The organism is Enterobacter genomosp. S (genome assembly GCF_001631805.1).
In the GTDB taxonomy this organism is placed as follows: Bacteria; Pseudomonadota; Gammaproteobacteria; order Enterobacterales; family Enterobacteriaceae; genus Enterobacter; species Enterobacter quasihormaechei.
On sequence record NZ_LVVA01000023.1, the window covers coordinates 57,672 to 112,601 of the forward strand.

Here is a 54,930-nt window from a genome sequence, read left to right on the forward strand (position 1 = left end):
AGGACGGCAGCGTAGCGGAATGGTAATCGCCATCCCGTAGACCCGGTAAGCCTCCGGGCAAAAATCATACATACAAAAATATAACCCTCTGTAAATTACAGGGCATGGTGAGCGGCTTCGCTATGCCCAAAATCTGGAGACAGATTGCGATGGATATTCCAGTTACTGCTGCAAAAACCGGGCGTCGCCGTTACCTGACGCTGATGATGATCTTTATTACCGTGGTCATTTGCTATGTCGACCGCGCCAACCTTGCCGTGGCATCGGCCCATATTCAGGAAGAGTTCGGCATCACCAAAGCGGAAATGGGCTATGTCTTCTCGGCGTTTGCCTGGCTGTATACGCTCTGTCAGATCCCCGGCGGCTGGTTTCTTGACCGCGTGGGTTCACGTCTGACCTACTTTATCGCCATATTAGGCTGGTCCGTGGCGACCCTGTTCCAGGGCTTCGCCACCGGGCTGATGTCGCTGATTGGCCTGCGCGCCATCACCGGGGTTTTCGAAGCGCCCGCGTTCCCGACCAACAACCGCATGGTGACCAGCTGGTTCCCGGAACATGAGCGTGCCTCTGCCGTAGGCTTTTACACCTCCGGGCAGTTTGTGGGCCTGGCATTTCTGACGCCGCTGCTGATCTGGATCCAGGAGCTGCTGAGCTGGCATTGGGTGTTTATCGTCACCGGCGGGATCGGCATTATCTGGTCGCTCATCTGGTTCAAGGTGTATCAGCCGCCGCGTCTGACCAAAAGCATCACCAAAGCCGAGCTGGGCTACATCCGCGACGGTGGCGGTCTGGTGGACGGTGATGCCCCGGTGAAAAAAGAGGCGCGCCAGCCGTTAACCAAAGCGGACTGGAAGCTGGTCTTCCACCGTAAGCTGGTGGGCGTATATCTGGGACAGTTCGCAGTGACCTCCACGCTGTGGTTCTTCCTCACCTGGTTCCCGAACTACCTGACGCAGGAAAAAGGGATCACCGCGCTGAAGGCGGGCTTTATGACCACCGTGCCGTTCCTGGCGGCCTTCTTCGGCGTACTGCTCTCGGGCTGGCTGGCGGATAAGCTGGTGAAAAAAGGCTTCTCGCTGGGCGTGGCGCGTAAAACACCGATTATCTGCGGGCTGCTGATCTCTACCTGTATCATGGGGGCGAACTACACCAACGATCCGGTGTGGATCATGATCCTGATGGCGATAGCGTTCTTCGGGAACGGCTTTGCCTCCATCACCTGGTCTCTGGTGTCGTCCCTGGCGCCGATGCGTCTGATCGGCCTGACCGGCGGCGTGTTTAACTTCGTTGGCGGGCTGGGCGGGATCACCGTGCCGCTGGTCATCGGCTACCTTGCGCAGGACTACGGCTTCGGTCCGGCTCTGGTGTATATCTCTGCCGTGGCGCTGATCGGCGCGCTCTCCTACATCCTGCTGGTGGGCGACGTGAAACGAGTAGGCTAACGCCTTAGGATGTTTTACCCTGATGCGATAACCGCGCATCAGGGTATCCTTATGAAACAAATCACCTTCGCTTCCCGCAACCACCAGCTCACCAATATCAACACCTGGACGCCAGACAGCCAGTGGCTTGTCTATGACGAGCGGCCATCCGGCGCGTCGTTTACCGGTAAAACCATTGAGCGGGTCAATGTCAGTACGGGCGAGGTTGAAGTGATCTACCGTGCCGCTGATGGCGCGCATGTCGGCGTGGTAACCGTTCATCCTGCTGAGGATAAATATGTATTTATCCACGGCCCGAAAAACCCCGATGCAGACTGGCAGTATGATTTTCATCATCGTCAGGGAGTGATTGCGCACAACGGCGAGGTGAGCAATCTTGATGCGATGGATATCACCGCGCCTTACACGGCAGGTGCGCTGCGTGGCGGCACCCACGTTCACGTTTTTAGCCCGAACGGGCAGTTCGTCAGCTTTACCTATAACGATCATGTGCTGCACGAGCGCGATCCGAAGCTCGATTTACGCAACGTCGGCGTGGCGGCACCGTTTGGCCCGGTGAACCCGCAGGGGAACCATCCACGTGAATATTCAGGCACTTTCTGGAGCGTGCTGGTCAGCCGCACAACGCCCAACCCGCAACCGGACAGCAATGAAATCAACCGCGCCTACGAAGAGGGCTGGGTGGGCAACAACAGACTGGCGTTTATTGGCGATACGGTGTCTGCGGAAGGCGAAAAGGTGCCTGAACTGTTTATTGTGGACCTCCCCAAAGATGAGCAGGGCTGGAAACGGGCGGGCGAGGCGCCGTTGCAGGGAACGCCTGAGACGATGCCCGCGCCTCCTGCGGGCATCACGCAACGCCGCTTAACCTTCACCCATCAGAAGGCGTATCCGGGGCTGGTGAACGTGCCGCGCCACTGGGTGCGCAGCAATCCGCAGGGGACGCAGATTGCGTTTTTAATGCGGGACGATAACGGCGTTGTGCAGCTGTGGCTTATCTCACCTGAGGGCGGCGAGCCGCGCCAGCTGACCCACAGTGAAAGTGATATCCAGTCGGCTTTTAACTGGCATCCTTCTGGCCGCACACTTGGGTTTGTGCTCGAAAGCCGCATTGCCTGCTGCGATGCGCAGACCGGTGAGGTGACGTTTTTGACGTCCGATCATGGCAATCCGCCGTCTGCTGACGCAGTGGTATTTTCCCCGGACGGGCGTTTTATCGCGTGGATGGAAGAGAAGAACGGTTTCCGCCAGCTGTGGCTAACGGAAACCGCACGGAATTAGCGCGGGGGCATCTCTGCGGGCGGGATGACGGAGTTGGTTGCCAGCGTCTCCTGCTCGCTTTTCTCAACGCGCGAGCGCACTGAGCTGTCGGTGCGGAACATATCCCACGGCAGCAGAAGCGTATCGGCGACCGCCGTAAACGGCATATCAAGGATCGCCAGAGATTTGGTACCCCAGTTTGTCTCATCATCAGAGATCATGGCGGCACTGGCGCGCGTCCCCGGATATGTTCCTTCTTTACCGCCGGTGTGCGACATCACGCTCGAACACCCGCAAAGCAAAATAACCCCGCTGAACGTCGCCAGCTTAATCAGAACATTTCTCATCATCTCTCAGTCATCTTTAGTAGCACGGCATTGACCTGCAACTCAGGGTTATAGCGAGGCGCGTTCAAAATGGACAGTCCAAAACTTCTGCACTGTGGTCGCCATCGCAATTTAACCCTTTGTGCTGTGCCCCTGAGTCTATGCGACATCCAGCAAAGTGCAAAAAAATCTCGCATTAATACGCTTGAAAAGCCCGTATCCAGACCCATTTTAAGGATGTACCCCGATAACGGACATGCCTGATGGGTGTTCGGGGGAACGGAAGCCTGTCCATGTTGGAAGGCTACATTTTCTCGCTGATTTCAGGAGCTTTTATCTATGCGTAACTTCGATCTCTCTCCGCTATACCGTTCTGCCATTGGTTTTGATCGTCTGTTCAACCACTTAGAAAACAACCAGAGCCAGAGCAACGGCTATCCTCCTTACAACGTTGAACTGGTTGACGAAAACCACTACCGCATTGCGATTGCTGTCGCCGGTTTCGCAGAGAGCGAACTGGAGATCACCGCCCAGGACAATCTGCTGGTGGTGAAAGGCTCCCATGCGGGCGAGCAGAAAGAACGAACCTACCTCTACCAGGGCATCGCAGAGCGCAACTTTGAGCGCAAGTTCCAGCTGGCTGAGAACATCCACGTCAAGGGCGCGAACCTGGTGAACGGCCTGCTGTTTATCGAACTGGAACGTGTGATTCCGGAAGAGAAAAAACCACGCCGTATCGAAATCAACTAATTATGCGGGTCGCTAACGCGGCCCACCTGAAATTGCTTGCCGTAAAGGGAGCATATGCGAATCCGTAAGGGTTTGCAGGTACAACTGCGCACAAAATTGAACTGTGCCGAACTCGCTTCTCAGAAGGAGATTTAGTATGCGTAACTATGATTTTTCCCCTCTGCTGCGTCAGTGGATCGGTTTTGACAAACTGGCTAACGCGCTGCAAAGCGCGACCGAACAGCAGACGTTTCCGCCGTACAACATCGAAAAAAGCGATGATAATCACTACCGCATCACGCTCGCGCTGGCCGGGTTCCGTCAGGAAGATCTCGACATCCAGCTTGAGGGCACGCGCCTGACCGTGAAAGGGTCGCCGGAAAAACCAGACGCCGAGACCAAATGGCTGCATCAGGGGCTTGTCACTCAGCCGTTCAGCCTGAGCTTTACGCTGGCAGACCATATGGAAGTGTCTGGCGCGACGTTCACCAACGGGCTGCTGAATATTGACCTCACCCGTAACGTGCCCGAAGCCATTGCGCCGCAGCGCATCGCCATTAGCGAACGTCCGGCGTTGAATAGCTAATACATTTTTTGCCGGGTAGAGGCTGCGCAAAACCTGCCGATCCTGTAGGTCGGGTAAGGCGCAGCCGCCACCCGACACTACCTACAGACTGCACGAAGCCCTGCCCCGGCAGGGCTTTTTTGTGCGCCATCGCCCATACAACCGTCGCTGGCTCTGAGAGAATCCTTAGTATAACTATGGTTATACACAGGATGTGGATCATGAGTGATATCGCGTTAACCGTGAGCGTGTTGGCCCTTGTCGCGGTAGTCGGGCTGTGGCTGGGGAATATCAAAATCCGCGGCGTCGGGTTTGGTATCGGCGGGGTGCTGTTCGGCGGGATTTTTGTCGGCCATTTTGCCGACCAGCTTGGGTGGGTGCTCAGCGCCGATATGCTGCATTTCATTCAGGAATTTGGCCTGATCCTCTTTGTGTATACTATCGGCATTCAGGTGGGTCCGGGTTTCTTCGCTTCGCTGCGCGTCTCCGGTTTACGCCTTAATCTCTTTGCTTTCGGCATTGTTGTGATGGGTGGGCTGGTCACCGCGATCCTGCATAAACTCTTCGCTATTCCGTTGCCCGTCGTGCTGGGTATTTTTTCCGGAGCCGTCACGAACACGCCTGCGCTCGGGGCGGGGCAGCAAATTCTGCGCGATTTGGGTATCCCGGCTGATGTCGTCGATCAGATGGGGATGAGCTACGCCATGGCCTATCCGTTTGGCATTTGCGGTATTTTGCTCTCGATGTGGCTGGTGCGTGTGCTGTTCCGCGTTAACGTTGAACAGGAGGCGAAGGAGCATGAAAGCACCCTGACCAACGGCCATGCGTTCATTAAAACCATTAACATTCGCGTCGAAAACCCCAACCTGAACAATATGGCGATACAGGATGTTCCCATTCTGAACAGCGCGACCATTATCTGTTCACGCCTGAAACGCGATGACACGCTGATGGTGCCTTCACCCGATACCCTTATTCAACACGGCGATCTTCTGCATCTGGTAGGGCAACCGGCGGATTTAAACAATGCCCGGCTGGTGATTGGTCAGGAGGTAGATACCTCGCTCTCAACCCGTGGAACGGATATGCGCGTGGTGGTGACCAATGAGAAGGTGCTGGGCAAGAAAATACGCGATTTACAGGTTAAAGAGCGCTATGACGTGGTGATCTCCCGTCTTAATCGCGCCGGCGTGGATCTGGTGGCCAGCCAGGATGCCAGCCTGCAATTTGGTGATATTCTCAACCTGGTCGGGCGTCCGTCATCCATTGATGCCGTAGCGAGCATGGTGGGAAATGCGCAGCAAAAACTCCAGCAGGTGCAGATGCTGCCGGTGTTTATCGGTGTCGGGCTCGGGGTGATGCTTGGCTCCATCCCCCTGTACGTGCCCGGCTTCCCGGTAGCGCTGAAGCTGGGTCTGGCGGGCGGGCCGCTGATTATGGCGCTGATCCTCGGGCGTATCGGCTCCATCGGTAAGCTCTACTGGTTTATGCCGCCGAGTGCTAACCTGGCGCTGCGGGAGTTAGGCATCGTGCTGTTTCTGGCGGTGGTGGGGCTGAAATCCGGCGGCGATTTTGTCGATACCCTGGTGCACGGCGAAGGGATGAGCTGGGTAGGATATGGCATATTTATTACCGCCATCCCGCTGATAACGGTCGGATTACTGGCGCGTATGTTCGCTAAAATGAACTATCTCACGCTGTGCGGCATGCTGGCGGGTTCCATGACCGATCCGCCCGCGCTGGCGTTCGCCAATAACCTGCACGCCACCAGCGGCGCGGCGGCGCTGTCTTACGCCACGGTTTATCCGCTGGTGATGTTTCTGCGCATCATCACCCCACAGCTACTGGCGGTGCTGTTCTGGGGGATGGGCTAGCCTCGCTGACCGGCATCACCCGATGCCGGTCTCCTTGTCCCCGTTAATTTACGCTATGCTGAAGCCTGCTTCTGGTACGACAAGGAACCTTCATGAACATTTCCCGCCTCGGTGAAGCGCCGGACTACCGCTTCTCACTGGCTAACGAGCGTACATTTTTAGCGTGGATCCGTACTGCCCTGGGCTTTCTGGCCGCAGGCGTTGGCCTTGATCAGCTCGCCCCCGATTTTGCCACCCCGCTGATCCGCGAAGCGCTGTCCCTGCTGCTGTGTCTGTTAGCCGGCGTGCTGGCGATCTACGGCTACCTGCGGTGGCTGCGCAACGAAAAGGCGATGCGTCTGAAGCAGGATCTCCCCTACACACGCGGTTTGCTTATCATCAGTACGATTTTGCTGCTGGTGGCTGGCATCGTGATGTTACTGGTGTTCTATGCCGGATAGCCGCAAAGCGCGGCGGGAAACGGACCCCGGCCTTCAGCCGGAACGTACCTCGCTGGCCTGGCTACGCACGCTGCTGGGGTATGGCGCGCTGATCGCGCTTGCCATTAAGCACAACTGGCACCGCACGGGGATGCCATTCTGGATCTCCATCGTTGTGCTGGCGCTGGTAGCCATCATTTTATGGCGCTATACCCGAAGCCGTAACCTGATGGACGTCGCGCACAGTGATTTCGCACAGCCAGGGGCGGTGCGGGATAAGTTCCTGATCGCCCTGGCCGTGCTATCCCTGTCGCTGCTGTTTGCGGTAACCCATATTCGACAAATTTTGCACCTGTAGGCCGGGTAAGGCGCAGCCGCCGCCCGGCATAATTACTTCCCTTTCGCCAGATAATTCGCCATCTCGTCATCCGGCACCATGCCGCCGCCGGTTGCCCAGACCAGGTGCGTCGTGTTGGCATCTGACTTTATGCGTACCGGCCCCACCATCCCTGCCAGCGCCGACGGCTCCAGGCGAATGTCTTCCCCCTGCGCCAGCCAGCTGAGCAGGTCGTACATGCTCTGATCGGAGAGGGTAAAGAACCCGTCAAGCAGACGCTCCATCGCGCGGCCCACGAAGCCGGACGCGCGGCCTACCGCCAGACCGTCTGCCGCCGTCACGTTGTCGATACCCAGATCCTGCACGGCGATCTCATCGTGCAACCCGGTGTAGACACCCAACAGCATGCACGGTGAGTGCGTGGGCTCCGCGAAGAAGCAGTGGACGCTGTCGCCAAAGGCCAGCTTCAGGCCAAATGCCACGCCGCCGGGCCCGCCGCCGACGCCGCACGGCAGATAGACGTTTAGGGGATGTTCAGCGTCCACCACGCGCCCCTGCGCGGCAAACTGTGCTTTCAGGCGCTCGCCCGCCACCGCATAGCCCAGGAACAGCGTGCGGGAGTTCTCATCGTCAATAAAGAAGCAGTTCGGATCGCTTTCTGCTGCCCTGCGCCCTTGCTCCACCGCCACGCCGTAATCCTGCTCGTATTCCACGACGGTCACGCCGTGGCTGCGTAGCCTGGCTTTTTTCCATTCACGGGCGTCGGCAGACATATGCACCGTGACCTTAAAGCCGATGCGCGCGCTCATGATGCCGATGGACAGCCCGAGGTTGCCGGTTGAGCCCACGGCGATGCTGTACTGGCTGAAGAAGTCCTTGAAGCGCGGCTCAAGCAGAATGCTGTAATCGTCATCCAGCTTGAGCAAGCCTGAGGCCAGCGCCAGTTTTTCCGCGTGAGCCAGCACTTCATAAATGCCGCCGCGCGCTTTAATGGAGCCGGAGATCGGCAGATGGCTGTCTTTTTTCAGCAGCAGCGTGCCGGGTATCGTTACGCCACATTCCTGCTCCAGACGCGTTTTCATTGCCGGAATGGCGACCAGTTCAGATTCGATAATTCCTCCCGCTGCCGCCGTTTCCGGGAAGGCTTTCGCCAGATACGGCGCGAAGCGTTCCAGGCGCGCGTGGGCGTCGTCAACGTCGGCTTTGGTCAGCCCGACATAGGGCAACCCTTCAGCCAGCGTCGTGGTACGCGGGTTGAGCCAGGTGGTTTCTTTCAGGGCAATCAAATCCGCCAGCAGCGGAAACCGGTCAATGAGGCTGGTAAGGTCAGTCGTTTTCATAATCTGTCTCAGAATTTAGTTCGTTCTGACTCTACACCAATTGTGAAAAAGCATGCTAAATACAGAGTAAAGCATTTGATTATTTGCAAGGGGCATCGTGTTAAAGCCTTTCATTGTCACCGTGTTAGCGATCGCTTCCGGCTGGGCCTGTGCCGCTGAGCCGCCGCTGACGGCTGCCCGTTACGCGCAGATTCTGGGTGTCGGGATGGACGTCGACTGGGCCCGCACCGAGCGCGGTATCCGCGAGTTTGATCCGCTGGTGGTCCGTGATTTTCGGGCGAAAGGCATACGTCATGTCCGCATTCGGGTGGCGGGTGAACCCACGGAAGCGCGACTGATTCACCTGCGCAAGCTGGTGGAGGCCTGCGAGCAATACGGCATCATCCCCATCGTCGCTTATCAGGCCGATGAATATAAAAACGACCCGAAAGCGGATACCGAAAAAGCGGTGATTGATTGGTGGATTGCCGTGGCGCATTATTTTGGTCAGCGTTCGCCGTTGCTGGGGTTTGACCTGATCTACGAACCGGCGGACAAGCTCAACCACAACATGGTTTCCCTCAACCGGGTGTATGAGAAAGCGATCAAAGACATTCACGCCATTGATGCCAGCCGCATGATTTTTATCGCACCTCGCCTGCGCGCCGCGCCGGAGGATTTATCCAGCCTGAAGCTGCCCGCGCACAGCCAGAATTACCTCCTGGCAGAGTGGCATATTTTCCCGTGGGGTCCGCTGAAAACGAACGGCAAATATCCGTGGACATCCGGAACCGCGGCGGAGAAAACGGCTATTCGCAACCGAATCAACGCCGCCCTGCGCTGGCAACAAAAAACCGGGCACGTGAGCTGGGTCGGTGGCTGGGGTGTGGGCGAGTCGAAAACCCTGACGCCAACCACCTCGCAGATGGCGTTTGCCACGTTTATGGCGTGCGAGCTGCAAAAGGCTGCTATTCCGTATGCGATAAACGCCGATGTTCAGTTTTATGACGGGGAAGAGGGGGCGTGGCGTCCTGCGCCAGAGCGGCTATTGCAGGCGATGATTGCGCCCGGGTGTGAAAAGCCCGGCGAGAAGCCGGGCCATTATGCGGTTAAACAGGCTGTTCGTGATGCGAGACACGCGACGCCAGCGGCAGCCAGCACAGCAAAATCAGCAGCCCCATCAGGGTCATCAGCAAGCCTAAACTAGCCTGCCCGGTCTGCGGCATCATCGCGGAGAGCCAGGCGAGCGCGCCGGAACCGATATTTTGTAAACCGCCCACCAGGGCACCAGCGGTACCCGCGAGGAACGGAAACGGCTCCATTGCGCCGCTGGTGGCGAGCGGGAACAGCATGCCCGCCCCGAAGAAGAACAGCGCCGCCGGGATGAGCAACGTCCAGACCGACATCACGTCAAACAGCCCCGGGATCCACATCATCAGCCCGGCCAGCAGGCAGCTAATCACGGCCTGCCACATCAGCGTTGAGAAGCGTTTGTTCGGACGTCCGGCGAACCATGCGCCGAAGAACGCCGCCGGGATCGGCAGAATAAACAGAATACTCACCACCATGCTGCTCAGGCCAAGGCCTGCGCCCAGCAGCACGCCGGAACAGGCTTCGAACACGGCAATGCCCGCCAGACCGCCGATCAGCATCAGCAGATAACAGGTAAACGACCCGTTGCCGAACAGCGTTTTATAGCTGGCGATAAGCTTCGTGCGCGGCGCGTCCTGCGGACGTGTTTCCGGCATCCAGCGCGCCATGCTGAAGGTGACGATCGCGCACAGCACCAGCAGGAAGGCGTAACAGGCGCGCCAGGACCACACGGTGTCCAGCAGGCCACCGATCAGCGGTGCGAGCAGCGGGCTCACTAGAATACCCATGTTTAACAGGCTGTTGGCGTGACGGAGCTGGGTGCCTTGATACATATCTCGCGGCAGGGTACGCGCCATAACCCCGCCGACGCCTGTACCCACACCCTGGAGAGCGCTGGCGGCAATCAGTACGGTCAGGCTATGGGTAGTGATGGCAATGACCGTCGCCACCATGAAAATGCTCATTCCCACCAGAATGACCGGGCGACGCCCGACGCGATCGGACAGGGGACCATAAACCAGCTGTGAAACGCCATAGGTCAGCAGGTAGGCTGCCATTACGCTCTGTACCGCCCCTTCGCGGACGTTCAGATCTTTTGCCATATCGGCAATCGCCGGAATATAGATGGTTTGCGCCATCTGCCCGACGGCCACCAGTAACACCAGCATCAACAATAAGTTCACGTTCCGTTGCTTTTTCATGTCGCTGAATACTTTTGCCAAAAGAGAGAAATAAAGAATAAGTGACTACGCATTCCCATAAATGCGCGAGGAATCTACCACAGTGAGATGACAATTTAAGCATTACTGTGATGAATGACAGAGGGTGTGAAGGCAGGATTTGTAAACAAGATCGGCAACTAATGTTGCCAGCGAATTACGCCAGGCGCAGCAGGACCGCACCGGCAGCAATACCCAGCGCCGCCGCGATGCGCAGGCCGGCAACTTTCTCTTTTAAAAGCACAAATGCGATTAATGCGCCGAAGAGAATCGAGGTTTCACGCAGTGCCGCGACCACCGCCAGCGGCGCCTGCGTCATCGCCCAGAGTGCCAGCCCGTAAGATCCCATCGTCCCGACGCCGCCGAGCAGCCCCTTTTTCCAGTGCAGGCGCAGATAGGCTGACGCTTCACGGCGGCGGGCTACCATCGCCCAGCTCAGCAGGCAGAAGCCGTTCATGAAGAAGGTCCAGAGCGTGTAGCCCAGCGCCGACTCTGATAACCGCACGCCGGTGCCGTCCACCAGCGTATACCCGGCGATAAAACAGGCGTTAAGCAGCGCCAGCCAGATCCCCTTGCGCGACTGCATGCGGCCATTCATCGCCATCGCCAGAATTGACAGGCAAATGACGCCGATACCGGACCAGGCGAGCCAGGAGAGGTGGTCGCCAAGCGCCAGCACGCTGATCAGCGCCACCAGCAGCGGGGCGGTACCGCGCATCAGCGGATAGGTCTGGCTCATGTCCGAGACCTGATAGGTTTTTGCCACCAGTACCGTATACACCACCTGTAACGCGCAGGAAACGAACAAATAGGGCCAGCTTGCAGCCGTCGGCTGGGGAGAGAAAGGCAGTAAAATCAGGGCAATAAGCGCGGCTGAACCGCTAACGCCGATCGCAGAGTAGAGCTTGTCCGTTCCGGCCTTAACGATGGCGTTCCAGCTGGCATGCAGCAGTGCGGCAAACAGTAAAATGCAGAAAACGGTGATGGTCATGGCGTTTCAAATGGTGAAATGTCATCCAACTGTAACATTCACCCTTCGATGCTGCCAGACGCTTACACTGCGCAAAAAATGCGGTGCGTGACCCGGGGTTCGTCTGACACCAGCCTGAAGCCCGCCCGATGATAAAATCCGTACGCGGTTTCCGGCGCATGGGTATTAAGAAAATCAAACCAGATGCTGGCATCCGCCATCACCACGGTCAAAAGCTGCTTTCCAATGCCCAGCCCGCGGCACTTTTCGCTGACATAGAGATGACGAATACGTCCGGCGCGCGGCTGCTGGCTGAACGGATCGCGATTAAGACCGCACACGCCCACCAGCTTGCCGTTAAGAAACGCCCCCAGCAGCTTTTCGCCCGGGGCATTAAAGCGGTTTTCACCCCGCTGCCAGTTCTCTTCCAGCCTGCGCAGCATGTTGAAATTCAACGCGATACTCTCGGCCTTCAGGGCGATATAGCCCGGCTCATCAGGTGTAACAGGCTCAATTAACAGACGCGACATAGCATTCCCTCGTTATTAAAGAGGGGCGGTTGCCCGCCCCTCTCAGGTGCGACTTGAACCTGAATTACCGAACGTATTTCAGGACAGCATCAAGCAGTTGCAGTACTGCAACAATGAGTTTGAGGATAAGTATCACCATATCCACTACGCTCATACGCGTCTCCTTTTGGTTAAAAGGAGCACGATGCTGGCGTACCTTTCCGCCGCCTGTGGCCAGCACCTGGATTGACGTAACACAGTGTGCTCACTTCAGGGGTTAAGGCACTGACGGCACCACCCGTTTCAGCCAGGACTTCGTTGCGCCGGTAAACTGCGGCCCCCTCGCTCACTGCGAACACCCTCAGTATAGATAAATACTGTATGCATGAACAGTATTTTATGGACAAAATTTGGAAGGCGATCCATACTCAAAAACGTCAAAATCCGTGCCGGAATTGCGCGTTCGTCTTCGATCGCGTATACTTTTCGCGTTGACGTAACACAGTGTGTTCTGCGGCGACCAACCGCAAAACCCTGAAAAAAACCTCGCTTAGGCGGGGTTTTTGTTTTCTGAGGTTAGACAAAAAATTGACGGGCGTTGACATATTGGCAATGCATGTTATTGTTGCCATTATGGCAACGGACGCGGCAGGCATGCAGTATGCATTTAATCTCAATGAAGGCAATTTGTGAGGCGGTAAGCCAGTTTCCACAATACAGGGATGAACTTCTCTTTTTGGGAAGAGTTATCGAAAAAAGCCATTGCCCGACGCCTGCTGCGCTAAGAAAACTGTTTCCAACGCTGGATAACTTCAAGTATCTCGATAAGCATTATGTTATTGATATTGCAAATAACAATCTCAGAGTAGTGGCTCTCATTTTCTTTGAAAGCCAAAAGTTTTATGTGCGCCATGTTTTTACTCATAAGGAATATGACCGTTTTACGGAGAAACATCGCACTAAGGGGAAGAAATGATGATCGTTGCTGATGCACTAAAAGCTACGCATGACCTTGTTGCGGCTGTTCCTCTGCTGGGTGAACATCCTAACGAGAAGGATTACCAGGACGCACTTGAGCTGGTTGAGTATCTGCTCATGCATGAACCTGGCAGCCCTTTACTGGATATTGTATGTGCGAGAATCAGCCGCTACGAAGCAAACCGGCCTGAAATTGTCGCGCTACGCCAGGAGATGGAATCTGTTCCCGTGGGGATTGCGGTGTTAAGAACGCTTATGGATCAGCACAAACTCACTATTTCGGATTTTCAGGATGAAATAGGCAGTAAATCAATGGTTTCAAGGGTACTCAATGGGCAGCGTCAGCTCACACTGAACCATATAAAAAAACTGGCGGCCCGCTTTGGCGTTTCGCCTGCGCTGTTTATTGAGTGAGATAAAAGCCTTTTTATGGTTTCATCACCCAACAAACGAAACGTGATCCCTGACGCATTTTTGCGCAGATGAAAATATTTCCATTGTCACGCCCGAAAACCTGTGTTTGTATAAATTCAATCAATGATTCTAAACACAGGTCCCCAATGACTTCATCCATCTTCACTTCGACCCTACTAAAAACTGCGCAACCAGCCGCAGTGGTCGTCGTGCGTGTGGTGGTGGTCGTCGGCAATGCGCCGTAGGGACTGGATCAACACACGAATCCAAAACCCCGCCGGCGCAAACCGGGCGGGGTTTTTCGTTTAGAACCCTCCCCGGAAAGTCGGCCCAGAAGAAAAGGACTGGAGCATGGCAAGTTCGGGCACAACATCCACAAAGACGCGTTTCACAGGCGCGCAGTTGATTGTTCATTTACTGGAACGACAGGGCATCACCACGATTGCGGGTATCCCGGGTGGAACCGTTCTGCCGCTGTATGATGCGTTAAGCCAAAGCACACAGATCCGCCACGTGCTGGCGCGTCACGAGCAGGGGGCCGGTTTTATCGCTCAGGGCATGGCGCGTACCCAGGGCAAACCGGCGGTGTGTATGGCCTGTAGCGGGCCGGGCGCTACTAACCTGGTGACCGCCATCGCCGACGCGCGTCTCGACTCCATTCCGCTGATCTGCATTACCGGCCAGGTCCCGTCTTCGATGATCGGCACCGATGCGTTCCAGGAAGTGGACACCTACGGCATCTCTATCCCCATCACCAAACATAACTATTTAGTTCGCGATATCAGCGAGCTGCCTCAGGTGATCAGCGATGCGTTCCGCATTGCGCAGTCTGGCCGCCCGGGTCCGGTGTGGATAGACATTCCTAAGGACGTACAGACCGCAGAGATCGAGATCGACGTGTTACCCGAGCCGGGCGAGCGTGCCCCCGCGCCGGAATGCAGCGCTGAGAGCGTGCGCGACGCCGCCGCCATGATTAACGCCGCCAAACGCCCGGTGCTCTATCTGGGCGGCGGGGCGATTAACGCCGCGAATGACATCCGTGCGTTCGCGGAAAAAGCCAACCTGCCGACCACGATGACCCTGATGGCGCTGGGCATACTGCCCAAAGCGCACCCATTGTCTTTAGGAATGCTGGGCATGCACGGCGCGCGCAGCACCAACTACATCCTGCAAGAGGCAGATTTGCTGATTGTTATGGGTGCACGTTTTGATGACCGGGCGATTGGCAAAACCGAGGAGTTCTGCCCGAACGCTAACATTATTCATGTGGATATCGACCGCGCCGAGCTGGGTAAAATCAAGCAGCCGCACGTGGCGATTCAGGGCGACGTGGCCGAAGTGCTGGCGCAGCTGATCCCGCAGACGAACGCAGCTGACCGGGCCGACTGGCGCCAGCTGGTGGCCGATCTGCAACGCGAGTTCCCGGGCGCCATCCCAGTTGAGGGCGACCCGCTGAGCCACTACGGGCTGATCAACGCCGTGGCTGCCTGCGTGGACGACAGCGCGATCATCACTACCGACGTCGGCCAGCACCAGATGTGGACCGCGCAGGCCTATCCGCTGAACCGCCCGCGCCAGTGGCTGACCTCCGGCGGCCTCGGCACCATGGGCTTCGGCCTGCCGGCGGCGGTAGGCGCGGCGCTCGCCAACCCGGACCGCAAGGTCATCTGCTTCTCCGGCGACGGCAGCCTGATGATGAACATTCAGGAAATGGCGACCGCGGCCGAAAACCAGCTGGACGTCAAAATTATCCTGATGAACAACGAGGCGCTGGGCCTGGTGCACCAGCAGCAGAGCCTGTTCTACAAACAGGGCGTGTTTGCTGCGACCTATCCGGGGACGATCAACTTCATGCAGATTGCCGCCGGTTTTGGCCTGCACACCTGTGATCTGAACGCCGAAGACGATGCCCACGCGGCGTTGCAGGAGGCGATTGCTCGTCCGGGCCCGGCACTGATCCACGTGCGTATCGACGCACAGCAAAAAGTGTATCCGATGGTGCCGCCGGGTGCGGCCAATACTGAGATGGTGGGGGAATAAGCCATGCAGAAACAACATGAAAACGTCATTCTGGAACTCACCGTCCGCAACCATCCCGGCGTAATGACCCACGTCTGCGGGCTGTTTGCCCGTCGGGCGTTTAACGTCGAAGGTATTTTGTGTCTGCCGATTCAGGGCAGCGAGCACAGCCGCATCTGGCTGCTGGTGAACGACGACCAGCGTCTGGAGCAGATGATGGCGCAGATCGACAAGCTGGAGGACGTCACCAAAGTGGCGCGCAACCAGTCCGATCCCACCATGTTTAACAAAATTGCGGTGTTTTTCGAGTAAATCACTTAAGGTAAGAGGCTTTTGCCGGATAAGCGCAGCGTCATCCGGCATTTCAGACCGCAGGAACACACATGACCACCATCGCTCTCATCGACGACCACCTTATCGTCCGCTCCGGCTTCGCCCAGCTTCTCAACCTCGAACCTGATTTTCAGGTCGTGGCCGAGTTTGGCTCCGGGCGCGAGGCGCTGGCGGGCCTGCCGGGGCGCGGGGTACAGGTCTGTATCTGCGACATCTCGATGCCGGATCTCTCCGGGCTGGAGCTGTTGAGCCAGCTGCCGAAAGGGATGGCGACGATCATGCTCTCGGTTCACGACAGCCCGGCGCTGGTCGAGCAGGCGCTCAACGCGGGCGCGCGCGGCTTCCTCTCTAAACGCTGTAGCCCGGACGAGCTGATCGCCGCCGTGCGCACCGTCTCCACCGGCGGCTGCTTCCTGACGCCGGATATCGCCATCAAGCTGGCGGCTGGACGGCAGGATCCGCTCACCAGACGCGAGCGCCAGGTGGCGGAGAAGCTTGCCCAGGGCATGTCGGTGAAAGAGATTGCCGCCGAGCTGGATCTGTCGCCGAAAACCGTGCACGTCCACCGCGCCAACCTGATGGAAAAACTCAACGTCAGCAACGACGTTGAGCTGGCGCGCCGCATGTTCGACAGCTGGCAATGAGTTCCGCTTTTTCACGGCTGATCGCCGTCGCTGCCAGCTTTTTTATTTTCTCCGCCGCATGGTTTTGCCTGTGGAGCATCAGCTTGCATCTGGTGGAGCGTCCGGAGCTGGCAGTGCTGCTGTTTCCCTTCGGCCTGCGTCTGGGATTAATGCTCCAGTGCCCGCGCGGATACTGGCCCGTTTTGCTCGGCGCGGAGTGGCTAATGCTGATCTGGCTGGCGCAGGAGGTGGCCCTCGCGCATCTTCCCTTATTGATGACCGGAAGCCTGCTCACGCTTCTCCCCGTTGCCCTGATTTCCCGCTACCGCCACCAGCGCGACTGGCGGACGCTGCTGCGTCAGGGGGCGGCGCTGATTGCCGCCGCGCTGTTGCAGTCACTGCCGTGGTTAGGCGAAAAGGAGGTGCTCAACGCCCTGCTGCTGACCCTGACCGGCGGCCTGACGCTGGCCCCGACCTGCCTTGTGATCTGGCATTACCTCACCAGCACCGTCTGGCAGCCGCTCGGCCCGGCGCTGGTTTCCCAGCCAGTGAACTGGCGCGCCCGGCACCTGATCTGGTATCTGCTGCTGTTTGTCGTGAGCCTGTGGCTACAGCTTGGTCTGCCCGCTGAATTATCGCGCTTTACGCCGTTTTGTCTGGCGCTGCCGATCATCGCCCTTGCCTGGCACTACGGCTGGCAGGGGGCGCTGATTGCCACGCTGATGAATGCCATCGCGCTGATCGCCAGCCAGACCTGGCACGATCATCCGGTGGATCTGCTGCTCTCGCTGCTGGCCCAGAGCCTGACCGGGCTGCTGCTCGGGGCGGGCATTCAGCGTCTTCGCGAGCTGAACCAGTCCCTGCAAGCCGAGCTGGCGCGCAACCGACGTCTGGCGGAGCGTCTGCTGGAAACCGAGGAGAGCGTGCGTCAGGAAGTGGCTCGCGAGCTGCACGATGATATCGGCCAGACCATAACCGCCATCCGCACGCAGGCGGGCATCGTCCAGCGTCTGGCGGCGGATAACGCGGGCGTGAAGCAGGGCGGGGCGCATATCGAACAGCTTTCGCTGGGCATCTATGACGCCGTTCGCCGCTTGCTGGGACGGCTGCGTCCGCGCCAGCTTGATGACCTGTCGCTGGAGCAGGCGATACGCTCCCTGATGCGTGAAATGGAGCTCGAAAGCCGCGGCATTGTCAGCCATCTCGACTGGCGTATTAACGAACCTGCGCTGAGCGAAGGCCAGCGCGTGACGCTGTTTCGCGTCTGTCAGGAAGGGCTGAACAACATCGTCAAACACGCCAATGCCAGCGCGGTGACGATCCAGGGCTGGCAGCAGGACGAGCGGCTGATGCTGGTGATTGACGACGACGGCTGCGGCCTGCCGCCGGGCTCCGGTCAGCAGGGGTTTGGCCTGGCGGGGATGCGCGAGCGCGTCAAGGCGCTGGGCGGCACGCTGAACCTTTCCTGCACTCACGGGACGCGCGTCAGCGTTAGCCTGCCGTTAAGGACGTATCATGTTTAAAACCCCAACCAGCGCGGCTCCGTTGCGCGACAAGGCGGAAATCGACGCCCGCTACCGCTATTGGCGTCGCCATATCCTGATCACCATCTGGCTTGGCTACGCCCTGTTCTACTTCACCCGCAAAAGCTTCAACGCCGCCGCGCCGGAAATCCTCGCCAGCGGCGTGATGACGCGCACCGATATCGGCCTGCTGGCGACGCTGTTTTACATCAGCTACGGGCTGTCGAAGTTCTTCTCCGGCATCGTCAGCGACCGCTCCAACGCGCGCTATTTTATGGGCGTTGGGCTGATCGCCACCGGCGTGGTGAACATCCTGTTCGGCTTCTCCACCTCGCTGTGGGCCTTCGCCCTGCTGTGGGCGCTGAACGCCTTTTTCCAGGGCTGGGGCGCGCCGGTCTGCGCCCGCCTGCTCACCGCCTGGTACTCGCGCAACGAGCGCGGCGGCTGGTGGGCAATCTGGAACACCGCGCATAACGTTGGCGGGGCGCTGATCCCGATGGTGGTGGGAGCCGCAGCGCTGCACTACGGCTGGCGCACGGGGATGATGATTGCCGGTGCCCTCGCGATTGTCGCCGGGCTGTTCCTTTGCTGGCGCCTGCGCGACAGGCCGCAAACCGTCGGCCTGCCTGCGGTGGGCGACTGGCGGCACGACGAGATGGAGATCGCCCAGCAGCAGGAGGGCGCCGGGCTGTCCCGCCAGGAGATCCTCACCAAGTACGTGCTGAAAAATCCGTACATCTGGCTGCTGTCCCTCTGCTACGTGCTGGTCTACGTGGTGCGCGCGGCCATCAACGACTGGGGCAACCTGTACATGTCCGAGACGCTGGGTGTGGATCTGGTCACCGCTAATTCGGCGGTGACGATGTTCGAGCTGGGCGGGTTTATCGGCGCGCTGGTGGCGGGCTGGGGATCGGACAAGCTGTTCAACGGCAACCGCGGCCCGATGAACCTGATTTTTGCCGCCGGGATTTTACTCTCCGTGGGCTCGCTGTGGCTTATGCCGTTCGCCAGCTACGTCATGCAGGCGGCGTGCTTCTTCACCATCGGCTTTTTTGTCTTTGGCCCGCAGATGCTGATCGGCATGGCGGCGGCGGAGTGCTCGCACAAAGAGGCGGCAGGCGCGGCGACGGGCTTTGTCGGGCTGTTTGCCTACCTCGGCGCGTCGCTCTCCGGCTGGCCGCTGGCGCGGGTGATCGACATCTGGCACTGGAGCGGATTCTTCGCGGCGATCGCCATCGCGGCGGGCATCTCGGCCCTGCTGCTGCTGCCGTTTTTGCACGCCCAGGCGCCGCGCGAAGCGTGACGCGCCTCACCTTTTGTTGCCGAGTGGCACAAAACTAGGAAATTTTCCCGGTTTCACCTGGACGCTGTCTCAGGCATCTCTCCCGGCTGATTTTTACAATGCTGCAAAAATCAGCTCAGGAGTAAACCAACCATGCTGGCCTTCTTAAACCAGGTGCGTAAGCCGACCCTGGATCTGCCGCTCGACGTGCGGCGCAAGATGTGGTTCAAACCGTTCATGCAGTCTTATCTGGTGGTCTTCATCGGCTACCTGACCATGTACCTGATCCGCAAAAACTTTAACATCGCGCAGAACGACATGATCTCTACCTACGGGCTGAGCATGACGCAGCTGGGGATGATTGGCCTGGGCTTCTCCATCACCTACGGGGTGGGGAAAACGGTGGTGTCCTACTACGCGGACGGTAAAAACACCAAGCAGTTCCTGCCGTTTATGCTGATCCTCTCCGCCATCTGTATGCTCGGCTTCAGCGCCAGCATGGGCGCGGGCTCCGTCAGCCTGTTCCTGATGATCGCCTTCTACGCCCTGAGCGGTTTCTTCCAGAGCACCGGCGGGTCGTGCAGCTACTCCACCATCACCAAATGGACGCCGCGCCGCAAGCGGGGTTCGTACCTCGGCATGTGGAACATCTCCCACAACCTCGGCGGGGCGGGTGCGGCAGGCGTGGCGCTGTTTGGCGCGAACTATTTGTTCGACGGCCACGTGATCGGCATGTTTATCTTCCCGTCGATTATCGCCCTGATCGTCGGCTTTATCGGCCTGCGCTTCGGCAGCGACTCCCCGGAATCCTACGGCCTCGGCAAAGCCGAAGAGCTGTTCGGGGAAGAGATCAGCGAAGAGGACAAAGAGACCGAAGAGAACGAGATGTCTAAATGGCAGATCTTTGTTGAGTACGTGCTGAAAAACAAAGTGATCTGGCTGCTGTGCTTCTCAAACATCTTCCTGTACGTGGTGCGCATCGGCATCGACCAGTGGTCAACGGTGTATGCCTTCCAGGAGCTGAAGCTCTCTAAAGAGGTGGCGATTCAGGGATTCACCCTGTTCGAAGTGGGCGCGCTGGTCGGCACGCTGCTGTGGGGCTGGCTCTCGGATCTCGCCAATGGCCGCCGTGCGCTGGTGGCCTGCGTCGCGCTGGCGCTGATCATCGCCACCCTCGGCATCTACCAGCACGCCAGCAACCAGTACGTTTATCTGGCGTCCCTGTTTGCGCTCGGCTTCCTGGTGTTTGGCCCGCAGCTGCTGATTGGCGTGGCGGCCGTAGGGTTCGTGCCGAAAAAAGCGATCGGCGCCGCCGATGGGATTAAAGGCACCTTCGCCTACCTGATCGGCGACAGCTTCGCCAAGCTGGGCCTGGGGATGATCGCCGACGGCACGCCGATTTTCGGCCTCACCGGCTGGGCGGGCACCTTCGCGGCGCTGGATGCGGCAGCGATTGGCTGTATCGTCCTGATGGCGATGGTCGCGGTGCTGGAAGAACGTAAAATTCGCCGCGAGAACCGCGCGCAGAAATTAAAAGCGGCCTGAGTGTGCAGGTAACTTCTTTGCCCGGTGTGTGATGCCGGGCTTTTTTTTATTTGCGCGTCCTACCTTTACCCCGCTTTACACACTCGCACCTCTCCATGCTCTACAGTGTTTTTTGCTGCCGCCTTTCGTGCAGCCTTAGCCCCTTTTGCTAACGGAGAGCTTGCATGTTAACCCGACGATTGTCCTGCCTGGCGCTGCTGATGGCGCTGGCGTCCCCCGCAATGGCCGCGGATGCCCCCACCTACGGCGAGAAGCTGGAAGGTTTCGACTACGGCTGGCCGGTAAAACACTTTACCTTTACCTCGCAAAACCAGCCTCTGGATATGGCTTACCTGGACGTGAAGCCGGAAAAACCCAACGGACGTACCGTGGTGCTGATGCACGGCAAAAACTTCTGCGCCGGCACCTGGGACGGCACAATCCGCGCGCTGTCGGCCAGCGGGTATCGCGTGATCGCACCCGACCAGATTGGTTTCTGTAAATCCACCAAGCCGGCGCATTATCAGTACACCTTCCAGCAGCTGGCGGACAACACCCACGCGCTGCTCACATCGCTTGGCGTCGATCGCGCGACGGTTATCGGCCATTCGACCGGCGGCATGCTGGCAACCCGCTACGCGCTAATGTGGCCGCAGCAGGTGGAGCAGCTGGTGATGGTGAACCCGATTGGCCTGGAAGACTGGAAAGCCCGCGGCGTGCCGCATATCACGGTTGACCAGTGGTACCAGCGCGAGCTGAAGGTCAGCGCCGACGGCATTCGTCAGTACGAGAAAAATACCTACTACGCCGGGGAGTGGAAGCCGGAATACGAACGCTGGGTCACGATGCTTGCCGGGCTTAACAACGGGCCGGGCAAAGCGCGCGTGGCGTGGAACTCGGCGCTGCTCTACGACATGATCTACACCCAGCCGGTCATCTATGAATTTAGCGACCTGAAGATGCCGGTATTATTGATGATCGGCACGAAGGACAACACCGCCATCGGGAAAGACCTCGCCCCGCCGGAGGTCCGCAAGACGCTCGGCAACTATGCGGTGCTGGGCAAAGAGACGGCGAAGCGCATCCCGCACGCGACGCTGGTGGAGTTTAACGACATGGGCCACGCGCCGCAGATGCAGGATCCTGAGCGCTTCCACGAGGCGCTGCTGAAAGGGCTTCAGGCGCGCTGACTGGTTTCCAGCAACAGCCCGCGCAGCCACGCCTGCGCGGGATTGCGATGCGTTCTGCCGTGCCAGGCCATGCTTTTGGTAAAGCCGGGTACGGGAATCGGTGTCTCGCAGACAAACATCCCCGTCTGGTTTTCCGCGATGCGTGACGGCACGACGGCAATCATATTGCTGAGGGCCAGCACGTCCGGCAGCACCAAAAAGTTGCTCACCGATAATCCCACGTGCCGCATGCGGCCAATTTTCTCCAGCGCGCTATCCGTTACGCCACGAAAACTATCGCCCTCGTAAGAGACGAGTACATGCTCCAGGGCGCAAAAACGGTCTAACGTGACAGGTTTTCCGGCATCCGGATGGTCGGCACGCATCATGCAAACATACCGTTCATCATAAAGCGCACGGCTGTGAAGCTCATCTGGCGTGGTGTGCGGAGTGATCAGCGCCACGTCAACGCTGCCCTGTTCAAGCTGGCTGACCAGGCGACCCGGTTCCACGGGCACGACTCGCACGCGGACAGAGGGAGCCTGCACCTTAAGGGCGGCGATAAAGGGTACGACGACCGCACGCAGGGCGTAGTCAGTCGCGGCGAGGGTGAAGGTGAGCGCTGCGGTGATAGGGTCAAACGCCACGGGCTGAAGCAGCATGTCGATATCAGCGAGAATGCGCTTTACCGGAGCGGCTAACGCTTCGGCGCGCATGGTTGGCACCATCCCGTGCGGCGCACGAATAAACAGCGGATCGTCAAAGTAATCCCGCAGGCGGTTGAGCATGCCGCTCACCGCAGGCTGGGTCAGGGCAAGACGCCCCGCCGCGCGGGTGACGCTGCGCTCGTCCAGCAGGGCATCCAGCGTTTTCAGCAGGTTAAGATCCAGCGTGCGCAGATCCGCTTTCATGACGTTTTTCCACCTCTTTTCCGTTCACTATTATGGTGCTGCCCGCTGTCGACGCGCTGCGTTTCCCGCTATGATGAGCGGCTAGTCTAAGGAGAACGCATGGTCTGGATAATGCTGGCAACGCTTGCCGTGGTGTTTGTGGTTGGATTTCGTGTCCTGACCTCAGACTCCCGCCGCGCCATCAAACGTTTAAGCGAGCGGCTGGGGATCACCCCGATGCCGGTCGAGTCGATGATTGACCAGTTCGGTAAAACGCCGGGCAATGAGTTTATCCGCTACCTTGAACGCCCCGACGAGGCGCATCTGCAAAATGCCGCGCAGGTGCTACTGATCTGGCAGGTCTGCATCGTCGATGGCAGCGAAGAGAATCTTCATACCTGGCACCGTATGCTGCGTAAAGCCCGCCTGGCCGCACCGATTACCGATGCGCAAATCCGCCTCGCGCTCGGCTTTATGCGCGAAATAGAGCCCGATCCGCAGGAGCTTAACGCCTTCCAGCTGCGCTACAACCAGCTATTTCTGCCGGAAGAAGGTGTATTTTATCTGCACTGATATCACGAATCGTGATGAAGAGTATAAAGCATCGTCATTAGATTTATACCACTCGCGGGAGCACCATCATCTCATCAACTAACTGATGAGGTGAACCATGAAACAATCCGCCATTATCTGGCCGAACGACTACCTGCCGGGTACCACCGATAACTTTGCATCTAACGAAATTATCGTTGCCGGGCTGAGCGCGAAAGCAGTCTGGGCGCAGCTCAACGACACCTCCCTCTGGCCGGGCTACTACAGCAATGCCGAAGACATTCGTTTTCACGACGGCAGTGGCCCGGCGCTGAGCGCTAACGCCCGCTTTCGCTTCACCACCTTCGGCTTCCCGGTTGAAGCGCAGGTGACGGAGTATGTTCCGCCGGCGGACGGCGAAGCTGCGCGCATTGCGTGGCACGGCTGGGTGGAAGGGGATGCGAACGCACGTCTGGACGTGATCCACGCCTGGCTGTTTGAAGATCTTCCGGGAAACCGCGTGCGCATTCTGACGCAGGAATCGCAGAAAGGCTTGCCTGCACAGGAGCTTGCACGCACCGTGCCGAACCCGATGATTAACGGGCACCAGGAGTGGATCATCGGGCTGGCAAATGCTGCCCTTAGGGCTCGCGGGTAATTTTGCTACCGGCCTATAAGCCAGTAGGCCGGCGCAAGCGCAGCGCCGTCCGGCATTAAAAAACGGCAAAAGTTGTCAAATCGTTAAATCCGTCACACTTTTGATGATAAACTGCGCGACTTTTCCGCACGTTTTTATCTTCAGGTGATGCCATGACAGAACATATCCAGCCCTCGACCAGACCGCAGACCAACGAGGTTTCACGCCCCAACTGGTCGGCGGTTTTCTCCGTGGCGTTCTGCGTCGCCTGCCTGATCACCGTTGAGTTTCTGCCGGTCAGCCTGCTGACGCCGATGGCGCAGGATCTGGGCATTTCCGAAGGCGTGGCGGGGCAATCCGTTACCGTCACCGCCTTTGTGGCGATGTTCGCCAGCCTGTTTATCACCCAGGCGATTGGCACCATTGACCGTCGTAAAGTGGTCATCCTGTTCAGCGTGCTGCTGACGCTCTCCTGCCTGCTGGTCTCTTTCGCTGAAAGCTTCACCCTGCTGCTGCTGGGTCGCGCCTGCCTGGGGCTGGGACTAGGCGGCTTCTGGGCGATGTCGGCCTCGCTGACCATGCGCCTGGTGCCCGCGCGCACCGTGCCAAAAGCGCTGTCCGTTATCTTCGGCGCGGTCTCCATCGCGCTGGTGATCGCCGCGCCGCTGGGCAGCTTCCTCGGCGGGATTATCGGCTGGCGTAACGTGTTCAACGCGGCGGCGGTGATGGGCGTGCTGTGCATTATCTGGGTGTGGAAAGCGCTGCCGTCCCTGCCGGGCGAAGCGGCGCACCACAAACAGAACATGTTCGCGCTGCTCAAGCGTCCGGGCGTGCTGGCGGGGATGACCGCCATCTTCATGGCTTTTGCCGGGCAGTTTGCCTTCTTCACCTATATTCGCCCGGTCTATATGACCATGGCGGGCTTTGACGTGGACGGCCTGACGCTGGTGCTGCTGAGCTTTGGTATCGCCAGCTTCGTCGGCACCTCGCTGTCGTCCCAATTCCTGAAGCGCTCCCTGAAGGTGGCGCTGGCGGGTGCGCCGCTGGTGCTGGCGATCAGCGCTGCGGTGCTGGTGCTGTGGGGCAGCGACAAGTGGGTCGCGTCGGCGATTGCGATTGTCTGGGGCTTCGCGTTTGCGCTGGTGCCGGTGGGCTGGTCAACGTGGATCACCCGCTCGCTTGCCGATCAGGCGGAAAAAGCCGGGTCGATTCAGGTGGCGGTGATCCAGCTGGCGAACACCTGCGGCGCGGCGGTGGGCGGCGTGGCGCTCGACCATCTGGGGCTGACGTCACCGCTGGTGATCTCCGGCACGCTGATGCTGCTGACCGCGCTGCTGGTGGCGGGGAAGGTTAAGGCGCGCTGATTGATTAATAGTCACCCTATCGATATACTTGTACCGTAACTTGTACAGGAGGAAATATGCAGGTTGTGACGTTTACCGAAGCACGAAGCCGACTCAAAGATGTGTTGGACGACGTGAATGACAACGTGGAGACCACCATCATCAGCCGCCGAAACGGGGGGGATGTGGTGGTGATGTCTTTACAGCACTACAACTCGATGATGGAAACCATCCATCTGATGAGTTCGCCTGCCAATGCCAGTCGACTGATGGAGTCAATCGCACAGGTCAACACCGGAAAAACCATGCAGAGGGATTTGATAGATGACCAGGCTACTGATTTGGACTGATAATGGCTGGGATGATTACCTTTGGTGGCAGGAACAGGATAAGAAAACGCTTCGCAGAATCAATAAATTGATTGAAGATGCGAAGCGTCAACCTTTCGATGGCCTGGGTAAGCCGGAACCGCTTAAGGGTAATCTTTCCGGATACTGGTCTCGCCGAATCAATGATACTGACCGTCTGGTTTACGGGGTGTCGGATAGCGCTCTCACTATTTTAATGTGCCGCTATCACTATTATTCGTAGATCATGCCGATGCCTTCACCCGTCTTCTCGAATCCATCGAAATCAGCACCACCGACGACACAATCAGCAGCGTCCCCAGCCAGTCCGGCAGCGTAAACGCCACGCCCAGCAACACCACCGACAGCAGCGCGCTGCTCAGCGGCTCGGCGCAGCTCAGAATGCTCGCCTTCGGCCCGCCGATCATCTGCGCGCCCTTTAGATACAGGCTGAACGTCAGCGCCGTGCCAATCACCACCAGGTAGAAAAACGCCAGCAGCAGGCCGCCGTCGATGGCGAAGGTTGTTCCGCGTCCGGCGTAGAACGGCGTCAGCATTAACCCGGCAATCAACATGCTCCAGCCGACAATCGGCAGCGTGCCGTAGCGGGCGATCAGCGTCGACGGATAGGTGGTGTAAAACGCGGCGGCAAACGCCGAGGCGATGCCGAAGAACAGCGCGGCAGGCGAGATGGAGAGCGAGGTCGGGTCGCCGTGGGTCACCAGCAGGAAGGTACCCACAAGCGACGTGAAAATCGCGGACAGGACAAACACGCCGGGACGCGTTTTCCGCGCCAGGGCGAACCACGCCACGATAATGGTCGGCGACAGGAACTGGAGCACGGTCGCCGTAGCGGCGTTGGATTTTTCAATCGTCAGCAGGAAGGTAAGCTGCACGGTAAGCGCGCCAACCAGCGAGAAAAACAGCAGGCTGAGGGCGTCCTTGCGGTTTTTGATGACTGAGAAAATTTTGTCGCCGTGAACGAAGGAGAGCGTCAGCAGGATCACGCCGGTAAACAGCAGGCGAACCATGGTCAGGTAAGGCGAAGAAATGTGGCTTTTCTCCATGATGTACTGCGCACAAACGCCGGAACTGCCCCATAAAACGGCGGCGATCAGGACGTTCAGCATCCCTTTGCGTGTGGAACCCATGTTTTCCCCTGTTATGTTGGTTTTTTTGTAGCATAACATGGGATCTTGCCGGGTGGCGCTACGCTTACCCGGCCTACAAAACCTTGTAGGCCCGTGCAAGCGCAGCGCCGCCGGGCGAAACAAACGGCACTGTATTAGAACCACGCCTCCCACATCGCGCCGACGTTGAAGTCGTCGAGCGTCTCGTCTTTGGTGTTGTTTACGCGCGCGGTGCGTTCATTATCCACCTTGCCGCCGGTCACGTAGAAGCGCAGCATCGGACGGAACTCCGGCCCCATGGCGATAGACATGTTCTGCGACAGGGTCAGCTTCCAGCCCTTGTTGTCGCCGCCGTTGTCGTAGTCAACATGCTGCCAGCCCGCTTCCAGCCAGGTGGAGTGAACGTCGTTCCACCAGTGCATCGGACGCACGATGGCGTTGTAGTTCTTGCGGTTGTCGGCGTCATCGCGGCTGTTGTCATAGTCGTGGAAGGCGAGGATGTACTCTACCTGCGTGGCCTGGGTGAATTTATACAGCCCTTCGAAGCTGGCGTAGACCGTGGTCAGATCTTCGGTTTTGTTGAACACGCTGTTGTCTGCGTTATCGGAGTAGCGGGCTATCACCTTGTTCACGCCGCTGTCGTTGGTGTGGCTCAGCACCACGCCGCCCTGCCAGGCGTTCAGGCGCTCGTCGCTTTCAATCGCTTTCGAATCAAAGCCGTAGTTGGCGTACAGCTCCAGGTCGATGGGGCCGAGCTTCATGCCGTGAATTTTGGAGGTGGCGGCGTAGTTGCCCTTGTCGCCCGTGCCGGAACCGCCGGTACAGGTGATGCGCGACGGGTTCGCTTCGTCTTCCATCACCTCCGGGCTACAGGATTCGACCGCCGCCACGGCAGCCACGTCAAACTGCACGCCGCCGATGTCGAAGTTCTTGACCCCGGCGCCCTGGCCGTCGTGGTTCATCCAGAAGTAATCGTTAATGCCCTGCTGCGGACGCTGGTGGAAGTCACGACCGGCCCAGAAGTAGGCGTTCGGGTTGGAGGCCATAATGTTGGTCACGCCCGCGTAGGCTTTCTTCAGGTTAACCTCGTCGCCCCAGTGGTCGATCATCACGTTGATGTCCCAGATGGCGCCGTTGTCCCCTTTGAAGGCCTTGGAGAGCTGGAATTCGCCGCCGTTGCCTTCGTTACCCAGACGACCAATCGCGGACGCGCCGTTGTAGGAGCCGTCCACCGCCACGTATTTCTGATCGGCGGCCTGGAAGTGCGCGCCGTAGCGGGCGTAGCCGGTAAATTTCACCCCGAACGGGATCGCCATATCCGGAGACTGCGCCGCGCTCTGCGGCTCGGTGATGACGTCCGCTTTTTTCGCGACCGCCGCATCCATTTTGGCCTGACGCTCGGCCAGGGCCTTATCCACCGCTTTCGCCACAATGGCGTCGATTTGCTCCTGGGTAAATTCTTGTGCGAGGACGGAAATTGGGCAAAGCGCGGCGATAACCGCCATGGTTAATGGAAGTTTTTTAATCGTATTCATGGTTATCTCAATATAGTTTAATTTTATTCAGACAATAACCATCCCGCTCCGATCTGACAGAATATGTCGCTATCATCAGAACAAGTGGATCTCTATTTAGGGTACAGAAGTATTCCAGTAATTAATTCGTCATAGACTATCTCTGATATAAATGAATAATTTCTTCAGACAATTCACGCGCTAATAAGGAATTCATTAAATGATCTTGCGCGTGCACCATAATTAACGTCATTGGCTGGCGGGCTTCGCCCGCATCCTGCTCGATCAGTTTGGTCTGCATCTTGTGCGCCTGGCGCGCGTAGCCGTCGGCTTCGCGCAGCAGGCTTTTGGCTTCGTCAAGGTTGCCCTGACGCGCCGCGTGCAGCGCTTCAAAGCACAGGCTGCGGGACTGACCTGCGTTGACGATAATTTCCATTACGGCTTCTTCTAGTGCGATCATCATTATTACTCTTTATCAAAGCTATTATGTAAAGCGGTGTCGGCAAACCACTCGCCGCTTTTCTTCATGGTGCGCTGTTGAGTCTCTAAATCGAGCTGAATAAAACCGTAGCGGTTTTTATACGCATTACACCACGACCAGTTATCAATAAACGTCCACATATGGTAGCCAAGGCAATTGCACCCTTCGCTAATCCCTTTGTGCAGCCACGTTAAATGTTCTGAAATAAACTCGATGCGGTATTGATCGTTAACCTGACCATTTTCAATAAAGCGCTGTTCATTTTCGACGCCCATGCCGTTTTCCGAAATAAAGCAGCGAGGGTTACCGTAATTGTCGCGCAGGTTGATCAGAATATCGTAAATACCCGGCGCGTAGATTTCCCAGCCGCGGTACGGGTTCATCTTGCGGCCCGGCATCTCGTAGTTATCAAAGAACCACTCCGGCATAAACGGCGCCTGCGGGTTCACCGCGCTGTCGCGACACTTCACGCGGCGCGGCTGATAGTAGTTCACGCCAAGCAGGTCGATTTTTCCTTCCGCAATCAGCGCGCTGTCTTCCGGCTTGCAGGCAGGCAGCTGGTCGTACGCCTTCAGCAGCGCCACCAGGTCCGCCGGATATTCCCCGCGCAATACCGGGTCAAGGAAGCTGCGGTTGAACATCAGGTCTGCGATGTGCGCGGCCTTCACGTCCGCCGGGTTCTGCGAGCGCGGGTAGGACGGCGTCAGGTTCAGCACGATGCCGATCTCCCCCGCGTAATGCCCGGCGCGGTAAGCCTGAACCGCCTTCGCGTGGGCCAATACGGTGTGATACGCCACGGTGGCCGCCCGACGAAAATCCACCACGTTCGGGTAGTGGAAGTCGTACAGATAACCGCCCTCAACCGGCACAATCGGCTCGTTGAAGGTAAACCAGTGCAGCACGCGATCGCCAAACAGCTCAAAGCAAATCTGGGCATAGCGGGCGTAAGCGTCCACCACGTCGCGGTTTTCCCAGCCGCCGATCTCCTGCATCGCCATCGGCATGTCGAAATGGAACAGGGTCATAAACGGCGTGATGCCCTGTTCATTCAGCTCATCAATGACCTGGTTGTAAAAATCGACCGCTTCCGGGTTCACTTCACCGATACCGTCGGGGATCAGGCGCGCCCAGCTAATCGAGGTGCGAAAGCTGTTGTGGTTCAGCTGCTTTAACAGCTGAATATCCGTTTTCCAGTGCTGATAAAACGTGGAGGTCTGCTGCGGCCCCACGCCGTTGTGAAAACGGTTCGGCTCGCGGGCAAACCAGTAATCCCACGTGGTTTCCCCCTCTCTTGCCCCTTCGGTCTGGAGAGCAGAGCTGGCGCTGCCCCACCAGAAGTTATCGGGAAATGCGTATTTCATGACTCTTCCTCTTTGACTTAATTGCTTGTGGCTTCAGCGGCACCCACGGTTGCAGCCTGCGCTTTCTGCTCTTCGTTTTTGATGAGCGTACGCTCGTAGGCGCGCAGGAACGGCAGGTACATCAGCGCCGACATCACCATGCAGACGAGGCACATCACCACCGGGCTGAGCGCCCAGTTCGCCGCCCACGAGGCGCCAATCGGTGCGGGCGTGGTCCACGGGGTTAACGACACCACCTGCGCCAGCCAGCCGAGCTTCGTCGCGCCGTACGCCAGGCAGGCGTTGACCAGCGGAACAAACACAAACGGGATAAACAGCATCGGGTTCATGATGATCGGCGCGCCGAACAGAATCGGTTCGTTGATGTTAAAGAAGCTTGGCACAACACCCATTTTGCCGATGGTTCGCAGGTGCGTAACGCGGCTGCGCAGCAGCAGGAACGCCAGCGGTAGGGTTGAGCCTACGCCACCAATCAGCAGGTAATGGTCCCAGAAGCCTTGCAGATAAACGTGCGGCAGCGCTGCGCCCGCCGCCAGTGCCGCCTGGTTTGCCGAGAGGTTCGCCATCCAGAACGGGTTCATGATGCCGGTGACAATCAGTGACCCGTGGATACCGGCGAACCAGAAGATCTGGCACAGCAGCACGGAGAGCAGAATCGCGGGCAGGGAGTCAGACGCCGAGACCAGCGGCTCCAGCAGGTGCATGATCGCCTGCGGGATAATCATGCCGGTCTGCGCTTCAATGAACAGGTTCAGCGGGTGCAGCGTCCCGATCACCACCATCACCGGGATCAGGATCTCAAACGAACGCGCCACGCCGGTTGGCACTTCCTTCGGCAGGCGGATGGTGACGTTGTTCTGCTTCAGCCACGCATAGACGCGGGTAGAGTAAATCGCAGTAATCAGCGCGGTGAAAATGCCCTGACCAGAGAGGTACTGCGTGGAGATTTTGCCGTCGGCATACGGCGCGGCGACCAGCAGGAAAGCCATAAAGGCCAGCAGGCCGGACATCACCGGGTCGAGGTTAAACTGACGCCCCAGGCTCGCGCCAATCCCCACCGAGATGAAGAACGTCATCACCCCCATGCTGAGGTTAAACGGCAGCATCAGCTGTTCGCGGTAGGTCTCGGAAAAGTCCAGCCAGCCGCGGGCGAAGCTGTTGGTGGTATCCGCCGAAAACGGCGGGAAGATAAACACCAGCATAAATGAGCCGATGATCATGAACGGCAGCGCGGCGGTAAAGCCGTCGCGGATGGCAATCACATACTTTTGCTGACCCAGCTTCGCGGCCAGCGGGGTAATTGATTGCTCAATGACCGCGACCATAGATTGATATAACGAACTCATGTGAACACCTTTTAGTGTGCCGCTTCGATGAGCGACAGAGCATAGTCCAGTACTTTATCGCCACGCTGCATGCCATAGTCCATCATGTCGATGGGCTGCACCGGAATGCCTTGCGTCGCTGCCTTGTCTGAAAGCGTCTTTAACATGTATTTCACTTGCGGTCCGAGAAGTACCACCTGATAGTGCGGAAACTGCGTATCGAATTCGGATACGCCGTACGCATCTATCTTCACGGGCAAGCCCCGTTCTTTTGCAACATCGACCATTTTGCTGACCAGCAGGCTGGTGGACATCCCGGCAGAGCAGCACAGCATAATCTTGAACATCGACAACCATCCTCAAAATGTAAAAAGTTATTGCGAGGATGATTGGACATGATACGGAAACCGGTTTCCATTCATAAAAGACAGAAGTGTGACAACCATCAATATCCCCTGCTTATGGGGCTTATTAACTGGATGTGGGTCACATAATTTGGCTGTTTTGACATCAATTTGAGTGGAAGCGGAAAATCGGTTTCCATGGAAAACGGAAACGGATATACTCCGTTCTGGCTATAATGTGAGCCGTAGCGGTGATGGAAATTACAGGCGCCAGTTGCGTCTGACAGGGGAGAAAGATGTCTACAATCAACGATGTATCACGTCTGGCCGGGGTGTCCAAAGCCACGGTATCACGGGTGTTGAGCGGGTCGCGTGGCGTTAAGGAAGCCAGCCGTCAGGCTGTGCTGAAAGCGGTGGATGAGCTGAACTATCGTCCTAACGTGATTGCCCAGTCGCTGCTCAGCCAGTCGACGGGCTGCATTGGGGTGATTTGCGCGCAGGAGAACATTAACCAGACCACCGGTTACCTGTACGCGCTGGAAAAGCACCTCAGCCAGCATCAGAAACACCTGCTGCTGCGTTTCGCGCACACCAAAACAGAAGTGATGAACGCCCTTGAAGAACTCTCCTGCGGTTTATGTGATGACATTCTGGTGATTGGCGCGCGATTCCCGCTGGATGTCGACATGGACAACGTGATTCTGGTCGACTGCATGGAGGCCGATAACGCCAACAGCATTCAGTTCGATCACGCGTTCGCGGCTGAAACGGCGTGTAACTACCTCACCAGCCAGGGGCGTCGCCAGATTGCCCTGATCCACCCGCACGGCAGCGGATTCGCCGACCAGGTGCTGCTGGGCTACAAGCACGCGCTGGAGAAAAACTTCCTGCCCTTTAATCGCAACCTCGTGTTTATGGACGCGACCTCGTCGTCCGTTGCGCTTCAGGAATTACTCAACAACGCGTCCACACTGAACTTCAACGCGCTGCTGGTGGCGGACGAGCAGGAAGCCCAGCGGGTGATCCCGCAGCTTCAGGCGTTTAATAAATCGGTACCGGAAGACATCATGGTCTTTAGCCTGGCCGGTTCGCTGCATCTGCCGGGTATACCCGTGATCCCGGCTATTGAGTATTCCATGGACGCCATGGCGGCGCGCATCGTGACCTGGCTGAATGAAAAAACGCAGATGCTGGGGTCGTACGTGCTGCGTGGGGATTTAATTATTCCGGATGTGCGCAAGCGTTAAAAGCGACATACCCGGCCAGGTAAATATACAGGCCGGGTAAGCATGCTGAAGCGTGATGCGCACCAGACCCGATCAAACTCTCCGATTCAGAAGGTTACTGAATCCCACCGCCCAGCGATTGCCACAGTGTGATGCGGTTTTCCAGGTCGGTTTGCTGCAAGGCAATCAGCGATTCCTGCGCCGACCACAGCGACCGCTGCGCGGTAAGCACCGTCAGATAATCGCCCGCGCCGGCCCTGTAGCTGCGCGTCGCCACATCCAGCGTTTTTTGCTCCGCCGCCACGTATTCACGCTGGGCATCGAGCTGCTCGCTCAGCGTTTCGCGCCGCGCCAGCGCGTCGGCCACGTCCTTAAACGCGCTCTGGATGGTTTTCTCGTAGGTCGCAATTAACCCTTTTTTCTCCGCTTCCGCATAGCGCAGCTGCGCCATATTGTTGCCCCCGCTGAACAGCGGCAGGGTGATGGACGGCGCGAACGACCAGACCTTCATGCCGTGGCTGAACAGGGATGAGAGCGAATCGCTGCCGACCCCCGCGCTGGCGGTCAGCGAAATGGTCGGGAAGAAATTGGCGCGCGCTGCGCCGATATTGGCGTTGGCGCTCAGTAGATTATGTTCCGCTTCCTGAATGTCCGGGCGGCGCAGCAGCGCGCTGGAGCTGACGCCCGCCGGGATCAGCGTGATGGCGTTATCGCTCAGGCTCTCCAGCGTGCCGGGCAGCAGGTTCTCGGGCACCGTATCGCCCGCCAGCAGATTAAGGGCGTTTTTGTCCTGCATGACCAGCGTCCGGTAGCTCGCTACGCTGGCGCGCGCCTGCTGGTATACCGCCATCGCCTCACTGACGTCCGTGGCGGCGGCCACGCCCACTTCCTGCTGACGTTTGACGATCTTGAGCGAGTTCGCGGCGCTCTCGAGAGTGGATTTTGCCAGCGCCAGATTGCTGTTATCCGCTGCCAGCGTCACCCAGGCCGTGGTCAGCTCGCTGACCATCGTCAGGCGCGTGTTCTGCGCAGTGAATTCGCTGGCAAGCCAGGTTTCACGCGCGGCGCGGGACAGGCTCTGATTGCGGCCAAACAGATCCAGCTCGAAGCTGGAGACCGCGCCGCGGGCTTCGTCGCTCGTCGCCACGCCGCTCGCCAGCGTGCGGCTGCGGGTGTGGCTCAGTTCTGCATCCACCGTCGGGAACAGGGACGAACGCGTTTCGCCATACTGGGCGCGAGCGGCGTCGATATCCGCAATCGCTTTTTGCACGTCGCGGTTGCTGTTGAGCGCCATCGTCACCACGCTTTTCAGCCGCGCATCGTTCATCACCTGCTGCCACTGGCTCACCACGGCGTTGGCCTCGCCGTGCGCGCCGGGTAAGGTTGCCGGGACGGGGGCGTCCGGGCGTTGGTAGGTTGGGTCTAACGACACACAGCCTGCGCTCAGCAGGGCTAACGCTAAAACAGTGACACGAAACATTATGACCTCCGGTTTGCGTGCTTACCGGAGAACAGACGTTTCACCAGTACAAAGAATAAGGGAACAAAGAAGATTGCCAGCAGCGTCGCGGCCAGCGTCCCGCCGATGATGCCGGTACCGATCGCCACGCGGCTGTTGGCCCCGGCGCCGGTAGCGATGGCCAGCGGCGTCACGCCGGCGATGAACGCCAGCGAGGTCATGATGATCGGACGCAGACGCGTCTGGGCGGCCCGCAGGGCGGCACGCGTCAGGGAGTAGCCTTCGGCAACTTTGGCTTCGGCAAATTCGACAATCAGAATGGCGTTCTTCGACGACAGACCGATGGTGGTGAGCAGCGCCACCTGGAAATAGACGTCGTTGTTCAGGCCGCGCAGAGAGGCGGCAATGGCCGCGCCCAGCACCCCAAGCGGGATCACAAGGATGACCGAAATCGGCACCGACCAGCTCTCATACAGCGCCGCCAGGCACAGGAACACCACGAGGATGGAAAGGGCATACAGGCTCATCGCCTGGCCGCTCGCCAGTTTTTCCTGCAAGGACAAACCGCTCCACGCCCAGGTGCTGCCGGACGGCAGGCTGTTCGCCAGTTGCTCCATTTTGCTCATCGCCGTACCGGAGCTGGCGCCGCTGGCGTTTTCACCCTGAATTTCATACGCCGCCGAGCCGTTGTAGCGCACCAGGCTTTCCGGGCCATACTCCCAGCGCGTGGTGGCGAAGGCGGAGAAGGGGGTCATGGTGCTGTCGCTGCCGCGCACATACCATTTGTTGAGGTCCGACGGTACCGCGCGGGTGTCGCTGTCGCCCTGAATGTAGACCTTTTTCACGCGGCCGCGATCGATGAAGTCGTTCACGTAGGTGCCGCCCCAGGCGCTGGAGAGGGTGTCGGTAACGTCGCTCAGGGACAGCCCCAGTGACACGGCTTTGTTGTTATCGATATCGACCTGAAGCTGCGGCATCTGCGGCAGATCGTTGGCGCGCACGGCGTGCAGCGAGCTGTCCTGATTCGCTTCACCAATCAGCTGGTTACGCAGTTTCAGCAGCGCGTCGCGGTCTGTGCCGCCGCTTGCCATCAGCTCAAAGGTAAAGCCGTTGCTCTGGCCCAGACCGTCCACCGCCGGCGGCGTCATCGCAAAGATGGTCGCATCGCGAATGGTGCTCAGCTCCTGCGTGGCGCGCAGAGCAATGGCCTGCGCGGTATTTTCCGCGCCTTTACGCTCTGACCAGTTCTTCAGGGAGACGAACGCCATCCCGGCGTTCTGGCCGCTGCCGCTGAAGCTAAAGCCCTCAATGGTAAAGATGACGTCGGTATTGGCTTTCTCTTTGGTGAGGAACCACTCGCGCACCTGGCGGCTAACCTCGGCGGTACGCACCGCGGTTGCGCCGGCAGGCAGGGTGTACTGCACCATGATTTCTCCCTGGTCTTCTGTTGGCAGGAAGCTGCCCGGCAGTTTCAGCATGGCGAAGCCCATCGCGCCACAGAGCAGGGCGTAGATCGCCAGCATGCCGCCGGAGCGTCGCAGGGCGCGCAGGACCTTGTTCTGATAGCCGTGCTCGGTCCTGCTGTAGAAGCGGTTAAACGCGCCGAAGAAACCTTTCTTGTGCGGCGTCGTGTGGTTCAGAATCGAGCCGCACAGCGCGGGCGTCAGGGTCAACGCCACCACCACGGAAAGGAACATCGCCGAAATAATGGTGACCGAGAACTGACGGTAAATCACCCCGGTCGAGCCGCCGAAAAAGGCCATCGGCAGGAATACCGCAGAGAGCACCAGCGCAATGGCGATCAGCGCGCCGGAAATTTCGCCCATTGATTTTTCGGTCGCTTCCCGGGCGGGCAACCCTTCGTCGCGCATAATACGCTCGACGTTTTCCACCACCACGATGGCGTCATCCACCAAAAGCCCTATCGCCAGCACCATGGCAAACAGCGTCAGGGTGTTGATGGAGTAACCGAACAGCGCCAGCACGCCGAAGGTGCCCAGCAGCACCACAGGTACCGCCAGCGCGGGGATCAGCGTTGCGCGGATGTTTTGCAGGAACAGGTACATCACCACCACCACGAGGATAATGGCTTCGAACAGGGTCTGTATCACGTCCTCAACGGAGATCTTGATGAACTCGGTGCTGTCTTTCGGGTAGGCCACGTCGTAGCCTTCCGGCATCGACTTTTTGAACTCGGCGATCTTGTCTTTTACCGCCGTGGCGGTGTTAAGCGCGTTCGCGCCCGGCGAGAGCATCACCGCCATACCCGCCGCCGGGTGGCCGTTCAGCTTCGCGGTGGCGGTGTAATCTTCGCTGCCCATCTCCACGCGTGCAACGTCGCTGATGCGCACCACCGCGCCGTTAGACTGGCTCTTGACGATGATCTTTTTGAACTCGTCGACCGTTTGCAGGCGCGACTGAGCGCGAACGGTCGCGGTCAGCTGTTGGGCGTTCGACGACGGTAGCGCGCCGATTTTACCGGCAGAGACCTGCACGTTTTGCGCTTCAATCGCGCTCTGCACGTCGGAGGGCATCAGCGAGTACGACGCCAGCTTCGCCGGGTCGAGCCAGATGCGCATGGCGTATTCCGCGCCGAACACCTGTAGGCTACCGACGCCATCCACGCGTGCAAGCGGATCCTGCATATTACTTACCAGCCAGTCTGCGATATCCGAGCTGCTGGCGGTGTCCGTTTTGTCATACACGCCCATGATCAGCAGGAAGTTGCTCTGGGATTTTTCGACGGTGATCCCGGACTGCTGCACCTCGGTCGGCAGGCGCGATTCCGCCTGCTGGACTTTGTTCTGTACCTGTACCTGAGCGGTGTCCGGATCGGTACCTTGTTCAAACGTGACGTTAATGCTTACCGACCCGTCCGAGCTGCTGGTGGAGGTGAAGTAGAGCAGGTTATCTAGCCCGGTGAGCTGCTGCTCAATCACCTGCGTCACGCTGTTTTCCAGTGTTTGCGCGGAGGCACCGGTGTAGGTAGCGGAAATTTTAATCGACGGCGGGGCGACGTCCGGATACTGCGCCACCGGCAGCGTGCGGATCGCCAGCATCCCGGCGAGCATGATCAGTATGGCAATAACCCAGGCAAAGACCGGGCGGCGCACGAAGAAACGGGAAAACATCAGGCGTTTCCTCCGCTGGCTTTCATCGCTTCAGCTTTCACTTCCTGCCCGGCGGTGACTTTGTCGGTACCTTCCACTATCAGCTTATCGCCCGCCTTCAGGCCGCTCAGCACAAGCCATTTGTCGCCGTAGGTCTCGCCCGTCTCCAGCTGTCGCTGTTCGACCCTGTTGCTGGCGTTCACCACCAGCGCGGTGGCGGTACCTTTTGCGTCGCGGGTGATGCCCTGCTGCGGCGCGAGGATCGCGTCATTCATGATGCCCTCATCCACTCTGGCGCGGACGAACATGCCCGGCAGAAGCTGATGCTGCGGGTTCGGGAAGACGGCGCGCAGGGTGACAGAGCCGGTAGACTCATCCACCGCCACTTCGGTCAGCGCCAGGCGGCCTTTTTCGCTGTAGGTGCTGCCGTCTTCAAGCATCAACGACACGCTCAGCGTATCGCTGTTGCTGGTGAGGGTTTGCTTGCGCAATCGTAGCAGATCGGCACTGGAACGCGTTAAATCGACGTACATGCTATCCAGCCCGCGAATGGTGGCCAGCGCCGTATCCTGCTGGGCGGTGACCAGCGCGCCGGGGGTCACAGAGGAGATACCGATACGTCCGGCAATCGGCGCGGTGACGGTGGTCCAGTTAAGGTTAATGCGGGCACTCTCCAGCGCGGCCTTCTTTGACTCGACGCTGGCCTTGTCCTGCGCGCAGGTCGATGCCGCGTCTTCCGCATCCTGTCGTGATACGCCGTCGTCTTTCACCAGCTGCGCATAGCGCCGGGCTTTCTGGCAATCGGCCTGCACCAGCGCCTGCGCTTGTTTTAGTGCAGCGGCAGCTTCATTGTACGCGGCGCGGTAGCTGGAAGGATCGATCTGATACAGCGCCTGTCCGGCCTTGACCGTATCGCCTTCGATGAAGAGCCGTTTCTGAATAATGCCGCCCACCTGGGGGCGCACTTCGGCGCTCATCGCGGCGGTGGTGCGACCGGTCAGCTCGCTGACGACGGACACCGGCTGGCTCATGAGTGTGACAATCCCCACTTCCGGAAGAGGACGCTGGGGAGCAGATGTTTGCGCATTATCGCACCCTGTCAGGAGGAGTAATGCCGCGATGGAGGTTGTTATGGTTTTCATAATCTTTTTCCAGGGTGAGCGAAGCCTGCCCTGTTAATCGCTTAACAGGGAGGAGGACTAATTAAAAGCACAGCGATCCCGCATCTCTGGCAGAGCCAGAAATGAAAAAAAGGAAATTACTTATTTCCGCTAATTATTCACATGCGATTACTTCGCAGAGAAAAGCATATTTAAAATATTCTGATAAATGGGCTCTAATTGTTCTGACGGCACTTTTAATGGCGTGAGTCGACGGTAAATCGTGCCTTCGATCATCACGGCGGTAATCTCCACGCAGCAGCGAATATGCTCATCGCTCAGGTGGGGGAACTGCTTTTTCAGATGCTCACAGGCGTTGGCGAACATGCGGGCTTCGGCTTCGATCAGCATGTTTGCCACCCGCGGATTGCGCGTGGCCTCTGCGGACATTTCGAGCATGAGCGCGTCATCATCTTCGTTAAGCGTCTGGCGCCAGGCAAGCGCCTGCGGCATCCCTTCAACCAGGGTTTTGCCCTGCATCTCCTCGATACGTGAGTCGATAATGCGACGGATCATCTCTTCAATGATCGCGTCTTTGTTGCTGAAATAGCGATAGATTTGTCCGACGCTGAGCCTGGCTTCGCTGGCAATCTGCGACATGCTGGCAGCGTGAAATCCACTGGCGCGAAAGCAGCGGCGCGCGGCGGTGATGATTTCGTCCTGTCGCAGTTTTTGTCGTTCTTCCAGCTTTGTGCTCATCGTCGGCTACCGTAAAAAAGTGAGAATGATCGTTCTCATTATACGTTTTCGGAGCCAATTGGAAAGGCTTTTTTTATTTACATATTGAATGAATATTTCCTTGTTTAAACAATGGAGGAAATAAGGAGTTTTTATGAATGTTAAGCTGTGAGATATTCAGATTGCGCTGAAAATAAGGAGAAAATTATGCACCTGAGCATTACAGATAATGTCACGGCTGAAGAAAAAGAAGAATTATTAACGGGGCTAAGAGCCTATAACGCGCAGTATTTAGATCTTGCGACGTTTAGCGGCGATATTGGCGTATATGTGCGAGACGACAACGGCGTCATGCTGGGCGGGTTAATCGGCGTACGTAAAGGCGACTGGCTGAACATCGACTATCTGTGGGTCAGCGACAGCGTACGCGGAACGGGCGTTGGCAGCCAGCTCATCAAAACGGCCGAAGAAGAGGCCCGCCGCAAAGGCTGTCGTCACGCGCTGGTGGATACGGTCAGCTTCCAGGCGCGTCCGTTCTATGAAAAGCAGGGTTATCAGGTGCAGATGTCCTTGCAGGATTACCCTTATCAGGGAATGCAGAGACACTACCTGACCAAACATCTTTAACCGCCGATCCCGTTGCCGATCACGGCTAACACGTGGCGCACAACTTTCTCCGGCGAGAGGGCGCTAAGCCTCTCGTCGTTGCGCATGCGTGAGAACGGCACCAGCACCAGGCTCAGCAGCGTCGTAAACAGCAGTTCGGGGGCCAGGGCCGGATTCAGCTTTCCTTCCTGCTGCCAGCCTTTAATGGTTGCCAGCGTGGTCTGATATTTCTCATCGCCAAAACGTTCCTGCAAATGCGTACGCAGTACTGGCATCTCGCCAATCACCTCCTGCATCCACAGCGGTGCAAACCAGTGGTGCTCTTCCGCCAGTTCGGCCAGCACCTTAACCATTTCCGTAAGGGCATTGACCGGAGACTCCCGATTGTCGGCGAAAATTGTCCCGATCCGCTCGCGTAACGGCAGAAAGCGCTCCTCGATCATCGCCTCCAGCAACTGCTCTCTGGAGTTGAAGTAGTAGTGCAGCATGGCGGGCGTTACGCCAGCTTCGCGGGCGATGGCGTTCAGCGACGTATTGGCAATCCCCTGGCGGGAGAAGAGGTTCAGGGCGATATCCAGCAGCTGCTCGCGGCTGGCGGTAACGCGTTTGCCGCCGCGCGGACGACCGGGACGGCGAGGTTCAGAATTGTCTTTTAGTGCTGGCACGGTCACGCTGTCTCTTGATCTTATCCATAACTTACCTGAATATTAATTATTCGATTAATTAATTTCAAGCGATTCTCTTATGGAGTCTGACGTCATGACTCAACCTGCGAAAAACGCGCCGTCGATCAAGCTGCTGTTCAGCGCACTTCTGCTGGTGATGCTGCTCTCGGCGCTGGATCAGACCATTGTCTCCACCGCGTTGCCGACCATCGTCGGCGAGCTGGGCGGGCTGGATAAGCTCTCCTGGGTGGTGACGGCCTATATCCTCAGTTCGACCATCGTGGTACCGCTGTACGGCAAATTCGGCGATCTGTTTGGGCGTAAAATCATCCTGCAAATCGCGATTGTGCTTTTCCTTGTGGGGTCGGCACTGTGCGGTCTGGCGCAGAACATGACCCAGCTGGTGCTGATGCGCGCTCTGCAAGGGCTGGGGGGCGGCGGTCTGATGGTGATCAGCATGGCGGCCGTAGCGGATGTGATCCCGCCTGCCGAGCGTGGTCGCTATCAGGGGCTGTTTGGCGGCGTGTTTGGCCTGGCGACGGTGATAGGCCCGCTTATCGGCGGGTTTCTCGTTCAGCACGCCTCCTGGCGCTGGATTTTCTACATCAACCTGCCGCTGGGGCTGTTTGCGCTGCTCGTTATTGGCGCGGTCTTCCACGGCAGCGCGCGGCGCAGCAAGCATGAGATTGATTACCTTGGGGCGATTTATCTCAGCATGGCGTTGCTGTGCATCATTCTGTTTACCACCGAAGGGGGGACGCTTCGACAGTGGAGCGACCCGCAGCTGTGGTGCATTCTGGCCTTTGGCCTGACGGGGATCGCCGGGTTTATTTACGAAGAGCGGCTGGCGTGGGAGCCGATTATCCCGCTGTCGCTGTTCCGCGACCGCAGCTTCCTGCTCTGTAGCCTGATCGGTTTTATTATCGGCATGTCGCTGTTTGGCTCCGTCACTTTCCTGCCGCTCTATTTACAGGTGGTAAAAGACGCCACGCCGACGCAGGCCGGTTTGCAGCTGATCCCCCTGATGGGCGGGCTGTTGCTCACCTCAATCATCAGCGGGCGCATCATCAGCCGCACCGGGAAATACCGCCTGTTTCCGATCCTCGGCACGCTGCTCGGCGTGGTGGGGATGGCCTTACTGACGCGCATTTCAGTCACGTCCCCCACCTGGCAGCTGTATCTGTTTACCAGCGTGCTCGGCATGGGGCTTGGGCTGGTGATGCAGGTGCTGGTGCTGGCGGTGCAGAACAGCGTGTCTGCCGATCAATACGGCGTAGCGACCTCTGGGGTGACGCTGTTCCGCTCCATCGGCGGGGCTATTGGCGTTGCGCTGTTTGGCGCGGTGTTCACCCATATTCTGCAAGCCGGCCTGACAGAAAGACTGCCGGAAGGGGCTGAACTGCCGCGTGAACTCAATCCCGTCGCCATTCACCATCTGCCTGATGCACTGCGTCTGGACTATCTCGATGCGTTCGGCTCGGCTATCCATGCGGTGTTTATGCTTGCGGCAGGGATTATGGTGCTGGCGTTTGTGCTGTCGTGGTTTTTGCGCGAAGCGCCGCTGCGTCGGCAGGCGTGAGGTTAGCGTTTCTGTTATTTATTGCGAGTCGCTTTCTGAATTTTAAATGTCTCTCTTGTCGCTTTCCGGGGCGCGAGCGCATGCTGTGGGCTGGTCAATAAACCGACAGAGGTTGCCATGGAGCGCACAGCGAAATTATTCAAAAAAGGACGACACCAGGCCGTGGTCTTGCCTGAGGAATTTGCGTTTGAAACGGAGAGTGTTTATATCCGCCGGGATGAGGAGGGGAAAGTGGTTTTGACCCCGAAGGCTGAGCAGCTGAAAACCTGGGATAATTTTTTCCGGTTGTTGGAAAACACGAATGTACCCGATTCATTTTTAAGTAAGGAGGAGAGAAATCAGAGTGTGACGAAAAGAGATCCTCTGGATGGAGTTTGTTGATGAGGCATATGCTCGATACAAATATTGTGAGCCATCTGTTCAAAAAGCATCCTGAAGTGGTCACCCGTATGGCTGGGCTGAGGCCAGGGGAAGTCTGTATTTCGAGCATCACGGAAGCGGAATTACTTTATGGTGCCGATAAGAAGCAGAACAGTGAGCTTAAAGAGACAATATTATCGTTTCTCGACACCATCACCATCTGCGCCTGGGATAGCGAAGCCGCAGCCTGATTCCCATCGCCCGGTGGCGCTACGCTTACCGGGCCTACACGTCCCCCGTCACGTAGGCCGGGTAAGCGCAGCGCCACCCGGCAACAGGCTGCATATAACCTATCCGTATTACTGATTCCTTTTCGTTTTTTAGCCTGCCGTCTCGTTGTCGATATAGTCTTCAAAACCACTGTCGAAAGGAACTGTTTCGTGAAATTTCAGTTGAGTGCTCTGGTGCTCGCGGGCCTGCTGCTGGCAGGTTGCGATCAAAGCGGTAATGATGCCAAACACATTAAAGTCGGCGTGATTAATGGCGCTGAGCAGGACGTGGCGGAAGTCGCCAAAAAGGTGGCAAAGGAGAAATACGGTCTGGACGTGGAGCTGGTGGGCTTTAGCGGCTCGCTGCTACCCAACGATGCCACCAACCAGGGCGAGCTGGATGCTAACGTTTTCCAGCACCGTCCGTTTCTCGCGGAAGATAACAAGGCGCATAATTACACGCTGGTCGCCGTCGCCAATACCTTCGTCTTTCCGATGGCGGGCTACTCCCGAAAGATAAAATCGGTTGCTGAGCTCAAGGACGGCGCCACCATTGCGATTCCAAACGATCCAACCAACCTGGGGCGCGCGCTGTTGCTGCTGCAAAAAGAGAAGCTGATTACCCTTAAGCCGGATGTTGGCCTGCTGCCGACGGCACTGGATATTACCGCGAATCCCAAAAACATACAGATTATGGAGCTGGAAGGGGCGCAGCTGCCGCGTGTGCTGGACGATCCGAAAGTCGATGTGGCCATCATCAGTACCACTTATCTTCAGCAAACGGGGCTGTCGCCGGTGCATGACAGCGTCTTTATTGAGGACAAAAACTCGCCTTACGTGAATATAGTGGTCACCCGTGAAGACAACAAAGACGCCAAAAACGTGAAGGAATTTATCCAGTCCTATCAGTCGCCGGAAGTGGCGAAAGCGGCAGAGACCCTTTTTAACGGTGGCGCGGTGCCGGGCTGGTAGGTCACGGTAAGCTGGCTTTCACAGCGTAACGCGGGCATCGGTGCGGCTTTCGGGCCACAGAAAACCCTGACCAGACTGTGCGCCGGACGCGCGGGCCCGCTCCAGATCCCGCGAATTCTCGATGCCTTCGATAAGAATTGATTGCGCGATGCCTGCCCTGACCTCCTGTACAAACGGGGCAAGCGGCGCCCGCTCCCGCAGCGCTGAGCGATCGATTTTTACCCCGTCCAGCGGCAGCGCAAGCCGCGCGTACGCCTCAGCCAGCTCCCGGGTTAAATCGTCCAGCCAGATTTGCCATCCCGCCTCTTTAAGGCGAACAAGCGTGGCATGAAGACGGCCTTGCTCAGCATCACTCAGCCGCGTAATGGTGAGGGGATCCTGAATTTCAATCGTTAGACGGTGCTGATGGCGCAACGCCAGCAACAGCCCGATAGCGTGTTCATTAAGAAGGTGTTCTGCGGGAAGGTTTAGCCAGTAAGCCTCCCGGGCAGGGATCTGTAAAAGGGTGTTGGCCTGCCAGAAGAAGATTTGCAGCGCGCTGCGTGAAGGCAGAGAGGCAAACAATATCTCCAGATTGACGTTATGGATCTCCACGAGAACTTCATGCGCGAAAACCTGGCCCGAATGAAGATCGACAAGCGGCTGAAATCGCAGCCCTGAGATACGTTGCAGCAGGGGAGAGGGAAGAACGGTATACATGCTACAGCCTTAAGAAAATGAAAAAAGGTTCCCGCGGACACGGGAACAAAAGGCAAACGACACACGGTCAAATTCTTAATTCAGGATCCAGCGAATGCTCTGGTAAAACGAGGGGCCACGCACGGCTTTCAGCTTGTTCATGGCGTTGTTTTTATAGAAATACACCAGCCTGACGTTACACCCCAGCTGGCGGGCGATTTGCTTGGTTTTGAGGTTACAGGAATAGCCGCGCAGTACGCTGGCCTCCTCGCTGGACAGCCTTGCCGGGGTGCGTAAGCGGGTGGTCATGCCCACGTTGTAACGGCCAGATCCTTGCGGCGTCTGGCTCATCAGTATTTGCCACAGCGCTTTGATATCCCCCAGTGAGACTCTTTTACTGATTACCCCATCAACATGTTTGAATTTCAAATAGCCTGCGGATAACGAATAGATATAGATCTTCGCCGTCACTTGCTTCTGTTTAATACAAAGGATGTCGTCATTTGTTGTCACCCGGAAATGACGCGTATTCAATGGATCATAAATGATGATATCAAAGAGTTGTTCACTCTTAGCGAGTTCTTCGATATGGGTAAATCCATGGAAAATAACATCCTTTTTTTCGTCAGGCTCACGCTTTCCAAGCGATTGCAGGCCAATCATCGTGAATTCGCAGCTGTCAACAACGGCAACGTGAATTGTTTTTTTATTTTGCATTGGCATTCTCCTTTCGCTGAGTAAACAGTCCATATAAGAGATACTGGTGGACTCGCACTCTCTTATTTCACAAAGAATAGCGAACACTTTTTCAAATAACGCGATGCGATGACATCAATGTAAGCCAATACAATCTGTCGAGTAAAGCTGCTGCTAATTATTAGCGGAAGATAAAATTGAAAAATGGTTTTAATGATAAATGCAATCTTTTTAATCTTCAAATAATATTCATGCCAGATTTTTATTCTGCAAAAGCGTGGATAATAAGCATTTGGCGGTTGTTTAACGGGGTTTATGCCCCGTTTTTTCAGTGGCTTACTGGTGTTTATGTCAGAAAGGTTACGATCGTTTCAGGATTATCTACAGACCTTTCTCTGCGAGAGAAAAGCGTTTACAGAATAAAATAGAATTTTTTCTATAAATTTAATGTCCTTGTTCAGAATTTTAAGTCTGAGGAGGATAAAATCCTGGCGCGAAGAGGTTGTGAGTGGTGAATACATAAACTATTATCGTTTTCCTCCGGTCACGAGAATTTAGAAAAGATATGGATAATACTGAGCGTGTCGTAAGGGTAATGGTGTTTTACAAAATAAACATATTTAAAGAGATAATATGCCGGGCGCTCCAGGACCTTTTACCCGATTACGTACTGAAGATTACTCAGGTCGATTCCATAGAACAGGTTCTGGCGGCGGTGGCGGATAATGATGTGGATGTTTTCTTCACTGAATTTAATTATCTGCTAAATCATAAAGAGTGGAGTGCAGAGATCAGCAGCCGTTTCACATCTTTATGTAAATCACATCACGTCAGCCGCGTGCTTTTAGTACCCGAACTGCCGTACGGGCTGTTAAAAAAAGTTCTGGAGATGAAATTTGAATTAACCATCAGCCAGCAGGATGAGTTAACTGAACTGAAAAAAGAATTACCCGCGTTGCTCATGACGGATGAACAAAAACCGTCGCTCTCTTCGTGGCTCAGGCGGGTTGTGCGGTCAGGTTCCCGATCGCGATCTATCCTGTCGGCCAGAGAGTGGGAGGTGCTTCATCTTATCGTGGAAGGATTTTCAACGACCGAGATTGCCCGTCATCGAAACCGCTCGGTAAGCACCATTGCCACACAGAAACACAATGCGATGAAAAAGCTGAATCTTTCCAACCATAGCGAACTGATTAAGTATGTGCAAATGGTTGGAAAGATGGAGGAATAGTTCACATCAGGGATAGATTATATTCAGCGTAGCCGAGGTATTGATCTTGCCCTGGCTTAACCGGGCGGGTGCCCACACGTAATAGTACGCGGCCATAGGAACGGTGAAATGGTCGTTCAGCGCCGCGCCAGCCGCCACACTGAAAATCATCGTGGCGTTGCCACGACTGGTGGTCGAGGTCGAAAAGGTTATCGGCGTCTGCGGGGCATCGCGCTTTATCAGCCGTAACCCCACGCCCTGCGCCGCGCTGCTGCTGCCGTCGATCAGCACCGAGCTGTCGGTTGACAGCAGCTGCGTGCTGGAAAGAAACATCTCGATTGTTCGATCGGAATTACCGTTAACCCCGACGTTCTGACAACTCATGTTCAGTGAAAAAGGCGTCAGCCCCGGCTGTGAGGACGCGCTGAGCTGGGGAATGCCGAGCGTCGGAAGCGCCACGGTCAGCCCTGCGTTGTCAAAGGAGCAGGTAGTCAGCTTCGGGGCGTATTTGATGCTCATCGGCTGACCAAACATATCGCGGTTGTCGTAAGGCCACTTGAATCCGCTGAATAACCACTGGGCGATTTTGATGACCTGATTGATTGGCCAGAGGATGATTTCCAAAAACGACAATCCGCTCATGTCGCTGACGAACAGAACGTCGCTCATGTTCGCCGTATCACCCGTCAATGTGGTGCCGCTCTGGCTAACGAGGGTGAAGCGAACCGTAAACGGCGTGTTCAGTTCAGCCGCCGTATGGTTTCCGCTGGCGGGCAGGGTTTTGTTGGCCGGGGGATTGGTGATCTCCGCCCGCACCATATACTTGTTATTGCTGAATCCGAGGATGGTCGCGTATTTGCTGTCGGTCGACAGGATCGGCGTGTAAGAAAACTCGCTGTTGCCCGTTGTGCAGTTGAACGAGCCGCTGTACTGGGTGGTGAAGCTGCCTGTCCAGGTCGGCGTGGCGGGGCTCAGCTTATCCGATAAATCAACGGAAATGGGCGTGCCATAAACGATGCTGCTGCCGGAGCAGGTGGCATAGCTCATCCCGCTAATGCTGGTGAGGAGCAGGAACATGAATGATCGTAACATAATGATAATCCGTAATTAATGGCAAACCGATGAGGGGCTGTTTAGCCCCCAGGCCGGGGCAGAGATTTCGCACTTCCCGCCGCGGAGATGCACGTTGAGCGCGTGTGGCGGCTGTTCAGCGCGGATATACAGTACGCTGGCCTGGCCGACATACCCGACAGACTCACCGTTTTCATCAAGCACTTCGGTCCCGAAGGGCAGCGGTTTGCCGTCGGCACGCGTCGCATGCAGCTCCCACGACTGGCGTTTGTCGGTTTCAAAGCGGATATAGCTCACCGCCCCGTCATAAGGGGCCACGTTAGCCATGTTGCCGATCACTTCCGCCCCCGCGCTGTTTTCCGTTTGCGATAACGTAATGGCGTTTTTGCGGTACGGGGTAGCGTAAGGCACCAGCGCCACGCCATCGCGGTTAGTCACAATGCTTTCATCGCCGTTCACCATCAGCCCCTCCGCCTCAGGCGCATCGACGATAGTCATGGTGCTGCCGGTTTCGTTTGAGGCGAGAACGTGCCACGGGTAGGCCACCAGGCTTCCCCGTCCGCTGAGCCCGGTCTGGCGGTAGTCAGAGGATTCGCTGTAAGAGCCGCCGAGTGTCGCAAAGTTCGAACGGTACGCCGCGTTAACGCTTGCCGCATTTTTACCCCCACGCGCATTACTGCCGGAGAGGGTGTAGCTCAGGCGGTTCGATGCCAGTGCATTCCCGCTCATGCTGATGTTGCTTTGCTCATAATGTGAATCGCTGGCCGTCAGGCTGGAGGTGATCCAGGCATTATTATCAAACAGCGAGAACGGCAGGCTGAGAGAGAGATAAAGGCGCGTCTCTTCTTCGCTATCTTTATTGCGCACCCGGCTGGCCGACAGGGTATAGCTGGCGCGGCCAATGGCGTTGGAATAACCCATCTGATACTCGCGCGTGGTTTGCTGTGAATTCCAGTAATCGCGCTGTGTGCCGGAGATAAATACCATGCCCCAGTTATCGAGCAGGCGCTGATTAAGGTTAAGCGTGAAGGTGTTTTTGGGCTGTGCGGCGCGTAGGGCATCCCAGGTGCTCAGGGACATGTCGGGCGCCACGCCAAACCGATCTTCGTATTCGTCGTATTGCGCTCTGAGGCGCTGATACCCTTCACGTGAATAGAGTGCGTCGCTAAAGCTGTAATAGCCTTTAGTGGAATAGCGATAGGCCGCCAGGGTGAAGTTGGTGGCGGTGGTATCGATAAATTTGCTGTACGACACGCGGTAGCTCTGACCGCTGCTGGTGCGATCCTGTAGGGTGGTTTTTGCGTGGGTGAAATCAAATGAGACCGCGCCAAAGGGAAGGTTCCACCCGGTACCGACAAGCCCGGCCTGGTAGTCATCGCTAATAATCGTCCCGGTATACCCGGTGATAAGGTTGTTGAACCCGTAGCGTAACGTGGCCTGCATAAATGCGGGTTCGGCGTCGAGCGTGTTCTGGTGCACTTTACCCGCCACCACGCTGTACTGACTTACTCCCTCTTTTAACATGCCGGGCACGGCGGAAAACGGCACCGTGAAGGACTGCTGCGATCCGTCTGCCTCACGCACAACGACCAGCAGATCGCCCGCAGAGCCGGTAGGCTGAATGCTGTCGAGCGTAAACTGGCCTGGCGGCACGTTCTCCTGGTAGATCACGTTACCGTTCTGGATAACTTTCACCAGGGCGTTCGTCCGCGCCACGCCGTGAACCACCGGTGAAAAACCTTGCTGCGAATTTGGGCGCATTTTCATGTCCGACGCCAGCGACACGCCGCGCACGCGCATCGAATCAAACAGATCGCCCGGCATGTAAAAGTCACCCAGCGTCAGGTTGGAGGTCAGCGAGGCTAGGGGACGGCGCAGGTAACGGGTATTATTCTGCCACTGGCTCTCCCCGCTGGCCGATTTCCGCCAGGCGCTGCTGTCGCGAAACTGCCAGCCGAACAGGTTAAGGCCGGAATCCAGGCCGGCATAAAAATCATCGTTCGTGTCTTTCGCCGTGCCCTTAGTACGGGTGTTATACCAGGTCGTGTTCCACGAGAGCATCAACGCCGGGATCCCCTCGCTCCAGAACTGGGGGGCAATGTAACCTTCTTCAGTACGCAGCACCGCCGCCTGCGGAACGGTGAGCGCCAGGCTCAGGGTACTGGTATCGGTTTTCACTTCACCGCCCTGAACCAGATCGCGCAGCTGGACCTGCCCATGCGCAATGGCAGGCGCAGGAACGGACGCGGTGTTAATGCCAAGCGACTGGGCATCTTTCCAGGCAAGACGGATGTCGTCACGCTGCTCGCCGTAGATGACGGTATAACGCCCCCTCCAGCTGCCGTTTACGTAGATATCCATCTCCTGACTGCCGGCAGGCATGACGTTGTTTTCGGAAAAGCGAGACAGATCGGACTCACCGGATGCGCCAGCAAGCAGGGAGGGATCAAACGAGACGGCCCCTGATTTATGCGAAAGCAGAAGCGTGCAGACTGCCAGCAGACAGAGTCTGTTTTGTTTCATTTTCATGGTGAGTCTTTCCGATCACTGACTGGTGAAAGTCCGGGTTTTATACGCGCCAAGATCGTCCACATACATCAGCTCGAGGGTCTGTCCGCGCTTAACCGGATTTTTTGTGGTAACCGTCAGCTGCCCAAACGGGGAAACCATCGGGGATTCCTGGAGCAATTTCGTTTTACCCAGCGAAATATTGGCCACAGTAATATGGAACGGGCTGTTATTAGTGATGCGAAGGCGATCGCCATCGGCGGCGAGCGTCAGTTTCGCCATCGCGTCATCCAGCGTGCCTTTAAGCGCAGCGGGCCGATAAAAAAGCTTGATACGGGATTTAATCGCCAGCTGAACGGTATTCTGGTTTTGCAGATTTTCAGGCTTGGGCGGAATGTCGAGGACATTCAGGAAAAAGACCGATTCGCGATCCGCAGGTAAACTGGACGGTAGCTTTTTAATACGAAGCTGTTGGCCATTATGTTCATCGACCTTTATCACCGGTGGCGACAGCAGAAACGGCACATTTGCCGTTTCCGGCGTGGAATTAATATCACCGTCATCTATCCAGGATTGCACCAGAGCAGGCGCATCGCCCGTATTCATTAACTGGACGATCACCTCTTTGTTATTTTCAGGATAAAGAACACGGGTGCCATTGATGACAATATTGGCCCATGAGTGACCCGTGCTTAGCAGTAAGCCTGCCAGCAAAATTGCCTTACGCATGATTGCAACCTTAAATGCAGGCTCTGCGAAAGCAGAGCCTGAATAATCATTATTACAGGTAGGAAATGGTATACGTTACGTTGGAGCTTAACTCGCCTACCGTTGCGGCAGCGGCATTTGTTTTATAGTAATAAACATCCAGCGTCAGCGTTTCGGAATCTGGCTTGGTCGCTGTGCCCACAATCTTGGTTGTGTACGCCTGGTTCAGCGTAATAGGCGTAGACGAACCTGTCTCAACCAGCGCAAAGCCGACATTTCGCGCCACGCTGGCATCATTTTCGTTCACGCTGTTATTCAGCAGGTATTTACCGTCAGTAGAGATATTATCCGCGCTGGAGAAATAAATTTTCAGCGGAGTACCGGTCGTTCCTGCTGCCGGCGTACAGCCTGAGAAGGTCAGCGAAATTGATTTTTTATTCTTGGTGATCAGACCAACCGTGGTGCCTGCATCTTTTACCGAAATAGGGGAAAGCGCAACGGTAAAGTCCGCGCTTTTACCGCCGTTAATGGTACAGGTTGTATCGGTAATTGCGCCGGTAAAGTTAATGATACCACCCGCCGAATTGTCTGCAGCCACTGCGCTGGTAGAAGCCATAGCGGCAGCCAGAAGTGAAACGGTCATGATCGATTTGAACATGATAAACTCCATAAAGATTTGTGTAATTTAGAATGAATGTAAATCGGCTACACATGTCCCTGATGTACCGGCTAGACGCATGGCGACGCGGGAAAGTGCTTTGACGATATTATGTTGCACTAAAAATGTACACAACAAAACATTATTCCAATAACTTCGAAAGTTTAAGATTATAATCTTGTCTGGTCGTTTTTTTTAATGTTTTAACCTAAATGCGTAAGTTCGAAGATTTTTATTAATGAATTAATAATCGTTAATTAATGAAGCTTTATGAATTCCTCTCTTAATTAATATCACGCGACTTGACCACATAAACTTTAGACTTATTATTGCCTGGCAAATGCACAAAATTTTAACAATGGCGTAATATTTATATGAAGTATCTCATTGATCTTACAATGCTTTATGAAGTGGATGCCGGTATGATCATGATTAATGGAGAGGAAGAATCATCCATTAAGTTATCTAACCAGGCGGGACGTCTGCTTTATGAACTTATCATCAACAATGGTAAAACACTCGACAGAGATGACCTGATAAAGAAGGTCTGGGAGGACCATGGCTTCTCGGGCTCCTCGGTGAGTCTGAACGTTGCCGTCAGTGAAATCAGAAAAGCATTTCGAACATTAGGGTGCGACCCGTTGCTGATAAAAACCATACGCGGCAAGGGCTTCAGCCTTGCCGCGCATATTGAGCATCACACGGTCAGGCCGCCGGTTGTGTCAGCGCTTAGCGAACAATCTGCTTCTGAAGAGGCTGATTTATTACTGCATAAGAAAGACGCCGATCCGCCTAAACGAATAATATCTATGCATACGCTCTTTCTTTCCCTGTGCACGTTGTTACTGGTTATCGTTATTGGCACCGTTATTTTACTGCTGCACCAGAGAGTGTCCTATGCCGAGAGCCTGAAAGATTCTGATATGCATCTGCTCGGTAAAGTGGACAGGTGTACGGTATACCTTATCGACAAGAATATGTTTCAACCGCGGCAACACTACTTTAATCACGTAAAAGAGGTCCTTGCAAAACAACATATCGACTGTCAACACCAGGTTGCCGACGCTTACTATTCCAGGTTTAAAAAGTCACAGATAGAAAATTATTTTTTGGCTATCTGTTATCAGCAGGACAGTATCGACGATTATAAGAACTGCATTTCTTACAGAAGCCTGACCGGGAGTTAAAATATGTCAAGGACTAAAATGAGTGTCATGTTCGGTATCGTAGTGGTACTTTCTGTCATCGCCTTAGTGTGGGTCTATTTTACCAGAACGCAGGATGAGGGGTTTGGCTGCCAGTCAGATACCATTTCCTGGAAAACCTATTCCACGGGTGATTTAACCGATATGTCGTTAACAACGCTATTCCTGTTTAACAACAAAGATGTTGTAACGGTTATTCACAAAGGCGTGCTAAAGAAAGAGGGCAAAAGCTACCTGATTGACAGGAATTACACGCTCAGCGTAGAAAAAGTCGACGGAAGCAATATCTTTTATATTAAGGATAAAAAGCTGAATAAATCTGAAGACGATGTAGCGCCGGATGGTGTTGTAAACGAAATGTTACTTGATAATATCAACTTCTTCTATATTACCAGTGTTAAACCGCACGCCTGGTTAATTAAGGGGCTGGTTTTACCTGTAATGATGTGTGTGGCTGTTCCAACGTCCTGATATTTCTCTTTACTGTAAAATCGATATTTATCTATCGATCGAGAAGTTGAGTAATTTACTCAATACGTAACAATAAGATACGGGAGATTTATTTATGTTTTTATTGTTGCGCACCGCCGAGTGAATTTTTCTGTATTGCCTCGTTATTTTGCGGCTGTCTATACTCCGCCTCGAAAAAGGGGCTCCCCTTTTTATACACGTGGATTCTTTTTTGAAGGACTAAATAAATGAACAAATTGAACGCTATCGTTCTGGGCTCCCTGCTGTCTGTTTCTGCTCTGAGCGCAGTTAATGCCGCAGAAACTACGGCGTCTGCTACCTGGCAGGCAACCGCGACCAAAGACAGCGAATCTGACCTGGTTGTTACGCCAACGCGTGCTCTGAACTTCGTTTACAGCGCCAACACGAAATCTTTCAACACCGATACCGGTCTGTTTGATGTGGCTATCCGTGGCGATCACTCGACGGCGACCAGCTTCAAACTTGAAGCCATCCTCGACGATTCCAACAACACGCTGTTCAGCGTGGGTGGCGAAGCGACCAAACTGAAGGTAGGCGCGCGCTGGGGCGGTAACGATCTGGGCTCTATCGGTGGCACCGTAGGTGCAAAATCTACCGCATGGACCACGCTGGTTGATTCTTCTTCTAACACCGGCGTTTCTTCTGGCCTGTGGAACCTGACCACCAGCGCTGGCGCGGTAGCTGATACCGAAATTACCGGCCAGGACAAATTCGTCTTCTATGTTGACTCCGCTCAGGACAACGCAGGCGCGACGAAAGAGTTCAAAGACCTGACCAACAGCCTGTGGGAAGGTACCGTTGCCGTTGCGTTCCGCGCAACCTGGGGCTAAGGCCTGATCGATCCAGGGGCGCAAGCCCCTGTTTAGGGAAATAGCATGTTTAACCTCAAATCCGCCTTCTTATTTTTATTATTTATTTCTTCCTCCGCGCTGGCCATTAATGTGGGAAAAGTCACCACCATTATTCCAGCGGACGCTGATTCAACCGCCAAGGAAATAAAAAACGAAGCAGACAGCGTGCGTATTGTTTCTGTTCGCGCACAGCGGATCAGCAGCCCGATGGATGAAGGGATCGTCATTAATCCGGAGAAAGTGGACGAGCTGTTGCTGACGCCCACGCGCATGGTGATGCCCGCCGGCACCAGCAATATTGTCAAATTTTACTATCACGGTAATGCCGATAACAAAGAGCGTTACTACCGCATTACCTTCACGGATGAAGGGGTGAGCGAAGAGGTAGACAGCGGTTCGCCAAAAAACGGCACCGGGATGACGCGCGCGGTGGTGAGCACCATTCTTGTGGTTCAGCCTCGTGATAAGAAGATCGACTTCGTCTATGTGGCGGGAAAAATAACCAATAAAGGTAACACCTCGTTTCGCGTCAATGCGACCGGGACCTGCCTGAAGCCGAATCCGGAATCACCGACTACGCCGTGTACCAAAAACTTCTACCTGATGCCGGATACCTCGCGCGCTATCGAGGATATCAACGTTACGGATAACCATTTTCATCTTGGAATATGGGACCTGAAACAGTTCATACCTGTTAAGTAAGGATGCATGGTGAAAAATAAATTAGTGTTGCCGGTGATGATGGCTTGCGCATCCGGCACGCTGCCCGCGCTTGCGCATGCAGCCTCAAGCTCCGTGGTTATCGCTAATTACCGTTTTCCCGACTCGCTTTATGCACTGCTGGAGCAGGGGATCAAAATTCCCGTCTATCTGGTCAATACGCAGCCACATTCAGCACAACAAGGGAACCACGAAGGCACGGCGAGCGAATATGTTCGT

Annotated in this window: 60 protein-coding genes and 1 other annotated feature (2 of these 61 running past the window's edge); of the genes, 36 read left to right on the forward strand and 24 right to left on the reverse strand. The window is 56.5% G+C overall.

The genetic code is table 11. The features are described from left to right. From dgoD to A3466_RS20040, 3 genes are all read left to right on the forward strand, one after another. On the forward strand, nt 1–26 hold the end of the coding sequence (gene dgoD / locus A3466_RS20030; RefSeq protein WP_063452054.1) for a galactonate dehydratase. Its footprint begins 1,123 nt before the window's first position; the window shows 26 of its 1,149 coding nt (coding positions 1,124–1,149); its start codon lies beyond the left edge, outside the window; the stop codon is at nt 24–26. Nucleotides 27–104: 78 nt separating this feature from the next. Then, nucleotides 105–1,442 (forward strand): MFS transporter, encoded by a 1,338-nt coding sequence (locus A3466_RS20035; RefSeq protein WP_082830958.1) that lies wholly within the window; start codon nt 105–107, stop codon nt 1,440–1,442. A gap of 51 nt (nt 1,443–1,493) precedes the next feature. Then, on the forward strand, nt 1,494–2,723 hold the full coding sequence (locus A3466_RS20040; RefSeq protein ID WP_074161108.1) for a DUF3748 domain-containing protein: 1,230 nt from the start codon (nt 1,494–1,496) through the stop codon (nt 2,721–2,723). Here A3466_RS20040 and A3466_RS20045 read toward each other — a convergent pair. Further along, a complete protein-coding gene (locus tag A3466_RS20045; RefSeq protein ID WP_063452057.1) occupies nt 2,720–3,052 on the reverse strand; it encodes a YceK/YidQ family lipoprotein in 333 nt (110 codons plus the stop codon). The genes A3466_RS20040 and A3466_RS20045 overlap by 4 nt on opposite strands. 248 nt (nt 3,053–3,300) lie before the next feature. Continuing rightward, nucleotides 3,301–3,374, forward strand: a sequence feature (ROSE (Repression Of Heat Shock gene Expression) occurs in the 5'-region of heat shock genes and acts as an RNA thermometer to modulate expression.). Here A3466_RS20045 and ibpA point away from each other — a divergent pair. The 5 genes from ibpA to A3466_RS20070 all read left to right on the forward strand — a co-directional run bounded on the left by ibpA (nt 3,368) and on the right by A3466_RS20070 (nt 6,973). Beyond that, complete coding sequence (gene ibpA, locus A3466_RS20050; protein WP_003861094.1) at nt 3,368–3,778, forward strand: small heat shock chaperone IbpA; 411 nt, start codon at nt 3,368–3,370, stop codon at nt 3,776–3,778. (Overlaps the previous feature by 7 nt.) Nucleotides 3,779–3,914: 136 nt before the next feature. Next, complete coding sequence (gene ibpB / locus A3466_RS20055) at nt 3,915–4,343, forward strand: small heat shock chaperone IbpB (RefSeq protein ID WP_063452058.1); 429 nt, start codon at nt 3,915–3,917, stop codon at nt 4,341–4,343. A gap of 200 nt (nt 4,344–4,543) precedes the next feature. After that, nucleotides 4,544–6,196, forward strand: coding sequence for a putative transporter (locus A3466_RS20060; protein ID WP_063452059.1), 1,653 nt, complete (start codon nt 4,544–4,546; stop codon nt 6,194–6,196). A 92-nt stretch (nt 6,197–6,288) separates the two neighbouring features. After that, nucleotides 6,289–6,636, forward strand: coding sequence for a YidH family protein (locus tag A3466_RS20065; RefSeq protein WP_063452060.1), 348 nt, complete (start codon nt 6,289–6,291; stop codon nt 6,634–6,636). Continuing rightward, nucleotides 6,626–6,973: a DUF202 domain-containing protein gene (locus tag A3466_RS20070; protein ID WP_063452061.1), complete on the forward strand. Its 348-nt coding sequence runs from the start codon at nt 6,626–6,628 to the stop codon at nt 6,971–6,973. Before A3466_RS20065 ends, A3466_RS20070 begins: the two co-directional genes overlap by 11 nt. A 32-nt stretch (nt 6,974–7,005) precedes the next feature. On the opposite strand, the gene dsdA is transcribed toward A3466_RS20070, so the two are convergent. Then, nucleotides 7,006–8,292, reverse strand: coding sequence for a D-serine ammonia-lyase (dsdA, locus tag A3466_RS20075; RefSeq protein WP_063452062.1), 1,287 nt, complete (start codon nt 8,290–8,292; stop codon nt 7,006–7,008). Nucleotides 8,293–8,389: 97 nt separating this feature from the next. Here dsdA and A3466_RS20080 point away from each other — a divergent pair, with 97 nt between their 5' ends. Further along, complete coding sequence (locus A3466_RS20080) at nt 8,390–9,478, forward strand: cellulase family glycosylhydrolase (protein ID WP_063452063.1); 1,089 nt, start codon at nt 8,390–8,392, stop codon at nt 9,476–9,478. On the opposite strand, the gene emrD is transcribed toward A3466_RS20080, so the two are convergent. The 4 genes from emrD to tisB form a co-directional block, all read right to left on the reverse strand. Beyond that, nucleotides 9,381–10,565: a multidrug efflux MFS transporter EmrD gene (gene emrD / locus A3466_RS20085; protein WP_063452213.1), complete on the reverse strand. Its 1,185-nt coding sequence runs from the start codon at nt 10,563–10,565 to the stop codon at nt 9,381–9,383. The two genes, A3466_RS20080 and emrD, sit on opposite strands and share 98 nt — an antisense overlap. 175 nt (nt 10,566–10,740) lie before the next feature. Further along, nucleotides 10,741–11,574: a DMT family transporter gene (locus A3466_RS20090; RefSeq protein WP_063452064.1), complete on the reverse strand. Its 834-nt coding sequence runs from the start codon at nt 11,572–11,574 to the stop codon at nt 10,741–10,743. A gap of 62 nt (nt 11,575–11,636) precedes the next feature. Then, nucleotides 11,637–12,083: a GNAT family N-acetyltransferase gene (locus A3466_RS20095; protein WP_063452065.1), complete on the reverse strand. Its 447-nt coding sequence runs from the start codon at nt 12,081–12,083 to the stop codon at nt 11,637–11,639. Nucleotides 12,084–12,147: 64 nt separating this feature from the next. Then, the gene (gene tisB / locus A3466_RS22665; RefSeq protein WP_045260836.1) at nt 12,148–12,237 is read right to left on the reverse strand and encodes a type I toxin-antitoxin system toxin TisB; all 90 of its coding nucleotides are present in this window, start codon (nt 12,235–12,237) and stop codon (nt 12,148–12,150) included. 486 nt (nt 12,238–12,723) lie between these two features. On the opposite strand from tisB, the gene A3466_RS20105 reads away from it, so the two are divergent. From A3466_RS20105 to A3466_RS20145, 10 genes are all read left to right on the forward strand, one after another. Further along, nucleotides 12,724–13,038, forward strand: a complete 315-nt coding sequence (locus tag A3466_RS20105) for a type II toxin-antitoxin system HigB family toxin (protein WP_063452067.1) — start codon at nt 12,724–12,726, stop codon at nt 13,036–13,038. Further along, entirely contained in the window at nt 13,038–13,454 is a 417-nt protein-coding gene (locus A3466_RS20110) for a helix-turn-helix domain-containing protein (protein ID WP_063452214.1), read from the forward strand. Before A3466_RS20105 ends, A3466_RS20110 begins: the two co-directional genes overlap by 1 nt. Nucleotides 13,455–13,600: 146 nt before the next feature. After that, complete coding sequence (ivbL, locus tag A3466_RS23260) at nt 13,601–13,699, forward strand: ilvB operon leader peptide IvbL (RefSeq protein WP_057979964.1); 99 nt, start codon at nt 13,601–13,603, stop codon at nt 13,697–13,699. Nucleotides 13,700–13,805: 106 nt separating this feature from the next. Further along, entirely contained in the window at nt 13,806–15,494 is a 1,689-nt protein-coding gene (gene ilvB, locus A3466_RS20115; protein WP_063452068.1) for an acetolactate synthase large subunit, read from the forward strand. A 3-nt stretch (nt 15,495–15,497) separates the two neighbouring features. After that, complete coding sequence (ilvN, locus tag A3466_RS20120) at nt 15,498–15,785, forward strand: acetolactate synthase small subunit (RefSeq protein ID WP_006808802.1); 288 nt, start codon at nt 15,498–15,500, stop codon at nt 15,783–15,785. A gap of 71 nt (nt 15,786–15,856) precedes the next feature. Beyond that, entirely contained in the window at nt 15,857–16,450 is a 594-nt protein-coding gene (gene uhpA, locus A3466_RS20125) for a transcriptional regulator UhpA (protein WP_063452069.1), read from the forward strand. Next, complete coding sequence (gene uhpB, locus A3466_RS20130; RefSeq protein WP_063452070.1) at nt 16,447–17,952, forward strand: signal transduction histidine-protein kinase/phosphatase UhpB; 1,506 nt, start codon at nt 16,447–16,449, stop codon at nt 17,950–17,952. The genes uhpA and uhpB overlap by 4 nt, the downstream gene beginning before the upstream one ends. Beyond that, complete coding sequence (locus tag A3466_RS20135; RefSeq protein WP_063452071.1) at nt 17,945–19,255, forward strand: MFS transporter; 1,311 nt, start codon at nt 17,945–17,947, stop codon at nt 19,253–19,255. The genes uhpB and A3466_RS20135 overlap by 8 nt, the downstream gene beginning before the upstream one ends. 132 nt (nt 19,256–19,387) lie before the next feature. Continuing rightward, nucleotides 19,388–20,779 carry a hexose-6-phosphate:phosphate antiporter gene (gene uhpT / locus A3466_RS20140; protein ID WP_028014963.1) on the forward strand — a complete coding sequence of 464 codons (1,392 nt, stop codon included), beginning with the start codon at nt 19,388–19,390 and terminating at the stop codon, nt 20,777–20,779. Nucleotides 20,780–20,943: 164 nt separating this feature from the next. Then, nucleotides 20,944–21,948, forward strand: a complete 1,005-nt coding sequence (locus A3466_RS20145; RefSeq protein ID WP_063452072.1) for an alpha/beta fold hydrolase — start codon at nt 20,944–20,946, stop codon at nt 21,946–21,948. On the opposite strand, the gene A3466_RS20150 is transcribed toward A3466_RS20145, so the two are convergent. Next, nucleotides 21,936–22,838, reverse strand: coding sequence for a LysR family transcriptional regulator (locus A3466_RS20150; RefSeq protein ID WP_063452073.1), 903 nt, complete (start codon nt 22,836–22,838; stop codon nt 21,936–21,938). The two genes, A3466_RS20145 and A3466_RS20150, sit on opposite strands and share 13 nt — an antisense overlap. Before the next feature lie 99 nt (nt 22,839–22,937). Between A3466_RS20150 and A3466_RS20155 the strand changes: the two genes are divergently transcribed. From A3466_RS20155 to A3466_RS20175, 5 genes are all read left to right on the forward strand, one after another. Next, entirely contained in the window at nt 22,938–23,390 is a 453-nt protein-coding gene (locus A3466_RS20155; protein ID WP_063452074.1) for a DUF1198 domain-containing protein, read from the forward strand. A 97-nt stretch (nt 23,391–23,487) separates the two neighbouring features. Next, a complete protein-coding gene (locus tag A3466_RS20160) occupies nt 23,488–24,006 on the forward strand; it encodes an SRPBCC domain-containing protein (RefSeq protein ID WP_063452075.1) in 519 nt (172 codons plus the stop codon). Nucleotides 24,007–24,158: 152 nt separating this feature from the next. Next, entirely contained in the window at nt 24,159–25,349 is a 1,191-nt protein-coding gene (nepI, locus tag A3466_RS20165) for a purine ribonucleoside efflux pump NepI (protein WP_063452076.1), read from the forward strand. A 56-nt stretch (nt 25,350–25,405) separates the two neighbouring features. After that, nucleotides 25,406–25,678 (forward strand): type II toxin-antitoxin system Phd/YefM family antitoxin, encoded by a 273-nt coding sequence (locus A3466_RS20170; RefSeq protein WP_063452077.1) that lies wholly within the window; start codon nt 25,406–25,408, stop codon nt 25,676–25,678. Further along, entirely contained in the window at nt 25,653–25,919 is a 267-nt protein-coding gene (locus tag A3466_RS20175) for a Txe/YoeB family addiction module toxin (RefSeq protein WP_041911701.1), read from the forward strand. Before A3466_RS20170 ends, A3466_RS20175 begins: the two co-directional genes overlap by 26 nt. Before the next feature lies 1 nt (nt 25,920). On the opposite strand, the gene A3466_RS20180 is transcribed toward A3466_RS20175, so the two are convergent. The 6 genes from A3466_RS20180 to A3466_RS20205 form a co-directional block, all read right to left on the reverse strand. Then, a complete protein-coding gene (locus tag A3466_RS20180) occupies nt 25,921–26,826 on the reverse strand; it encodes an EamA family transporter (protein WP_063452078.1) in 906 nt (301 codons plus the stop codon). Between the two features lie 134 nt (nt 26,827–26,960). Then, entirely contained in the window at nt 26,961–28,340 is a 1,380-nt protein-coding gene (locus A3466_RS20185; protein ID WP_063452079.1) for a carbohydrate porin, read from the reverse strand. Nucleotides 28,341–28,476: 136 nt separating this feature from the next. Continuing rightward, nucleotides 28,477–28,779 (reverse strand): PTS lactose/cellobiose transporter subunit IIA, encoded by a 303-nt coding sequence (locus A3466_RS20190; RefSeq protein WP_014168006.1) that lies wholly within the window; start codon nt 28,777–28,779, stop codon nt 28,477–28,479. Nucleotides 28,780–28,784: 5 nt separating this feature from the next. After that, the gene (locus tag A3466_RS20195) at nt 28,785–30,161 is read right to left on the reverse strand and encodes a glycoside hydrolase family 1 protein (RefSeq protein ID WP_063452080.1); all 1,377 of its coding nucleotides are present in this window, start codon (nt 30,159–30,161) and stop codon (nt 28,785–28,787) included. 17 nt (nt 30,162–30,178) lie between these two features. Then, nucleotides 30,179–31,507, reverse strand: a complete 1,329-nt coding sequence (locus tag A3466_RS20200) for a PTS cellobiose transporter subunit IIC (protein ID WP_003861036.1) — start codon at nt 31,505–31,507, stop codon at nt 30,179–30,181. 11 nt (nt 31,508–31,518) lie between these two features. Further along, nucleotides 31,519–31,833, reverse strand: a complete 315-nt coding sequence (locus tag A3466_RS20205; RefSeq protein WP_045336018.1) for a PTS sugar transporter subunit IIB — start codon at nt 31,831–31,833, stop codon at nt 31,519–31,521. Nucleotides 31,834–32,126: 293 nt separating this feature from the next. On the opposite strand from A3466_RS20205, the gene A3466_RS20210 reads away from it, so the two are divergent. Continuing rightward, a complete protein-coding gene (locus A3466_RS20210) occupies nt 32,127–33,077 on the forward strand; it encodes a LacI family DNA-binding transcriptional regulator (protein WP_063452081.1) in 951 nt (316 codons plus the stop codon). A 94-nt stretch (nt 33,078–33,171) separates the two neighbouring features. On the opposite strand, the gene A3466_RS20215 is transcribed toward A3466_RS20210, so the two are convergent. The 4 genes from A3466_RS20215 to A3466_RS20230 form a co-directional block, all read right to left on the reverse strand. Next, a complete protein-coding gene (locus A3466_RS20215; protein ID WP_063452082.1) occupies nt 33,172–34,536 on the reverse strand; it encodes an efflux transporter outer membrane subunit in 1,365 nt (454 codons plus the stop codon). Continuing rightward, entirely contained in the window at nt 34,536–37,646 is a 3,111-nt protein-coding gene (locus A3466_RS20220) for an efflux RND transporter permease subunit (protein WP_063452083.1), read from the reverse strand. Before A3466_RS20220 ends, A3466_RS20215 begins: the two co-directional genes overlap by 1 nt. Then, a complete protein-coding gene (locus A3466_RS20225) occupies nt 37,646–38,767 on the reverse strand; it encodes an efflux RND transporter periplasmic adaptor subunit (protein WP_063452084.1) in 1,122 nt (373 codons plus the stop codon). Before A3466_RS20225 ends, A3466_RS20220 begins: the two co-directional genes overlap by 1 nt. A gap of 147 nt (nt 38,768–38,914) precedes the next feature. Continuing rightward, nucleotides 38,915–39,484, reverse strand: coding sequence for a TetR/AcrR family transcriptional regulator (locus tag A3466_RS20230; RefSeq protein ID WP_063452085.1), 570 nt, complete (start codon nt 39,482–39,484; stop codon nt 38,915–38,917). 186 nt (nt 39,485–39,670) lie between these two features. On the opposite strand from A3466_RS20230, the gene A3466_RS20235 reads away from it, so the two are divergent. Beyond that, the gene (locus A3466_RS20235) at nt 39,671–40,090 is read left to right on the forward strand and encodes a GNAT family N-acetyltransferase (protein ID WP_063452086.1); all 420 of its coding nucleotides are present in this window, start codon (nt 39,671–39,673) and stop codon (nt 40,088–40,090) included. On the opposite strand, the gene A3466_RS20240 is transcribed toward A3466_RS20235, so the two are convergent. After that, nucleotides 40,087–40,734, reverse strand: a complete 648-nt coding sequence (locus tag A3466_RS20240) for a TetR/AcrR family transcriptional regulator (protein WP_063452215.1) — start codon at nt 40,732–40,734, stop codon at nt 40,087–40,089. The genes A3466_RS20235 and A3466_RS20240 overlap by 4 nt on opposite strands. Before the next feature lie 79 nt (nt 40,735–40,813). On the opposite strand from A3466_RS20240, the gene A3466_RS20245 reads away from it, so the two are divergent. The 4 genes from A3466_RS20245 (at nt 40,814) to nlpA (ending at nt 43,914) form a co-directional block, all read left to right on the forward strand. Next, on the forward strand, nt 40,814–42,313 hold the full coding sequence (locus A3466_RS20245; protein ID WP_063452087.1) for an MDR family MFS transporter: 1,500 nt from the start codon (nt 40,814–40,816) through the stop codon (nt 42,311–42,313). Nucleotides 42,314–42,430: 117 nt separating this feature from the next. Next, on the forward strand, nt 42,431–42,694 hold the full coding sequence (locus A3466_RS20250) for an antitoxin (protein ID WP_063452088.1): 264 nt from the start codon (nt 42,431–42,433) through the stop codon (nt 42,692–42,694). A gap of 8 nt (nt 42,695–42,702) precedes the next feature. Further along, the gene (locus A3466_RS20255; RefSeq protein ID WP_245167788.1) at nt 42,703–42,924 is read left to right on the forward strand and encodes a PIN domain-containing protein; all 222 of its coding nucleotides are present in this window, start codon (nt 42,703–42,705) and stop codon (nt 42,922–42,924) included. Between the two features lie 189 nt (nt 42,925–43,113). After that, on the forward strand, nt 43,114–43,914 hold the full coding sequence (gene nlpA, locus A3466_RS20260; protein WP_063452089.1) for a lipoprotein NlpA: 801 nt from the start codon (nt 43,114–43,116) through the stop codon (nt 43,912–43,914). An 18-nt stretch (nt 43,915–43,932) separates the two neighbouring features. On the opposite strand, the gene A3466_RS20265 is transcribed toward nlpA, so the two are convergent. Together A3466_RS20265 and A3466_RS20270 are read right to left on the reverse strand one after the other, a co-directional pair. Then, a complete protein-coding gene (locus tag A3466_RS20265) occupies nt 43,933–44,613 on the reverse strand; it encodes an EAL domain-containing protein (protein ID WP_063452090.1) in 681 nt (226 codons plus the stop codon). A gap of 75 nt (nt 44,614–44,688) precedes the next feature. Further along, entirely contained in the window at nt 44,689–45,309 is a 621-nt protein-coding gene (locus A3466_RS20270; RefSeq protein WP_063452091.1) for a LuxR C-terminal-related transcriptional regulator, read from the reverse strand. Between the two features lie 574 nt (nt 45,310–45,883). Between A3466_RS20270 and A3466_RS20275 the strand changes: the two genes are divergently transcribed. After that, the gene (locus A3466_RS20275) at nt 45,884–46,519 is read left to right on the forward strand and encodes a LuxR C-terminal-related transcriptional regulator (protein WP_063452216.1); all 636 of its coding nucleotides are present in this window, start codon (nt 45,884–45,886) and stop codon (nt 46,517–46,519) included. A gap of 6 nt (nt 46,520–46,525) precedes the next feature. Here A3466_RS20275 and A3466_RS20280 read toward each other — a convergent pair whose 3' ends face one another. From A3466_RS20280 to A3466_RS20295, 4 genes are read right to left on the reverse strand one after another with little or no spacing between them, the layout of a single operon-like run. Beyond that, complete coding sequence (locus A3466_RS20280) at nt 46,526–47,590, reverse strand: fimbrial protein (protein WP_063452092.1); 1,065 nt, start codon at nt 47,588–47,590, stop codon at nt 46,526–46,528. 15 nt (nt 47,591–47,605) lie between these two features. Continuing rightward, complete coding sequence (locus A3466_RS20285) at nt 47,606–50,098, reverse strand: fimbria/pilus outer membrane usher protein (protein ID WP_063452093.1); 2,493 nt, start codon at nt 50,096–50,098, stop codon at nt 47,606–47,608. Nucleotides 50,099–50,113: 15 nt separating this feature from the next. Further along, the gene (locus tag A3466_RS20290; protein ID WP_063452094.1) at nt 50,114–50,806 is read right to left on the reverse strand and encodes a fimbrial biogenesis chaperone; all 693 of its coding nucleotides are present in this window, start codon (nt 50,804–50,806) and stop codon (nt 50,114–50,116) included. Nucleotides 50,807–50,858: 52 nt separating this feature from the next. Then, nucleotides 50,859–51,443 (reverse strand): fimbrial protein, encoded by a 585-nt coding sequence (locus A3466_RS20295; protein WP_063452095.1) that lies wholly within the window; start codon nt 51,441–51,443, stop codon nt 50,859–50,861. 374 nt (nt 51,444–51,817) lie between these two features. Between A3466_RS20295 and A3466_RS20300 the strand changes: the two genes are divergently transcribed. The 5 genes from A3466_RS20300 to A3466_RS20320 form a co-directional block, all read left to right on the forward strand. Continuing rightward, nucleotides 51,818–52,630 (forward strand): winged helix-turn-helix domain-containing protein, encoded by an 813-nt coding sequence (locus A3466_RS20300; RefSeq protein ID WP_063452096.1) that lies wholly within the window; start codon nt 51,818–51,820, stop codon nt 52,628–52,630. An 18-nt stretch (nt 52,631–52,648) separates the two neighbouring features. After that, a complete protein-coding gene (locus A3466_RS20305) occupies nt 52,649–53,119 on the forward strand; it encodes a hypothetical protein (RefSeq protein ID WP_063452097.1) in 471 nt (156 codons plus the stop codon). Between the two features lie 227 nt (nt 53,120–53,346). Continuing rightward, nucleotides 53,347–53,970, forward strand: coding sequence for a common pilus major fimbrillin subunit EcpA (locus A3466_RS20310; protein ID WP_063452098.1), 624 nt, complete (start codon nt 53,347–53,349; stop codon nt 53,968–53,970). 45 nt (nt 53,971–54,015) lie between these two features. Next, entirely contained in the window at nt 54,016–54,693 is a 678-nt protein-coding gene (locus A3466_RS20315; protein ID WP_063452099.1) for a fimbria/pilus periplasmic chaperone, read from the forward strand. Nucleotides 54,694–54,699: 6 nt separating this feature from the next. Further along, a protein-coding gene (locus tag A3466_RS20320; RefSeq protein ID WP_063452100.1) for a CS1-pili formation C-terminal domain-containing protein crosses the window boundary here: on the forward strand, nt 54,700–54,930 show its 5' portion. 2,364 nt of this gene lie beyond the right edge of the window; only the first 231 of its 2,595 coding nucleotides appear in the window; its start codon is at nt 54,700–54,702; its stop codon lies off the right edge, out of view.

What these genes read in the sequence shown, in the direction of transcription:
- uhpB (WP_063452070.1), top strand. Translation starts at nt 16,447, where the DNA reads ATGAGTTCCGCTTTTTCACGGCTGATCGCCGTCGCTGCCAGCTTTTTT.
- A3466_RS20110 (WP_063452214.1), top strand. Translation starts at nt 13,038, where the DNA reads ATGATCGTTGCTGATGCACTAAAAGCTACGCATGACCTTGTTGCGGCT.
- ibpB (WP_063452058.1), top strand. Translation starts at nt 3,915, where the DNA reads ATGCGTAACTATGATTTTTCCCCTCTGCTGCGTCAGTGGATCGGTTTT.
- A3466_RS20135 (WP_063452071.1), top strand. Translation starts at nt 17,945, where the DNA reads ATGTTTAAAACCCCAACCAGCGCGGCTCCGTTGCGCGACAAGGCGGAA.
- nepI (WP_063452076.1), top strand. Translation starts at nt 24,159, where the DNA reads ATGACAGAACATATCCAGCCCTCGACCAGACCGCAGACCAACGAGGTT.
- A3466_RS20265 (WP_063452090.1), bottom strand. Translation starts at nt 44,613, where the DNA reads ATGTATACCGTTCTTCCCTCTCCCCTGCTGCAACGTATCTCAGGGCTG.
- emrD (WP_063452213.1), bottom strand. Translation starts at nt 10,565, where the DNA reads ATGAAAAAGCAACGGAACGTGAACTTATTGTTGATGCTGGTGTTACTG.
- A3466_RS20285 (WP_063452093.1), bottom strand. Translation starts at nt 50,098, where the DNA reads ATGAAAATGAAACAAAACAGACTCTGTCTGCTGGCAGTCTGCACGCTT.
- A3466_RS20290 (WP_063452094.1), bottom strand. Translation starts at nt 50,806, where the DNA reads ATGCGTAAGGCAATTTTGCTGGCAGGCTTACTGCTAAGCACGGGTCAC.
- A3466_RS20305 (WP_063452097.1), top strand. Translation starts at nt 52,649, where the DNA reads ATGAGTGTCATGTTCGGTATCGTAGTGGTACTTTCTGTCATCGCCTTA.
- A3466_RS20250 (WP_063452088.1), top strand. Translation starts at nt 42,431, where the DNA reads ATGGAGCGCACAGCGAAATTATTCAAAAAAGGACGACACCAGGCCGTG.
- A3466_RS20210 (WP_063452081.1), top strand. Translation starts at nt 32,127, where the DNA reads ATGTCTACAATCAACGATGTATCACGTCTGGCCGGGGTGTCCAAAGCC.
- A3466_RS20295 (WP_063452095.1), bottom strand. Translation starts at nt 51,443, where the DNA reads ATGTTCAAATCGATCATGACCGTTTCACTTCTGGCTGCCGCTATGGCT.
- A3466_RS20045 (WP_063452057.1), bottom strand. Translation starts at nt 3,052, where the DNA reads ATGATGAGAAATGTTCTGATTAAGCTGGCGACGTTCAGCGGGGTTATT.
- A3466_RS20225 (WP_063452084.1), bottom strand. Translation starts at nt 38,767, where the DNA reads ATGAAAACCATAACAACCTCCATCGCGGCATTACTCCTCCTGACAGGG.
- A3466_RS20160 (WP_063452075.1), top strand. Translation starts at nt 23,488, where the DNA reads ATGAAACAATCCGCCATTATCTGGCCGAACGACTACCTGCCGGGTACC.
- A3466_RS20310 (WP_063452098.1), top strand. Translation starts at nt 53,347, where the DNA reads ATGAACAAATTGAACGCTATCGTTCTGGGCTCCCTGCTGTCTGTTTCT.
- tisB (WP_045260836.1), bottom strand. Translation starts at nt 12,237, where the DNA reads ATGAGCGTAGTGGATATGGTGATACTTATCCTCAAACTCATTGTTGCA.
- A3466_RS20200 (WP_003861036.1), bottom strand. Translation starts at nt 31,507, where the DNA reads ATGAGTTCGTTATATCAATCTATGGTCGCGGTCATTGAGCAATCAATT.
- ilvB (WP_063452068.1), top strand. Translation starts at nt 13,806, where the DNA reads ATGGCAAGTTCGGGCACAACATCCACAAAGACGCGTTTCACAGGCGCG.
- A3466_RS20040 (WP_074161108.1), top strand. Translation starts at nt 1,494, where the DNA reads ATGAAACAAATCACCTTCGCTTCCCGCAACCACCAGCTCACCAATATC.
- A3466_RS20150 (WP_063452073.1), bottom strand. Translation starts at nt 22,838, where the DNA reads ATGAAAGCGGATCTGCGCACGCTGGATCTTAACCTGCTGAAAACGCTG.
- A3466_RS20070 (WP_063452061.1), top strand. Translation starts at nt 6,626, where the DNA reads ATGCCGGATAGCCGCAAAGCGCGGCGGGAAACGGACCCCGGCCTTCAG.
- uhpA (WP_063452069.1), top strand. Translation starts at nt 15,857, where the DNA reads ATGACCACCATCGCTCTCATCGACGACCACCTTATCGTCCGCTCCGGC.
- A3466_RS20175 (WP_041911701.1), top strand. Translation starts at nt 25,653, where the DNA reads ATGACCAGGCTACTGATTTGGACTGATAATGGCTGGGATGATTACCTT.
- A3466_RS20145 (WP_063452072.1), top strand. Translation starts at nt 20,944, where the DNA reads ATGTTAACCCGACGATTGTCCTGCCTGGCGCTGCTGATGGCGCTGGCG.
- A3466_RS20090 (WP_063452064.1), bottom strand. Translation starts at nt 11,574, where the DNA reads ATGACCATCACCGTTTTCTGCATTTTACTGTTTGCCGCACTGCTGCAT.
- A3466_RS20300 (WP_063452096.1), top strand. Translation starts at nt 51,818, where the DNA reads ATGAAGTATCTCATTGATCTTACAATGCTTTATGAAGTGGATGCCGGT.
- A3466_RS20270 (WP_063452091.1), bottom strand. Translation starts at nt 45,309, where the DNA reads ATGCAAAATAAAAAAACAATTCACGTTGCCGTTGTTGACAGCTGCGAA.
- A3466_RS20035 (WP_082830958.1), top strand. Translation starts at nt 105, where the DNA reads ATGGTGAGCGGCTTCGCTATGCCCAAAATCTGGAGACAGATTGCGATG.
- ibpA (WP_003861094.1), top strand. Translation starts at nt 3,368, where the DNA reads ATGCGTAACTTCGATCTCTCTCCGCTATACCGTTCTGCCATTGGTTTT.
- A3466_RS20095 (WP_063452065.1), bottom strand. Translation starts at nt 12,083, where the DNA reads ATGTCGCGTCTGTTAATTGAGCCTGTTACACCTGATGAGCCGGGCTAT.
- A3466_RS20245 (WP_063452087.1), top strand. Translation starts at nt 40,814, where the DNA reads ATGGAGTCTGACGTCATGACTCAACCTGCGAAAAACGCGCCGTCGATC.
- A3466_RS20155 (WP_063452074.1), top strand. Translation starts at nt 22,938, where the DNA reads ATGGTCTGGATAATGCTGGCAACGCTTGCCGTGGTGTTTGTGGTTGGA.
- uhpT (WP_028014963.1), top strand. Translation starts at nt 19,388, where the DNA reads ATGCTGGCCTTCTTAAACCAGGTGCGTAAGCCGACCCTGGATCTGCCG.
- A3466_RS20220 (WP_063452083.1), bottom strand. Translation starts at nt 37,646, where the DNA reads ATGTTTTCCCGTTTCTTCGTGCGCCGCCCGGTCTTTGCCTGGGTTATT.
- ivbL (WP_057979964.1), top strand. Translation starts at nt 13,601, where the DNA reads ATGACTTCATCCATCTTCACTTCGACCCTACTAAAAACTGCGCAACCA.
- A3466_RS20235 (WP_063452086.1), top strand. Translation starts at nt 39,671, where the DNA reads ATGCACCTGAGCATTACAGATAATGTCACGGCTGAAGAAAAAGAAGAA.
- A3466_RS20205 (WP_045336018.1), bottom strand. Translation starts at nt 31,833, where the DNA reads ATGTTCAAGATTATGCTGTGCTGCTCTGCCGGGATGTCCACCAGCCTG.
- A3466_RS20060 (WP_063452059.1), top strand. Translation starts at nt 4,544, where the DNA reads ATGAGTGATATCGCGTTAACCGTGAGCGTGTTGGCCCTTGTCGCGGTA.
- A3466_RS20215 (WP_063452082.1), bottom strand. Translation starts at nt 34,536, where the DNA reads ATGTTTCGTGTCACTGTTTTAGCGTTAGCCCTGCTGAGCGCAGGCTGT.
- A3466_RS20105 (WP_063452067.1), top strand. Translation starts at nt 12,724, where the DNA reads ATGCATTTAATCTCAATGAAGGCAATTTGTGAGGCGGTAAGCCAGTTT.
- A3466_RS20195 (WP_063452080.1), bottom strand. Translation starts at nt 30,161, where the DNA reads ATGAAATACGCATTTCCCGATAACTTCTGGTGGGGCAGCGCCAGCTCT.
- A3466_RS20190 (WP_014168006.1), bottom strand. Translation starts at nt 28,779, where the DNA reads ATGATCGCACTAGAAGAAGCCGTAATGGAAATTATCGTCAACGCAGGT.
- A3466_RS20180 (WP_063452078.1), bottom strand. Translation starts at nt 26,826, where the DNA reads ATGGGTTCCACACGCAAAGGGATGCTGAACGTCCTGATCGCCGCCGTT.
- A3466_RS20185 (WP_063452079.1), bottom strand. Translation starts at nt 28,340, where the DNA reads ATGAATACGATTAAAAAACTTCCATTAACCATGGCGGTTATCGCCGCG.
- A3466_RS20170 (WP_063452077.1), top strand. Translation starts at nt 25,406, where the DNA reads ATGCAGGTTGTGACGTTTACCGAAGCACGAAGCCGACTCAAAGATGTG.
- ilvN (WP_006808802.1), top strand. Translation starts at nt 15,498, where the DNA reads ATGCAGAAACAACATGAAAACGTCATTCTGGAACTCACCGTCCGCAAC.
- A3466_RS20230 (WP_063452085.1), bottom strand. Translation starts at nt 39,484, where the DNA reads ATGAGCACAAAGCTGGAAGAACGACAAAAACTGCGACAGGACGAAATC.
- A3466_RS20280 (WP_063452092.1), bottom strand. Translation starts at nt 47,590, where the DNA reads ATGTTACGATCATTCATGTTCCTGCTCCTCACCAGCATTAGCGGGATG.
- dsdA (WP_063452062.1), bottom strand. Translation starts at nt 8,292, where the DNA reads ATGAAAACGACTGACCTTACCAGCCTCATTGACCGGTTTCCGCTGCTG.
- A3466_RS20065 (WP_063452060.1), top strand. Translation starts at nt 6,289, where the DNA reads ATGAACATTTCCCGCCTCGGTGAAGCGCCGGACTACCGCTTCTCACTG.
- A3466_RS20315 (WP_063452099.1), top strand. Translation starts at nt 54,016, where the DNA reads ATGTTTAACCTCAAATCCGCCTTCTTATTTTTATTATTTATTTCTTCC.
- A3466_RS20255 (WP_245167788.1), top strand. Translation starts at nt 42,703, where the DNA reads ATGCTCGATACAAATATTGTGAGCCATCTGTTCAAAAAGCATCCTGAA.
- A3466_RS20275 (WP_063452216.1), top strand. Translation starts at nt 45,884, where the DNA reads ATGGTGTTTTACAAAATAAACATATTTAAAGAGATAATATGCCGGGCG.